Here is a 45,872-nt window from a genome sequence, read left to right as displayed (position 1 = left end):
CTGGAAGCTCGGCGGCGCCACCGATCCCGCCGCCGCGACCACCGACCGCAGCGACGCCTCGGTCACCGGCTACTGGTCGCCCGCCGACGGGAGATACCGCCACGACCTGCTGGAACTGGCGCTCGGGCGCGCCGCCGCGCTGCCCCGCGTCGCCGACCCCCACGCGATCGTGGGCCGCACCCCCGCCGGGGCGGTGCTGAGTGCGGGAGCCGGCGACAACGCCGCCGCCGCGCTGGGCCTGGGAGCGTCCGAAGGGGACGTCGTCGTGTCCGTCGGTACCTCGGGCACCGCCTTCGCCCCCGGCCCCACCCCGCCGAGCGACGTCGGCGGCGACGTCGCGGGCTTCGCCGACGCCGCCGGCGGCTTCCTCCCGCTGGTGTGCACGCTCAACGCCGCCAGGGTGCTCGACACCACCGCGGCGCTGCTGGGCGTCGCCGCCTCCGGCTTCGACGACCTGGCGCTGGCGGCCAACCCGGGCTCGGGCGGCCTGTCCCTGCTGCCCTACTTCGACGGCGAACGCACCCCCGACCGCCCCCGCGCCCACGGCGTCCTCAACGGACTGTCCACAACGTCCCTCACCCGCGAGAACCTGGCGCGCGCCGCCGTGGAGGGCGTCCTGTGCGGGCTGGCCGACGGCATCGACCGCCTGCGCGACCAGGGCGTCGACCCCCGCCGCGTCCTGTTGATCGGAGGCGGCGCCGCCTCCCAGGCCGTGCGCCGCATCGCCTGCGAGATCCTCGGCACTCCCGTCACCGTCCCGGCCCCGGGCGAATACGTCGCGCTGGGCGCCGCCCGCCAGGCCGCGTGGGCGCTGTCGGGAGCCGAGCACCCGCCGCGCTGGCCCGCCCCCGAGTCCCACGAGTACGCCGCCGCGCCCCGCACCGAAGCGCGCCAACGCTACGCCGAGCTCCGCCGCGAGACCGCCGCCTGGGAGGGGCACTCCTGAGCGTCACGCGCGAGCGCCGACGCCCAGGAAGCGCTCGCCACCGTGGTGGGACAGGGTCGCGGCGAGCTCACCGAGCACATCGGACGAAAGCGGCCCCGCCTCGAGCTCGCCGTCGCGCAGCTCGACGCCCGGGGCGTCGAACGCCTGGCCGGCGACCTCGCCCGACCAGATCTGGACGGCCAGGCGGTCCCCGCCCAGGAGCTTGACCGAGGCGACGTCGTCCCAGCCCACCGCGATCTCGGTATCGCCGTGCTGGACGGTGATCCCGCGATCGGTGACGTCGATGCCGACGCCGATGTGCTCGACGGGGGCGCAGGTGTAGCGCGCCGCCGCCAGCCCGATCCCGATCGCCGCGAGCACCGCCGCCACGTCGGCGCCGACGCGCGCGCCGTCGCCCAGGGCCCGGGGCAGCACGCTGTTCATGATCGCGACGAACCCGACGACCACGAGGGCGGTGACGGCCAGGATGCCCCAGGTCTGTGCGTCCACACGGGAGCTGCGCGTCGCGACGTCCACGCGAAACCCCTCGGTGTACGTCCGCGGCGGTGACGCCGTCGGCGCCAGCGGGGTCGCGGGCAGGTACGGCGTCGAAGCAACGGGGGTCGCGGGTGGAGACGGCGTCGGAACAAGGGGGGTCGCGGGCGGTGACGCCGTCGGGGCGAGCGGGGTCGCGGGCAGGTACGGCGTCGCAGAGAGGGGAGTTGCGGGTAGGTATGGCGTCGGCGTCAGGTCGGTCGCGGGCGGGACCATCGCGGGCGGCGGCGCGGCGGCCGCGAGGGCCTCCTCGGCCACCACGATCTCGGGCTGATCCAGCACGGTCGGGGCGACGCCGAGGCGCCGATGCAGCAGCGTCGCCACCAGCGGCACCCGCGAGGCACCACCCACAAGGAACAGTCCCCTCAGGTCGGTGCTGGCCAGGACCGCGCGCCAAAGCATCGCGTCGGTGGGGCCCACGGCGCGTTCCAGCAGCGGCTCGGCCGCCGATCGAACTCGGCGCGGGTGATGTGGGTTTCCCGCCGCGTCAAGGGAATCCGAAACTCCGCCGCGGCGCGGGTCGTCAGCGACTCCTTGGCCAGCCTCGCCGCCTCACGCAGCTCGAAGCGCGCTCGGCGATCGTCCACCGACGACGGCGACGTCAGCCGTCGCCATTCGGCGGGCATCGCCGCCGCCACCGACAGCCCCGCCTGCGCGACCACCACCTCGTCCAGGTCGGCGCCGCCCACGTCGTCCAGCCCGTCGGACACCAGCACCTCGAAACCGCCCGCGGCCAGGCGCGACACGCTGACGTCGAACGTGCCCGCGCCCAGATCGAACGCCGCCACGCATGCGCCCTGCACCACCGACACCCGCGGCAGGCGGGCGTAGAACGACGCCGCCGCCACGGGCTCGGCCACAAGGCGCGGCTCGCCCAGGCCCGCCCGCCGCGCCGCCTCCAGCAGCAGCCTGCGGCGGGTCGCGCCCCAGGCCTCGGGGTGCGTCATCACTATCGCCGACGGAGGCTTGCCCGCGACCCGTTCCGTCTCGACCCGCACCCGACCACGTCCGACGGAGGCTCGCCTGCGACCCGTTCCGTCTCGACCCGCACCCGCCCCAGGGTCGCGGCCGCCAGCGCGGCGACGGAATGCGTCCGCCCACCCAACAGCACCTCGCCGTCGTCGACGCGTCGCTTCGGATACGGCTCGTACGGCGATCGCCAGCCGCGCGGCCTCGCGGCCCGTGTCCAGCTCGGCGCCCGCGTGCACCCCCGACGGCAGGAGGGGAGAGGAGTCGAACAGCAGGGGACGCACCTGACCGTCGTCTCGGCGCAACACCGCGATGGTGGTGGAGGTGCCCTAGTCGATCGAGAGGGTGGGCATCGACGGAATTGTAGGAGGCCCGCCGCTGACGCGCGACGGGCCTCGGGACGTGACCGTCGGGGTCTCAGTCCTCGAAGTGACAGCGCAGGTCGAGGTGGCGATCGGTGATGACACCCTGTCCCTGGCTGTTGACATGGATGACCAGGGGCCCGCCGTCCAGGTCACTGACGCGGAAGCTGAACCCCGTCAGCTGCCCGGGCAGCCGGTAGACGCGCGGGGGCTGGTCGGGGTCGTGGTGCAATCCGCGAATCCTGCAGACCCAGCCCTGGTCGGTGACGGGGTGGTGCCGCACCACGGTCTTGACACCGTGCTCGTTGAGCGCCGCCGCGAGCGCGTCGGGATGGTTGAGTTCGGTGAACTCGACGGTGACCTTGTCGCCGTGGTGTGTGATCTCGTACGCCGACGCCGATCCGGCCATCAGGCTGGGGACGGCGACGACCACGGCGGCGCCGACGAGCGCGCCGATCGCGGCGAACATCGGCTTGCGGCCGGGGCGGCGCCGGGCGGGCGCCTCGGCCACGTTGGCCTTCAGCTCCCCGAGCAGTCGTTCCTTGAACTGTGTCGTCATGTCAAAACCTCCGATGATGTGGTGACGGTGCCCGGCCGGGGCGAATCGATCATGTCCTTCATGGACTTGCGGGCGCGGTGCAGGCGCACGCGCGCGGTTCCGGCCTTGATGCCCAGCGCCGCCGCGGCGTCGGCCAGGCTCAAACCCTCCAGCGCCACCAGTTCCAGCACCGCGCGGTCCTTATCGGACAGGCGGCCCATCGCCAGGTAGAGCTGCCGGGACCGCGCCTCGGCGTCGATGCGTTCGGTCAACTCGGTGATGTCGGTGTCGTTCAGCAGCGCGCGGCCCTCGACCCGCCTGGTGGCCTTGCGGCGCCGCGCCAGGCGCCGCCGTTCGTACGCCACGACATTGCGGGCCACGCCGTACAGCCAGGACCGGGGCTCGCCCCGGCTCGACTGGTAGCCGCGGGCCGATTCGATCGCGGCGAGGAACACGTCCGCCGTCAGGTCCGCGGCCAGATGGGGGTCGTCCACGCGGCGTGTGATGAAGCGCAGCACGTCGTCCACGTGCGTTCGATAGAAGTCCTCGAACGCCGCGGGGTCCCGCGCGATTGCCGATATATCGGCGCCGGGGGTGTCAACCATCGGCCCACCTCCTCGATTCAGATTGGCCAGGTGCACCAACTAGTTGGCTCGAGGCGCGCGAAGCGTTACATGGCCGCCGCACGGTTCACGCGGTGCGCCTGGTGCGGGCCCGCAGGTGCGCGCGCTCGCCCTGCTGCCCGAACAGGACCAGCAGCTCGACGGGCTCGTCGTCGGCGCCGCCGAACCAGTGCGGGGTGCGGGTGTCGAACTCGGCGGCCTCGCCCGGCGACAGGGTCAGGTCGTGTTCGCCCAGCACCACCCGCAGCCGGCCGTTGAGGACGTACATCCACTCGTATCCCTCGTGGGACTTCGGTTCGGGCTCGCCCGTGGAGGCGGGAATGATCAGCTTGTACGCCTGGATCCCGCCGGGGCGGCGGGTGAGCGGCAGCACCGTCATGCCGTGCATCGCCACGGGGCGCAGGTGCACCCGCGGGTCGCCCGTCGGCGGGGCGCCCACCAGGTCGTCCAGGGTGACGCCGTGCGCGCGTGCCAGGGGCAACAGCTGCTCCAGGGTGGGCCGTCGCGCCCCCGATTCCAGCCGGGACAGGGTGCTCGGCGAGATCCCCGTCGCCGCCGACAGTTCGTCCAGTGTGGTCTGGCGTTGCTTGCGCAGCGCGCGCAGCCGGGGCCCGACCGCCTCCAGCGCCTGATCGAGTTCGTCCATGCTCGCGATCTTGCCAGATCGGCAAGAAATGTTGCCACGGTCGCGGTCGGGTCCGCACCATGGCTCGCGGAGGTGAACGACATGACATCGAAGGACAACTACGACGCGGTCGTGATCGGAGGCGGCGCGGCGGGGCTCAACGGCGCGCTGATGCTGGCCCGGTCGCGGCGATCGGTGGCGGTGATCGACGCGGGTGCCCCGCGCAACGCCCCCGCCGACGGCGTGCACGGTCTGCTGGGGCGCGAGGGGATGCCGCCGTCGGAGCTGCTGGAACGCGGGCGCGGGGAGGTGCGCGGCTACGGCGGCGAGATCGTCCACGGCGAGGTGACCACCGTGGATCGCGACGGCGCGGGCTTCGCGGTGGCGCTGGCCGACGGACGCCTGCTGGGCGCCCGCCGCCTGCTGGTCACCACGGGCCTGGTCGATCGGCTGCCCGCCATCGCGGGGCTTCGGGAACGCTGGGGGCGCGAGGTGCTGCACTGCCCGTACTGCCACGGTTGGGAGGTGCGGGACAAGGCGATCGGCGTGATCGCGACCGCGCCGATGTCGGCGCACCAGGCGCAGCTGTTTCGGCAGGTGAGCGCCGACGTGGTGTACTTCGCGCACGACGCCGCGCCGCTGGACGCCGAGCGGGCTCGGCGGTTGGCGGCGCGCGGCATCCGCGTGGTGGACGGCGAGGTGGCGTCCGTGGTGGTCGCCGACGATCGGCTGCGCGGCGTGCGGCTCGCCGACGGCACCGTGGTGGAACGCGACGCCCTGGTCGTCGCGACCCGCATGGAGGCACGCGGCGGATTCCTTGCGGCGCTTGGATTGTCGCCCGTTCCGCACCCCTCGGGCATGGGGGAGTACGTCCCCAGCCAGGCCGCCGGGGCCACCGACGTGCCCGGCGTGTGGGTCGCGGGCAACATCACCGACCTGACCGCGCAGGTGGGCGCCGCCGCCGCGGCCGGGGCGCTGGCGGGTGCCCAGATCAACGCCGACCTCGTCGACGAGGAGATCGACCGCGCGGTGGCCGCCGCCCGCGAACCCTTCTCCGCGGCGTCGGAGGCCGAGGCCAGCGCGGCGGTGACGACCGCCACCTGACCCGCCATCCGATATGGACCCAGGTTTCGCGCCCGGCGTAATCCCGACCAGGGTCCCTCTGCTGACAGCAGATTGTGTTGTCGCCCAGCGTTTCGGCTGCTCATTGTTGGTGGTGTTCGGGGCGCCGTCCCCGAACCAGACACTGAGGAGCGACATGCGACACGCCATGACCGAGTCCCCGACCTTCGTCGGGGCGCTCGATGACCAACTCGCCGGGCGGCTGCTCCAGCAACGCATCATCGTGCTGGGCGCCGAGGTCGACGACGCCATCGCCAACCGGCTGTGCGCCCAACTGCTGCTGTTGTCCGCCGAGGACCCGCGCGGCGACATCAGCCTGTACATCAACTCGCCGGGCGGATCCGTCAGCGCGGGCCTGGCCATCTTCGACACCATGAAGCTGATCCCCAACGACGTCAGCACCCTGGCGATGGGATTCGCCGCCAGCATGGGGCAGTTCCTGCTCAGCGGCGGAACCCGCGGCAAGCGCTACGCCCTGCCGCACGCGCAGGTGTTGATGCACCAGGGATCGGCGGGATTCGGCGGCACCGCCGCGGACGTCGAGATCTACGCCAAGCAGCTGGAGCGCACCTCGATCCTCATGACGGGCCTGATCGCCGAGCACACGGGACAACCCGTCGAAAAGGTCGAAAAGGACAGTCTGCGCGACCGCTGGTTCGACGCCGCCGAGGCGCTGGAATACGGCTTCATCGACCACATCCTGGAAAGGGTCGACGACGTCCGGCCCGTCGTGTCGCGGCAGCGGGCGGGGGTGTGAGGCTCATGGGTCAGTACACGATCCCCACCGTCATCGAGAAGACCGCCTTCGGCGAGAGGGCCTCGGACATCTATTCGCGGCTGTTGTCGGACCGGATCATCTTCCTGGGCACCGAGATCGACGACGGAGTGGCCAATGTGGTCATGGCGCAGCTGATGTTCCTGGAGTCCGAGAGCCCCGACCTCGAGATCGGCCTGTACATCAACTCGCCGGGCGGTTCGTTCGCGGCGCTGACGGCGATCTACGACACGATGCAGTTCGTCCGCAGCGACATCGCGACCGTCTGCATGGGACAGGCATCCTCGGCCGCGGCGGTGCTGCTGGCGGCGGGCGCGCCCCGCAAGCGCTCGGTGCTGCGCCACTCCAAGGTGACGCTGCACCAACCCTCCAGCCAGGCCCGCGGCACCCTGCCCGACCTCGCCGTCCAGGCCGCCGAGGTGGCCAAGATCCGCCTGGAGATGGAGGAGATCCTCGCCGAGCACACCGGACACCCGATGGCGAAGATCCGCGCGGACATCGACCGCGACAAGACCTTCAGCGCCGCCGAGGCGGTCGACTATGGACTGGCCGACCGCGTTCTCACCACCCGCGAGATGGCCCAGTCCCGCCGTTCGGCGGCCTGACGAGCGCGCCGCCCACGCCGTGGCCACCGCGGCGTGGGCGCCTCAGGCGGCCAGGCAGACCACGTCGCCGACGCCGCGCGAGGCGGGGGCCGAACGCGCCACCTGTGTGACGGTCACGCCGATCGCCGACACCCGCCTGGCCTGGTCGGCCATGAGGTCCCGCCACACCTCGGCGAGCAGGTCGGACAGCTCGATGCGCAGCGCGGCGCAGATCGCGGCCAGGATCTCCGAGGAGGCCTCCTTGCGGCCGCGCTCCAGTTCGGACAGATACTGCATGGAGACGCGGGCCGCCCGCGCCACCTCCGCCAGGGTGCGGCCCTGGGCGAGCCGAATCCGTCGCAGCACCTCGCCCGCCACGCAGCGAAACAGCCGCGGTGAGTGCCAGTCGGTGGGCCTGGGCCCGTGGGGAAGCGTCATCGCGGCGGTCCTTTCAGGCGGCGGGCGGCGTCGAGCCGCGCGGGTGACCTCAGCCTAACGGCGGCACGCGCCGCTTCCCCAGGGTTTTCGCTGCCAGCGGACGCCACGGGGCGGGAGCGGGAACGGGACCCGTCGGGATCGGACCCGAACCGCCCGTTTCCGTCCCGCCCCCGTGGTGAGTCCCCTCCAGGAATGCCCACCACTGATGCCGTTGACGCGAACGGTATCGGCGCGGGCGCACACGGCGTGCACACGAATCGCCGTCTAGGACAGCGCCGTGATGGCGACGACGGCCACGCTGCCGTGGGACTCCGGCGAGGCGAACCCCAGGTCGTTCTGCGCGACCTGGGCGTTGCCCGACACGCTCACGGTTCCCGTGCCGCCGTCGGGGTAGTTCAGGCGAACGTTCACCTGGCCGCCGGAGACGCTGACGAACAGGGTCTTGGCCTCGAAGCCCTTGTCCAGCTTGATGGTCGCCGTCTTGTGGACCACGACCTCGCAGGTGCCGTCGGAACAGGCGTCGTAGTTGTCGCCGTCCTTGGCCGTCGGTGAGGGATCGGACGAGGACGCGGGACCCTTGCCGTCGTCGCCGTTGGCGCCCGACCCCGAGCACCCGCTCAGCGCCAAAACGCCGCCGACCAGCGCGACCATCCATGCCCGACGCATTGGCACTCCCAAGGTTCGACCCGTCATGATGACAACCAGGCTACGGCCGCGGCCGTCGGACCAGTCCCGACGGATTCCCGCTAACCGCGATGCCGCGCCCGGCCGAGTCGTGACGTCCCTGCTCCCTCGAGACGTCACGGTGAGTTCGCGCGCGGTGCCGCCGACGCGCGTCGGGGTTCCCGCGATGGCGCGCGGGTGCGCGCGATCCGGGGCCATGTGATCATCACCGGGTGACATCGCTGCCGCGCGCCGACGACGCCCTTCGACTCCGCGAGGCCTTGGAGTCCGCGCGCTACACCGAGACCGAACTCGAGCACCGCTTCGGCGGCGCCGCGTTGGCCGCCGCCCGCCGCGGCGACTTTCGCGCCGTCCTGGCCGCCTCCGACGACGACCCGCAGTCCGTGGTGATGCGACTGTTTCTGTGCGGCACCAGCGAATCCGCCGACGCCGTGACCCGCGCGCTGGCCCCGCTCGACCCCGCATGCGGGCTGCTCGAACGCGACGGCGACGAATACCGCGCCGCCCTCCGCCTCGACCTCCACAGCGGGCGGTGGCTGCTGTCGGACCGCACCGACGCCGCGGGCCTGTCCTCCGAACACGTCCTCGGCCCCGCGGCCGCCGCCGCGTCGATGGCGGGATACATGGTGCGCCAAGACATCGGCGCGGCCCTCGACATCGGCACCGGCTGCGGCGTGCTGGCCGCCGAGCTGTCGGGCCACGCCGAGCGCGTCACGGGCACCGACATCTCCCCCCGCGCCCTGGAGTTCGCCGCCGCCAACGCCGCCCTCAACGGCCTCGACTGGGAGCTGGTGCGCGGCGACCTCGCCGAACCCGTGCGCGACAGGCGTTTCGACCACGTCGTCAGCAACCCGCCGTTCATCATCGGCCCCGGGCTGGGGGACTACGACTACCGCGACTCGGGCCGCCCCGGCGACGCCGTGTGCGCCGAACTCGCCCGCGACGCCGTGCGGCTGCTCAACCCCGACGGCACCCTGCAATTCATGGCCAACTGGTGCCACGTCAAGGGACAGGACTGGACCGAACGGATCGCCGCCTGGTTCGCCGACGCGGGCTGCCAGGTCTGGGCGATCCAACGCGAGGCCGTCGATCCCCTCGAATACGTGCGCTTCTGGGAACGCGACGCCGCCGACTCGCACGACCCCCACCGCCTGGCCGCGTGGCTCGACTGGTTCGACGCCAACGACGTCGAGGCCGTGGGCTTCGGCGTCATCAACGCCCGCCGCTCGGCGTCCTGCGCCGCGATCAAGTGCGAGGACCTCCGCCAGACCCCCGAGCGCCGCTTCGGCGAGCTGATCGCCGAGTGGTTCGACGCCCGCGCCCGCCTCGACGCGCTCACCCCCGCGGCCCTGCTGGCCGCCCGCCCCCGCCTCGCCGACGGCGTCCAATTGCGACAAGACGCCGTCGCCGGTGCCGAGGGCTGGCGGGTGGAGCGCCAGATGCTCGAGTCCACCGCGGGTCTGCGCCGCGCCGAGGAGATCGACCCACTGCTGGTGTCCTTTGTGGCGGGGTGCCGCGGCGACGTGGACGTGCGCACCCTCGCGGGGCTGTTGGCGCACGCCCACGACGCCGATCCCGCGCTGCTGGCCGCCGCGCTGTCGCCCGTCGTCCGCGATCTCACCGACCAGGGATTTCTCACCCTGGACGGGGGTTGAGCCGCGGCTACCTACACCGTCTTGATGGCGCCGCCCTCGATGAGCACGTTGCTGCCCACGACGCTGTCGCCCAGCGGCGACGTCAGGTAGGCGATCAGGCTGCCCACCTCGTCGTCGCTGACGAACCGCCCGATCGTCATGCCGCTTTGCACGGGCAGGTTCTCCATCAGCACGTCGTGCGGCACACCCATCGCCGAGGCGACCCCGCCGCCGTACTTGTCGGCGTCCCAGATCGACGTCAGCGTCGGCCCGGGCGACACGGTCCGCACCCGCACCCCCCGCGGCCCGAACTCCTCCGACAAGGACTTGCCGAACGCGTTCAACGCCGCCTTCGCCGTGGCGTACGGCACGGGAGTCCCCGGCGTCCCCGGGATCAGCGCGCCCATCGACGACACGTTCACCACCGACCCGCCGCCGTCCAGCAGCAGCGGCATCGCCGCCCGGCACACCCGCACCGTGGCGAAGAAGTTGAGATCGAACAGGCGCTGCCAGAAGTCCTCGTCGTAGTCCAGCAGCCCCGCGACCTTGACGTCATCGCCGCCGCCGACGTTGTTGACCACGATGTCCAGCCCGCCCATCGCGTCGGCGGCCTGTTCCACCAGCGAAGCGGGAGCCTCCCGCGTCGACAGGTCGATGTTGACCACCGTCGCGCCGCTGTGCCGCAACCCGTCCGATGTGGTGCGCGCCGCACCGACCACGGTGGCCCCCTCGGCGCGCAGGGCCCGCACCGTCGCCAGCCCAATGCCTCGGCTGGCGCCGGTGACCAGCGCCTTCTTACCCTTCAACCGCAGATCCACGGATGGTTCCTTCCCTTGGAATGGAAAGCAACCTTAAACTAGGCCTCGGACGTCTCGGCATTCTTCCGCTCCGCCACGGCGACCCTCACGCCCTTTTGCAGCGCGTGGAAGAACAGGATCAGCCCCACGGTCAAGATGATGTGGCCGAGCCCCGCGATCCCCGGCACCGCCCCCGACACCTTCGCGCCCTCGACGGTCATGATCCCGTGCACCAGCATCATCACCACCGTGAGGATCAGGCCGGCGTTGTAGGTCCAGAAGAACCAGGTGAACATCTTGTATCCCGACAGTGTGAACACCTTGTCCAGGACCAGGGCGATGAGGAAAAACAACATCCCGAGCGCCAATATGTGGGTGTGCAGGGTGGACAGTTGGCTGTCCCCGTGGAAGCCCTTGATGTTGGTGTACTCGCGATAGAACAGTCCGGAGATCAGACCGAGGATCATGTAGATGTTCGCCGTGTGGAACAGCTTGTTCATGTGCGTTGTCTTCCTCTTCGTTCGGGCAGGGCTCGGTGGCGGCGCCGACGCCGCCACCGCTGGTGGAACAGTACGCCCGGTGTCCATTCGGCACGATCTGTGGATGTCGATTCCGCGCCGACGCCTACCCTCGAGACCATGTCGCACCCGTACCACCAGCCGACGCCCCCGAACCCCTACGGCTGGCAGCAACCCGGGCAGCAGCAGCCGCCCAGCACCGCCCCCGCCTACATCGCCGCGGCGCTGTTCATCAGCTGTTCCGTGGTGACCTTCGTCGTGGCGCAGTTGAACGCCAGCGGGCACCGCGGCGGCACCGTCGCGGCCCTGGTGTTCGCCGTGTTCTCCGAGGACATCAACGGCAACCTCGACTTCGCCATCTCGGCGACCTTCACGGTCGCGTTCACGGTGCTGAGCCTGTCCGTGGTCTTGTTGTTCCGCATCGGTTTCGTGCGCTGGATCCTCGCCCTCATCGGCGCGATCACGGCCCTGTACTACCTGATCGGCGTCGGCTGGCTGCTCGTCCACCACGTGAATGGGCTGGCGCTCCTGTTGAGCCTCTTCGCCTTTCTGGTGTGGATGGCGGCGGTGGTCTTCGTCCTGCTTCCCGCCACGGGCGCGGCGATGCGCCGCCGCACCTGAGCGACCGTCACGTCACGCCGCGATCGCGCGCAGCCACTCCACGTAGTCGGCGACGGCGCGGTCGACGTCGTAGGCGGGCGCGAAGCCGGTGTCGGCCCGCAGCCGCGTGGTGTCGAGGTGGAAGCCCGGCGTGGGTTCGCGGTGGGGCAGGTCGACGCGCGCGTCGGGGATCGCCCGCTTGATGGCCGCGATGACCTCGGCGTTGCTGGTGGCGCGGCCCGACGCGACATTGTAGACACGGTGGTGGAGGACGTCGGCCAACTGCAGCGCCGCGATCGCCGATGCGCAGTCCTTGACGTAGCACAGGTCGATGGCGTCCTCGGCGTACGGCGGCTGCGCCATGTGCGACAGCTCGGGGGCGGTGCCGTTGACGGCGGCGTTGACCAACGCGGGCGCGGCGAAGAACGGGTCGTTGCGGCCGCGCGGGCCCCAGATCGCGGAGATGCGGTAGTGGACGATGTCGATCCCCGCGGACGTGGCCAGGTGGTCGCCGAGGAGTTCGCCGATCTTCTTGAAGCCGGGGATGACGTGGCCGATGGTCATCGGCAGCGGGAGGTCCTCGGGCACGGCGCCGTCCAGCTCGGCGCCGAAGTAGATGCCGATCGTGCTGGCGATGCCCAGGCGTTTGACGCCCCATTCGTCGGCGACCTGGACGATGTTGAGCAGGCCGTCCAGCGCCTTGCGGGCCTCGGCGATGGGCTGCTCGCCGCCGGACGGCCACGGGGGGATCGAGCCCGCCAGGTGCACGATGCCGGTGATGCGGTGGCGGGTTCCGATGGCGCGCAGGGCTTCCAGGTCGCCGATGTCGACGCGCTCGACGGCGACCCGGCCGTCCAGGTCGGCGGGCCAGCCCGAGGCGCGGCGCTGGGCGATGACGCAGGATTCGCCGCGTTCCACAAGGGCGCGCACGGTGTGGGCGCCGATGAAGCCGGCGCCTCCGGTTACCAGGATCATGACGGGTCCGTTCTGTCGTTTGGCTGATTATCAGTACTACTGACGATCAGTTTAACGATAGAATTCGCCGATGGCGAATGACGAGGTGGACGGGCGGTGGCGCACGCGGTTGGGCTACCTGTTGAAGCACGCGCAGCTGCGGATGGCCGAGCTGAACGCCCAAGCGTTGCGGCCCTACGGGATCGCCGCCCGGGAGCTGCCGATCCTCTTCATCCTGGACGAGCTGGGGGCCGCCTCGCAGCAGGAGGCCGCCACGCGGCTGGGGGTGGACCGCACCTCGATGGTCGCGCTGTTGGATGCCTTGGAGGACAAGGGTTTGGTGTCCCGGCGGCCGCACGCCACCGACCGGCGCCGCAACGTCGTGGTGCTGACCGAGTCGGGCGCCGACATCATGGCGCGGGCCGCTCGGGCCAGCGACGCCGCGGAGCGCGAGTTCCTGGCCCCGCTGGACGCGGACGACGCCAACCGGCTGCGCCGGGCCCTCGGGGCGGTGGCGCACCCGCCGGATGCGGACTAGCGCGGGTCGCGATAGGCCCGCAGGAACGCCTCCACGCCCGACGTGGCGCGCGCCTCGAGCTCGTCGGCGGACGGGCGGGAATCGTCCACTGTGAATAGCGCGCGGTCCAAGGGGGCGCCCATCACCAGGAACGCGAAGTGTTCCGAGGCCAGACGCGCGTCGTCCACCCGCAGCACGCCCCGCTCGGTCAGCAGCCGCATCGTGTCGGCCAGCACCTCCATCACGTGGCCCGGGGCGCGCCGGTAGTACTCCCGCGCCAGTTCGGGAAAGCGCTCGGCCTCGCCGATGAGCAGGCGCCGCAGCCGCACGATCCGGTCGTCCATGACGGTGCGGGTCAGGCGCACCGCGGCCGTGACCAGCGCGTCCTCCAGGTCGTCGGCGTCGATGAGCAGCGCGGCCGTCTGCCGCGCGAACCGTTCCGCCGTGGCGAAGGCGGCGTCGAGGATCTCGCGGAACAGCCTTTCCTTGCTGCCGAAGATGTTGTAGACCGTGCGCTTCGACACCCGGGCCCGCGCGGCGACGTCGTCCACGCTGGTGCCGACGTAGCCGTGGTGCAGGAAGTGCTCGGACGCCGCGGCGAGGATCACCGCCCGGGAGCGGGCGACGCGGGGGTCGAGCCAGGCGTCGTCGCCGGCCGGTGGCGGTGCCTGTGGCATGTGGACGCTCCTTGAGAACCGGGTGGAGTACCGGTCAGTGTACTAATGCACCGATGGGTGTACTATTGCCCTGATGAGTGCAATAGTAATCCCTTGAGGAAGCGCGGGCCGATGAACGACACCACCGACAGACAGGGCGAATTCGACACACCGGCGGCCGTCACGCGGTCGATGCTGGGCTGGGGGGTGGTGGCGGGGGTCTTCTACCTCGTCGTGGGCATCGTCCTGGGCCTCACCCGCGACGGCTTCGACTTCGGCGAACACCAGCTCAGCCTGCTCATGCTCGGGCATCTGGGTTGGGCCCAGGCCACCAACCTGATCCTGAGTGGAGCGATGGCGGCGGTGGCGGGCTGGGGATTCATCCGCGCCATGCGGCCGTCCCGCGCGGCCGGTTGGGGAGGCGGGCTGGTCGCGGCCTACGGCGCGTGCCTGATCGTCGGCGGCAGCTTTCCGCCCGACCCGATGGGCGGCTTTCCGCCGGGTGCCAAGGCAACCGGGCCGTCGGCGCACGGCATGGTCCACCTGGCCTCGGGCGGGATCGGGTTCCTGCTCATCGCCTCCGCCGCCCTCGTGGTCGCGGCCTGGCAGGCCCGGAACGGGGCGCGCGGCTGGGCGGCGTACTCGCGCCTCAGCGCCGTCGTCGTGATCGTCGGGTTCCTCGGCGGTGCCGCGCTGTCGAGCAATCTGGCGGGCATCGTCGGGCTGTGGGCCACCGTCGTGGTGGCCTGGGCGTGGCTGGCGGCCACCTCGGTTCACTTGTACCGCACCGTTCCGCGCCCCGACCGATTCCTGCGCTAGGACGGGGGCGTCCGCATGATGGGCGCGCGCTGGTTTTTTATTGACGGCACTATATGGTCGTAGGTAATTTTTCAACGCGCGCGACGCCGTCAGCGAAAGGGACGCCGTGAACCACTCCACCGCCGCGACCCGCACCGGTGCCGACCGGGCGCGGGCCGATCCGAGCCTGGTCAAGGGCGACCGCGTCGGCCTGGTCACCAACTACACGGGCGTGACCGCCGATCTCGACACCACGGCGCGGGCCCTGCTGGCCGCGGGAGTGCCGATCGCGGCGCTGTTCGGGCCCGAACACGGCCTGCGCGGCACCACCCAGGCGGGCGAGAGCGAGCCCGACGAGCGCGACGCCGACAGCGGGCTGCCGCTGTACGACACCTATCGGCTCAACGGTCCCGCGCTCGACTCCCTGCTCGAGCGTTCGAATGTGGACGTGCTGCTGTACGACCTGCAGGACATCGGTTCGCGGTTCTACACCTACATCTGGACCATGTACGACCTGCTGGTCAGCGCCGCGCGCGTCGGCGTGCGCTTCGTCGTGTTGGACCGCCCCAACCCGATCGGCGGCCTGGCCGCCGAGGGGCCGCTGCTGGACCCCGCCTTCGCCAGCTTCGTGGGCCGGGCCGCGATCCCGCTGCGGCACGGGCTGACCGTCGGCGAGCTGGCCCGCTTCCTCAACGCCACCGCCGTCGCCGCCGAGGCCGGGCGCGCGTGCGAGCTCGACGTGGTCGAGCTGACCGGCTGGAACCGCGGCATGTACGCCGACGACACGGGCCTGGCCTGGGTGATGCCCTCGGTGAACATGCCCACACTGGACAGCGCGCTGGTGTACCCGGGCACGGGACTGTTCGAGGGCACCAACCTGTCGGAGGGGCGCGGCACCACCCGCCCCTTCGAACTCATCGGTGCGCCCTACGTGGACGGACGGTGGGCGCGGGACCTCAACGCGCGGCACCTCCCCGGCGTCCGCTTCCGCGACGCGTCCTTCGCGCCCACCTTCCACAAGCACGCGGGCGCCACCGTGCGCGGCGTCCAGGTGCACGTCACCGACCGCGCGGCCTTCGCCCCGGTGGCCTGCGCGCTGGCCATGCTGCACAGCCTGCGAACCTTGTACCCCGGGGACTTCGGCTGGCGCGCCTACGACGACGGCGCCGAACACGCCGGGCATCGCCACCCCATCGACCTGCTGTGGGGCGGCGACGAGCTGCGCCGCACCCTCGACGACGGCGCCGACCCGACGGCGCTTGCCGAATCGACCAGGATGGACGGACCGCGCGACTGGGCGGGCGCGGGCGTCCTTCTGTACACATAGGAACTTCAGGGGCGAAACGAACATGGACACAGTCGACTCGAGCCGGCACCTGCGCACCGACAGCGTGATTCAGCGCCTCCGCGACCTGGCGCCGAGCCTGGCGCCCGCCGAACGCCGCGTCGCCGGGGCGATCGTGGAGTCGCCGCGCATGGTGATGTCCACATCGATCACCGAGCTGGCCGCCGCGGGCCGGACCTCCGAGACCACCGTGGTGCGCTTCTGCCGCCGCGCGGGCTTTCGCGGCTACCCCGACCTGCGCCTGGCCATCGCCACCGAGCTCGGCGGCGACCTGGCCCGCACCGGCGGCACCGTGGCGCCGGGCACCGACATCGACCGCGACGACACCCTGGAACAGCTGGTGCGCAAGGTGGCCTTCGCCGACGTGCGCGCCATCGAGGAGACCGTCGAGCGCCTCGACCTGGACGCCCTGGAACGGGTGATCGACGCGGTGGCCTCCGCCCGCCGCATCAGCCTCTTCGGCCTGGGCGCCAGCGCCTTCGCCGCCCAGGACCTGCAACACAAGCTGCTGCGCATCGACCGCATGGCCCTGGCCATCCCCGACTCCCACCTGGCCCTGGGTTCGGCGGCCCTGCTGACCCCCGACGACGTCGCCGTCGGCCTGTCCCACTCCGGCCAGACCACCGAGATCGTGGAGTGCCTGCGCGTGGCGCGCGAACACGGCGCCCGCACCATCGCCGTGGTCAACGTCTCGCCGTCGCCGCTCACCGAACAGGCCGACCTGGTGCTCACCACCCGGGTGCGCGAGTCCCGCTTCCGCTCCGGTGCCATGGCCAGCCGGCTGGCGCAACTGGCCGTGGTGGACTGCGTGTTTCTCGGTGTGGCGCAACGCTCCTACGACGCCGCCGTGCGGGCCCTCACCGCCACCCACGACACCGTCCACGGTGGAGACCGCCCCTAGGGCGTCCACGCTCTAGGACAATTATTGACGCGGGCTCAGCGTGTTGGTAGTTTTCCAACCCATCGCCGCATGATCACGAGGAGCCCCCATGGTGTCGAGCACAGGCTTTCGGGTTGGTTGCGCCGACGCGCTGGTCGACGCGTGGACCCGCGCCGCGCCGGGGGATCCGATCACCGCCGACCGCTTCCGCTCCCTGGTGCTGCTGGACGCCAACTTCGACCCCGAGGGCCTGAGGATCGCGTGGGACGGCGACACGGTGATCGGCGCGGCGTACGCGGTGCGCCGCACCGTCGCCATGGTCGGCGACGACCTGGAGCCCGCGCGCGGCTGGATCCCCTTCTTCTTCGTCGATCCCGCGCACCGCCGCCGCGGCGTCGGGCGTCGGCTGCTGACCGAGGCGCTGGACTGGCTGCGCGCCCACGGACGCACCGAAGTGGACTTCTCGTCCTACACCCCGAACTACATCCTGCCCGGCCTGGACGCACAGCGATACCCCGAGGCGGCGAAACTGCTCGCCTCGCAAGGGTTTCGCACCCTCTACCGGGCCTCGGCCATGGACCTGCCCATCGCCGACCACCTGGTGCCCACGCCGGTGCACGAGCGGATCGCCGAGCTCAACGCCCAGGGCTACGTCCTCTCCAGCCCCACCGCCGACGAACTGGTGCCGCTGGTCCGGCTGGCCGCCGACCACTTCAACGCCGACTGGGGCCGCGCCATCCGCGAGACCGCCGCGGCCGGGCTGCCGCTCGACCGCGTCATCGTCGCCCGTGACCCCGACCGCCGGATCATCGGCTGGGGCATGTGCGCGGCGTACGAATCGGTGATCGACCGCTTCGGGCCCTTCGGCGTGGTGACCGAGCGCCGCGGCCTGGGCCTCGGCGAGGCGCTGCTGCACCTGTGCCTGGAACGCATGCGCGCCCTGGGCGCCCACCACGCCTGGTTCCTGTGGACCGGCGAGGACACCCCCGCCGGGCACCTGTACCGCAAGACCGGGTTCACCACCACCCGCCGCTTCGACATCATGCGCGCCGAGCCGGCGCCGCGAAAGGAGGAACCGTGAGAACCACGCTGCGGGCCCTCGCCCTGGCCTGCGCGGTGCTCGTGACCGCCTCGGCGTGCGCCACCGGAAGCTTCCGCGACGGCCCCTCCGACACCATCACCATCCTCACCCACTACGGCAGCCAGCCGCAGAAGTCCGAGCTGAAGAAGCTGGTGGACAAGTGGAACGGCACGCATCCCGACGCCCAGGTCGAGACCCAGACGGTGTTCTACGACGACCTGTTGCAGACCATCACCGCCCGCCAGACCGCGGGCCAGGGCCCCGACATCATCAACGCCTACAGCCTGTGGGGCGGGCAGCTCGCCGCCGCCGACGTGCTCGACACGCCACCGTCCGATGTGGCCAGCGACATCCGCGAACACTATTCCCCGGCGGCCGCCAAGACCGTCAGCGTCGGCGATCGCGTGCTGGGCTACCCGACCGAGATGCAGACCTACGCCCTGTTCTACAACAAGAAGCTGCTGGCCGCCGCCGGCGTCAAACACCCGCCGAAGACCTGGGACGAGCTGAGGGAGATCTCCCGCAAGACGTCCACCCACGACTCCAGCGGCAACCTCGACGTCGCCGGATTCGGCCTCACCGCGGGATTCAACGACACCGCCGTCGTCCACCCCTTCGCCAGCCTGCTGCAATCGGCCGGCGGCCGGTACATGACCGACCACGGCCGCGCCGCCTTCGACTCCGAAGCGGGCGAGAAGGCGCTGTCGCTGGAGAAGCGGCTCATCGACGACGGCTCCGCCGATCCCGGCATCGACGTGGCCAAGGCGTTTCCCAGCGGACGGGTCGCCATGACCATCAACGCCGGGTACATGATCGGCAGCCTCAAGGCCGTGATGGGAAAGTCCTACAAGGACATCGGGGTGGCGCCGATCCCCGGCCCGCGCCTCGGCGACCGCGGCTCGGTCGCCTACAGCTTCTTCTCCGGCGTCAACGCCCGAAGCCACCACAAGAAGCAGGCCTGGGAGTTCCTGCGCTGGCTCAACGCCGAGCCCGCCGCCCACGGCGCCACCCGCATGGGCGCCCTGCAGTTCTCCGTCGGCACCATCTCCGGCCGCGTCTCCGACAGCCGGGCCCTGGCCGTCGACGACCCCAACTACACGCCCTTCGTGGACGCCCTCGACTACGCGCTTCCCGAGGCCAATCCCCAAGGCGGGCAACAGATGAAGACCGCGCTGCAAGGCAGCATCCAGTCGGTGTGGTCCGGCGAGGAAACGGTGGACGCGGCGCTGTCGTCCGCCGCCGCCGAAGCCGACGCCACCCTGCCCCGGCACTGACAGGACGGTTCGCCCATGACCCCGACCCTCACCGCCCGCGGCTCGCTCGCCAAGGCCCGCAAGCACCAGAGCCGCGCCGCCTGGGCGTTCCTGTCCCCGTCGCTGCTGTTCTTCGCGGTCTTCCTGGTGCTGCCGCTGCTGTTCGCCATCGCGCTGGCCCTGGCGTCATGGGGCGGCTTCGACCTCGGCCGCATCCGCTTCTCAGGTACCGACAACTTCGCCAAGATCCTCAAGCCCACCGGATCGTTCCTGGTGCCGATCCTCGCCAACACCCTGCTGTTCGCCTTCGGCGCGGTGGCCCTGGCCCTGATCGCGTCGGTCGCGCTGGCCCATGCCATCACGCGCCTGAGGTTCCAGGGGCTGTGGCGCACCCTCTACTTCCTGCCGATGGTGACCACGGTCGTCGCCGTCGGCAACGTCTGGAAATACCTCTATCAACCCGGCAGCGGGCTCATCAACGGCCTCCTCAACGCGGTGGGCATCGGCTCGGTCAAGTTCCTGTCCGACACCTCCACCGCCATGCCATCGGTGATCGTGGTGCAGGCGTGGACCTCGGTGGGCGCGGCGATCCTGATCCTCACCGCCGGTCTCAAGGCCATCCCCGAGGCCTACTACGAGGCGGGCGCGCTGGACGGCACCAACGCCTGGACGTCCTTTTGGCACATCACCGTGCCGCTGCTGCGCCCCACCCTGCTGTTCGTGCTCATCACCCAGTTCATCGCCGGCCTCCAGTCCTTCGCGCTCATCATGGTCATGACCCAAGGCGGCCCCGCCAACGCCACCAACGTGGCCGGATTCGAGATCTATCAGCAGGCGTTCAAGTTCGGGGTGTGGGGCGTGGCCAGCGCCATGGCGCTGGTGCTGTTCGTCGTCATCTTCGTCATCACCCTGGCGCAGCTGTGGATCTTCCGCCGCAAGGGAGAGGAGACATCGTGAAGCCCCGCAAGGTTCCGTGGTTTTCGTACCTGCTGGTGATCGGCGGCGCGGTGCTCATGGTGCTGCCGTTCGCCGACATGTTCTTCACGTCGTTCAAGAAACCCGGCGAGTTCGGCATGCTGCCGTACCAGTTCCTGCCCGGCTCCTTCGACACCAGGAACTACGCCGACGCGTTCTCCCAATTGGACATGCCGAAGCTGTTCTTCAACAGCGTCTTGATGACCGCGGTGTGCGTGCTGTCGGTCCTCATCACCTCCAGCATGGCCGGATACGCCCTGGCGAAGCTGCGCTTCAAGGGCCGGGCGGCGCTGTTTCGCTTCGTGCTGGCCACCATGATGTTCCCGCCGTTCCTGTTCCTGATCCCCGACTTCCTGATCCTGGCGCACTGGCCCGGCGTCGGCGGCAACGACCTTGCGGGCCGCGACGGCTACGGCGGCCTGATGACCACCTACGGCGCGCTGTTCCTGCCGTTCCTGGTGTCGGGCTTCGGCATATTCCTGATGCGACAGTTCATCGTGTCCATTCCCGACGAGGTCCTGGAGGCCGCCCGCATGGACGGGGCGGGGGAGTGGCGCACCTGGTGGAGCGTCGTCGTCCCGCAGACCAAGCCCGCGCTCATCACCTTGGGGCTGTTGACCTTCGTCGGCGTGTGGAACGAATACATCTGGCCGCTGATGATCTCCACCGTCAACCCCGACCTGATGACCCTTCCCGTCGGCATCCAGCTGTTGCAAAGCCAGCTCGACCCCACCCGCACCCAGCCCCTGGTGATGGCCGGGCTGGTGATCAGCACCGTCCCCGTGCTGTTGGTTTTCCTGTTGTTCCAGAAGTACTACGTCCGCGGCATGATGCTCAGCGGCATGAAGTGAGGTCCACATGAGCAAGAAGACGTACCTGGCCATCGGCGCCCACATCGGCGACATGGACCTGACCGCCGGACCCTTGCTGGCCAAGGCATCCCTGGCCGGACACCGCACGTGCTTCCTCGCGCTGACCCCCGGCGAGCGCGGCCACCCCAAGCTGTCGCCCCACGAGTACAAGAAGCAGAAGATCAAGGAGGGCAAGACCTTCGCCGAACGCCTCGGCTCGGAATTCAAGGTGCTGGACCACTCCGACGGCTTCCTGGAGTCCGATCAGAAGACCCAGCTGGAGGTCGCCGACATCATCCGCGACATGAAACCCGACGTCGTGATCGCCCACTGGAACGACTCCATCCACTCCGACCACCGCCACGCCTCCACCATCGCCGAACAGGCGCGCTTCTACGCGGGCCTGCCCATGAAGCACGACCTGCCCCGCCACGGCGTCAAGCGTTTCGTGTACGCCGAGAACTGGGAGGACCAGGAGAACTTCGCCGCCAGGTCGTACGTCGAGATCCCCGACGAGGCATTCACACTGTGGCACGAGTCCATTCAGGTGCACGCCTTCGCGCGCGGCGAGACGTACGGCTTCATGTACATCGACTACTACTCGGGCCTGATGCGCTCCAAGGGCTGTCTGGCGGGAGTGAAGCGCGCCTGCGCCTTCGCCGACAAGGAGGCGCCGGGGCTCGAGAAACTCTGAGCCCTATCGTTTTGCCCGATCGGCCTCGAGCGGCGGGCGCGGCCACTAGCCTGGCGGGCAGTCAGACCGGGATGAGGGCCACGACATGTCGAACCTGGATCAGGCGCCGCTGGATTCGTCGCGGTTGCGCGCCGTCGACGCCTACTGGCGGGCCGCCAACTACCTGTCGGTCGGGCAGATCTACCTGATGGACAACCCCCTGCTGTCCGAACCGTTGGCGCCCACGCACATCAAGCCGCGGCTGTTGGGGCACTGGGGAACCACTCCGGGGCTGAACTTCTGCTACGCGCACCTGAACCGCGCGATCCGGGCGCACGACGTCGACATAATGTACGTGATCGGGCCCGGCCACGGCGGTCCCGCGCTGTACGCCAACACGTGGCTGGAGGGCAGCTACACCCGGGCGTATCCGCGGGTGGCCAGGGACGCCGAGGGCATGCGGATCCTGTTTCGCCAGTTTTCCTTTCCCGGCGGGGTGCCCAGCCACGTCGCCCCCGAGGTGCCCGGCTCCATCCACGAGGGCGGCGAGCTGGGGTATTCGCTGGCGCACGCGTACGGCGCGGCGTTCGACAACCCCGACCTGGTCGTGGCCTGCGTGGTGGGCGACGGCGAGGCCGAGACGGGGCCGCTGGCCACCAGCTGGCACGCCAACAAGTTCGCCGACCCCGTCGGCGACGGCGCGGTGCTGCCCATCCTGCACCTCAACGGTTACAAGATCGCCAACCCGACGGTGCTGGGGCGCATGCCCGCCGACGAGCTGGACGCGCTGCTGCGCGGGTACGGCCACGTTCCGTACTATGTGGAGGGCCACGAGCCCGAGGCCATGCACCAGTTGATGGCCGCCACGGTGGACGCCGTCCTCGCCGAGATCCGCCGCATCCAGCGCGCCGCCCGCGAGTCGGGCGACCGCGACCGTCCACGGTGGCCCATGATCGTCCTGCGCAGCCCCAAGGGATGGACGGGCCCCGCCGTGGTCGACGGCGTGCCCGTGGAGGGCACCTGGCGCGCCCACCAGGTGCCGCTGGCCGAGGTGCGCGACAACCCCGAGCACCTGCGGCAGCTCGAGGCGTGGATGCGCTCCTACCGACCCGACGAGCTCTTCGACGGTCAGGGCCGCCCGACGCGCGAGCTGGTGGAGCAGGCGCCCGACGAGGAGCGCCGCATGGGCGCCAACCCGCACGCCAACGGCGGGCTGCTGCTGCGCGAGCTCACCATGCCCGACTTCCGCGGCTATGCCGAGGCCGTGGACGAGCCCGGTGCCACCCTCGCCGAGCCCACCCGCGTCCTGGGGCGCTTCCTGCGGGACATCATGGGCGCCAACGCCTCCAGCCACAACTTCCGGCTCTTCGGCCCCGACGAGACCGCCTCCAACCGGCTGGACGCGGTGTACGAGGTCACCGCCAAGAACTGGCAGTCGCGCACGCTCGACACCGACGAGCACCTGGCCACCGACGGCCGTGTCCACGAGGTGCTGTCGGAGCACCTGTGTCAGGGCTGGCTCGAGGGCTACCTGCTGACGGGGCGCCACGGCCTGTTGTCGTGTTACGAGGCGTTCGTGCACATCGTCGACTCGATGTTCAACCAGCACGCCAAGTGGCTCAAGGTGACCCGCGACATCCCGTGGCGCCGCCCGATCGCCTCGCTGAACTATCTGCTCACCTCGCACGTCTGGCGTCAAGACCACAATGGATTCTCGCATCAGGACCCGGGCTTCATCGACCACGTGGTCAACAAGAAGGCCGACGTCATCCGCGTGTACCTGCCGCCCGACACCAACACGCTGCTGTCCACCGCCGACCATGTGTTGCGCAGCAAGGGATACGTCAACGTGATCGTGGCGGGTAAGAACGCCTCGCCCAACTGGCTCGACATGGAGTCGGCCGTCCTGCACTGCACGCGCGGCGCGGGCATCTGGGACTGGGCGGGAACCGAGACCGACGAGGTGGAGCCCGACGTCGTGCTGGCCTGCGCGGGCGACGCGCCGACCCTGGAGGTGCTCGCGGCGGCTTCGCTGCTGCGACAACATCTTCCGGCCCTGCGGGTGCGCGTGGTCAACGTGGTCGACCTGATGCGGCTGCAATCCGCCTCCGAGCACCCGCACGGCATGACCGACCACGAGTACGACACCCTGTTCACCACCGACCGCCCCGTGATCTTCGCCTACCACGGCTACCCCTGGCTGATCCACCGCCTCACCTACCGTCGCGGCGGCCACGACAACCTTCACGTCCGCGGTTATAAGGAGGAGGGCAGCACGACGACGCCCTTCGACATGTTGGTGCGCAACGACATGGACCGCTTCCAGCTGGTCTGCGACGTCATCGACCGCGTCGACGGACTGGCCCCGCGCGCCGCCCGCGTCCGCCAGGCGATGCAGGACCAACGCGTCCGCCACCGCGCCTGGGTCCGCGAACACGGCGAGGACCTTCCCGAGGTGCGCGACTGGAGCTGGCCGGGATGAGGGTGCTGGTGGTCAACGCCGGCTCGTCCAGCCTGAAACTGCGGGTCCTCGGCGACACCGACGCCGTCGAGTCCACGCTCGACCTGGAGCGCTGGTCGGGCGACGCGTCGGGCGACGAGCTCACCGCGTTCGTCCGCGACGCGGGCGCCGTCGACGCCGTGGGGCATCGGGTCGTCCACGGCGGCAACCGATTCCGCGCCGCTACCAGGATCACCGTCGACGGCGCGCGCGACGGTTCCCCGGCCGAGGCACCCGACGTGAATCGCGGTTCCACCGCGGTCCTCCACCCGGTCGGCGGCGCGGGAGGGGGAGCCGCACCCGTCGGACCCGAACGCGGGCACGGCGGCGGCGGACTCGACGACGCCGTCGTCGACGAGCTCACCGCGCTCACCGAGCTGGCGCCGCTGCATCAACCGCGGGCGCTGTCCGCGATTCGGGCGTTGAACCGGCTGCTGCCCGATGTCCCCGCCGTGGCGTGCTTCGACACCACCTTTCACGCCGACCTGCCCGCCCCCGCCTCCACCGTGGCGTTGCCGTCGAGGCTGCGAGAGCGCTTCGGATTGCGGCGCTTCGGGTTTCACGGGCTGTCGCATGCCTACGCCGCGCGGCGGGCGTTGGCCCTGGCGGGGGCGCCGTCGTCGGCGCGGGTCGTCACCTGCCACCTGGGGGCGGGGGCGTCGCTGGCCGCCGTGCGCCAGGGGCGCTCGCGGGACACCACCATGGGTTTCACGCCGCTGGAGGGGCTGGTGATGGCGACGCGGTGCGGCAGCCTCGATCCCGGGCTGGTGCTGTGGCTGTTGGAGCACGGTGGACTGTCGGTCGGCGAGCTGGGTGGGATCTTGGAGCGGGAGTCGGGCCTGGCGGGACTGTCGGGTGTGGGCGGTGATCTGCGCGACGTGTACGCCGCCGCCGACGACGGGGACGACGCGTGCGCCCTGGCCATCGAGGTGTACCTGCATCGCCTGCGCGCCGACATCGCCGCGATGACCGCCGCGCTCGGCGGGCTCGATGTCCTGGTGTTCACCGGTGGCGTCGGCGAGCATCAGCCCCGCGTCCGCGCGGCGACCGCCGCGGGCCTGGCGTACCTCGGGGTCGCCGTCGACGACGACGCCAACGCCGCGGCCCCGAAAGACGCCGTCATCTCCGCCGCCGACGCGCGAGTGTCGAGCGTGGTCGTGACCGCGCGGGAGGACCTCGAGATCGCGCGTCAGACCCGCGCCGCGTTGGCCGACTGAGCCGCCGACCGCACCGATCGCCTGCGCAGATTCTTTCGGTACCAAAGGTTCCAGCCCGCGACGACCGCGATCACCGCGAGCTCGATGATGGGCGACACCCCCGCCGTCACCGTGACGGGCAGCACGAAGATCATCGCCATCCGCACCCCCGCCTCGGCCGTCAACGCCGCGCCCCACACGAACGTCTGCACGCGGCTGTCGCGCAGGGCCGTAGGGTCGTCGGGCACCTTGCCGTGCAGCCGCCGTCCGATGTAGGCGGTGGCGGGGGTGGAGGTCGCGCAGCTGGCCAGAAACGCCAGCCCCGCTATCCCGCTGGTCAACGGGTCGCGCGACAGCAGCAGGCGCTCGTCGCGCGTCAGCACGACCATCAGCAGCATCAGCCCGTACATGGCGACCATGAAGCACGCCAACCCGTCCAGTTTCCGGCTGCGGATCACCGTGTACGCCAGCCGCAGCCCCGCGGTCGCGGTGGCCCCGATCAGCGCGGTGGCCGTGCCGAATCCCGCGATCGTCAGACCGTAGAACACGGCGGGCGACAGCGCCACGTCTATCGCGACGCTGATAATCCGCGAGCGTTTCGACGCCTCCATCAGGCCTCACCCCGCACCCGCGGCATCGGGATCTGTTGCGTGGCACAGTGAATGTTCCCGCCGCCCAGCAGCAGCTCGCGGGTGGCGAGCCCGACGACCTCCCGATCGGCGAACAGCTCTCCGAGGATCTTGTGCGCCTCGTCGTCCCGCTCGGGGTCGAGCAGGGGAGCGAAGACGTGCCCGTTGGCGACGTAGAAGTTGGTGTAGGACGCGGGCAGCCGGTGACCGCCGTACGGGCGCGGCACGATCTGATCGACGGTGCGGTCCTCTTCCTCCGTGGACGACAGCGGCCCGGGTAGCGGAAGCTTGTGCACCGTCAGCGATCTGCCGCGGGCGTCGGTCGCCGACTCCAGGCGCGCCAGGGCTTCGGCGCCGCGCTCGTACTGTGGGTCGGACTCGTCGTCCGTCCACGACAGACATACCTCGCCGGGCGCGGTGAAGCACGCCATGTTGTCGATGTGGCCCTTGGTCTCGTCGTGGGTGAGCCCGCGTTCCAGCCAGATCACCGTATCCGCGCCGAGGTATCGGCCCAGCTCGGCGTCGATCGCGTCGGTGCCGAGGCCGGGGTTGCGCGCGGGGTCCAGCAGCGTCTCGGCCGTGACCAGACACGTCCCCTCGCCGTCCACATGGAACCCCCCGCCCTCGACGACGAGCGGCGCGACGTAACCCGCGGTCCGCTCGGCGTCCATGACCTTGAAAGCGTACTGGGAGTCGCGCTGCCAGTGGGGGTAGAGCTGGCCGTAACCGTTGAACCGCCAGGCCACCGCGCGCCGCCTCCCTTCGTCGTCGACGACGAAGGTCGGCGCGATGTCGCGCGCCCACCCCAGCACGACGTCCATGGTCAGCAGCCTCACCCGATCGCTCAGCAGCGTCCGCGCGTGCGGGTAGGCCGGGCCCGTCGCGGTCACGGTCACCTGCTCGCCCGTCTCGGCGATCGCGTTGGCCAGCTCGGCGAGCGCGCGCTGGGCGGGCCGGGCGCCCTCGCGCCAGGCGTAGCCGTTCTCGGGCCAGATCAGCCAGCACTGTTCGTGCGGCTCCCATTCGGCGGGCATGCGGAACCCGTCGGCGCGGGGCGTGCCGTTCGGCGTTTGGCTCATGGTCGTCCTCCCATTTATCTAGCATAGTCATGCTAAAAACAATTTAGCACACCATGGCTATAAAACTCGGCGGCGGGCCCCGCGCCCCTGACTCCGCAATGGAGGATGGGAGACGGGACGCCGTGTCGATACAATGCGGACATGAGCGATGAGGCGACGGTCCCCGGGGTCGACGCGAGCGTCCCGAGTGTGGCGCGCGTATATGACTTTCTGTTGGGCGGCAAGGATAATTTCGCGTCCGACCGCACCATGGCCAAGAAGCTGATGGAGGTGTCGCCCGAGATCCGCGACACCGCCCTGATGAACCGCGAGTTCGGCAAGCGGGTCACCGAATGCGTCGCCGCCGAGGGGATCGGCCAGTACGTCGACATGGGCAGCGGCATCCCGACCACGCCCCCCAGCATCCACGACACCGCCCGCGCCGAGGTGCCGGGCGCCCGGGTCGTATACGTGGACAACGATTCCGTGGTCGCCGCCCACAGCCGGGCGCTGCGCACCACCGCGCCGGGCCTGGGCACCATCGAGGCCGACGTCCGCCACCCCGACCGGGTCTTCACCGACCCCGAACTGACCGGCAACATCGACCTGACCCGGCCCGTGGCCGTGCTGTTCATCAGCGTCCTGCAAACCGTGCGCGAGCACGACGACGTCCTCGCCATCGTCCGCGACGTCCGCGGCCGCATGGCCGTCGGCAGCTACCTGGCCATCTCGCACGTGTGGGACGGCAGCACGCCCGAGGCCATCGCCAACATCCACCGCAGCAGCAACGACACCGGCTACCCGCCCGTGGCGATCCGCTCCACCGAGCAGGTCGCCGAGTACTTCGACGGCTTCGAGATCCTCACCCCCGGCCTGGTCGACATCCGCGACTGGCGCCCCGACGGCGAGCCCCCCGACGTGACGATCCGCCTCGTCGGCGGGGTGGGTCGCAAGCTCTGAGGGTTCGGTCTCCCGCTCAAAGGTCGAGCAACCGAGCCAGCGTGCCGCCGAGGACGCGATCGCGCACCGCGCCCGGCCGGATCACTCGCTCGACGGTGGCCCGAGCCAGCACCGGATCTCCGTACGGGGCGTCGGAACCGAACATGGTGCGATCGGGCACCTCCCTGATCGCCAGTCGAACGGCGAAGATGATGTTCGCGGTGGACAGATCCAGGTACAGGTTCGCGTTGTCCCGGGCCAGCTCGATGGCGGTCAACCAGTTCAGGCCGCCGAGCTGGCTGATGACGACGGGAACGTCCCGATGCCGCCGCGCGAGACCGGCCACAGTGGCCAGATCGGCGGCGGTGGTCGGCGCGAAGCCGTGCACCACCACCGGCATGCCGCCGTGATCCGACGCGGCCCGCAGCACCGGCTCGATGTCGCCGGCCCTGCCGGGCGGCGGCGTGAGCTCGCCAATCCCGACAAAACCCCGGCCGATGAGTTCCCGCTCGATATCCTCGGCGATCCGCTCGGGCGGCAGATCCAGCCGGACCTTGCCAAAACCGATGAAGCGGTCGGGGTGCGCCGCGCACGCCGCCGCGAGTTGGCCCCAAGCGGACCGAAACCCGTCCGGATGCGGCCCTCCGCCGACCACCCGCTCCAGCACGCTCATCTCGCGGCGGAACGAGTCCAGGTCGGTGGCGCGCTCGGGGTGGGGGAGGGTGCCGAACAGCACCGTGCGCTCGACCCCCGCCTCATCCAGCAGCGCGATGTGGTCGTGTACGGGATCGTGGACATGGCTGTGTGCGTCGATGATCAACGACTTCTCCTCGTCGGAATCGGCTATGGCGGCGGAATGCCCCACGGACCCCAGTGTTGAACGTTGTCACTGTGGCAATGTCAAACGGAACGGAGAAAACGAGCGATGCTGATCGGGGAGTTGGCCAGGCGCACGGGCACGAGCGCGCGCCTGCTGCGGTACTACGAACGCGTCGGGCTGCTCACATCCATGCGCCACACCAACGGGTACCGCGATTACGACGACGCGGCCGAACAGACGGTCAGGCAGATCCGTGCCCTGCTCGCGGCCGGACTGCCCACCAGCCTGATCGGACAGTTGCTGCCCTGCGGGCTCTCGGATGGCTCGCTGCGCCCCTGCCCCGGCGTTGTCGACAAGCTCCGCACCCAACTCGTCCGGCTCGACCGGCGGGCCGACGACCTGTCGCGCGCGAGACGGACCCTGCGGCAGGCGATCGCGAGCACCGAACAACGCCCCTGATACCACGCCACCGCGCCCCGCTGCCGGCTGTCTGCTGGGCGTTGCCCGTTGCCCGTTGGTCGCTGTGACCGCTGACCGCTGACCGCTGACCGCTGACCGCTGACCGCTGACCGCTGACCGCTGACCGCTGACCGCTGACCGCTGACTATACTCGGCCACGCGAAGGGGAGTAGTCCGCCAATCGCATGATCGACACACTGACCCGCTTGCGAGCGGTTCCGGTCATGCGGCCCCGCCCGCGGGGTGGACGAGACCTTCGACCTTGACTGTTGTCGACAGTCGGGTCGAGGTCACCCCGTGTGTCGCGGCCAGGCGCTTACCGGGAAGGCCATCCGCCCCATGTCCGCGTTCCTCTTCGCCCTGGCTCTGAGCTTCGGCGTCATCTTCGTCGCCGAGCTCGGCGACAAATCCCAGCTCATGGCGCTGACCTTCGCCACCCGCTTCAAGCCCCTGCCGGTGTTGATCGGCATCACCATCGCCACCGCCGTCGTCCACGCCGTGTCCGTGGCGGTCGGCTACGGGCTCGGCGCCGCCCTGCCCACGGGCTGGATATCCCTGGTCGCCGCGCTGGCCTTCTTCGGCTTCGGCGCCTGGACCCTGCGCGGCGACGAACTCACCGACGCCGAAAGGCACAAGGCCGAACGCACCGACAAGAAGGCCGTCATCGCCGTCGGCGTCGCGTTCTTCCTGGCCGAGCTCGGCGACAAGACGATGCTGGCCACCATCACCCTGGCCACCGACCACGGCTGGTTCGGCACCTGGCTGGGCTCCACACTGGGCATGGTCGCCGCCGACGCCCTGGCCATCGGAGTCGGACGCCTGTTGGGCAAGAACCTCCCCGACAGGATCATCCGCTACGGCGCCGCCGCCCTGTTCGTCGTGTTCGGGGCCTGGCTGCTCGTCGACGCCATCGCGCAGCTCACGTCCTGACCGCCGCGGCCCCGTGGCAGTCTGGGCCCATGACGACGCCAGCCGGACCCGACCCCGCGGCGGAGGCGGCGACCGTCGCCGCCTTCCGGCGACGCGTGGGTGTGGACGACCTCATCGACGTCCACACTCACTTCATGCCCCGCCGGGTGCTGGCCAAGGTGTGGGCGTACTTCGACCGCGCCGGGCCCCTGGTCGGCCGGGCCTGGCCCATCACCTACCGCCACGGCGAGACCGAACTCGTGGAACGGTTGCGCGCCTTCAAGGTCCGCGCCTTCACGTCCATGCTGTACCCCCACAGGCCCGGCATGGCGCGCTGGCTCAACGACTGGTCCGCCGACTTCGCCGCCCGCACCCCCGACTGCCTCCACACCGCCACCTTCTTCGACGAACCCGCCGCCGCCTCCGACGTCACCCGGGCCCTGTCCCAGGGCGCCCGCGTCTTCAAGTCCCACCTCCAGGTCGGCGGCTACGACCCCAACTCCCCGACGCTGGATCCCGTGTGGGGACTGCTGTCCGACGCCGACACCCCCGTCGTCATCCACTGCGGCTCCGGCCCCGTCCCCGGTGCCCACACCGGACCCGCACCCATCGCCGCGCTGCTCGGCCGCCACCGGCGCCTGCGCCTCATCGTCGCCCACCTGGGCATGCCCGAATACGAGGACTTCCTCGCCCTGGCCGAAACCCACGACCGCCTGATGCTCGACACCACGATGGCCTTCACCCGCTTCACCGAATCCACCATCCCCTTCCCCGCCCGGGCCCTGCCCCGCCTGGCCGACCTCGCCGACCGCGTCCTGTTGGGCACCGACTTCCCCAACATCCCCTACCCGTACTCCCACGCACTGCACGCCCTGGAGTCCACCGGTCTGGGCCCGGCGTGGCTGCGCGCGGTGTGCCGCGACAACGCCGCGCGCCTCTTCCGACTGTGAGACAAGGGAAACCAAACCGCCGCTCACGGCCTCCACGACTTGTCGTACTCCGGGTGGCGGGCGTACCGCGTCGCGATCGTCCGGATCACGAACAGCGCCAGCTTGACCTCCGGAGCGTTGGGGGCGCTCGCGCCGTCGAGAACCTTGATGCAGCGCTGCAACAACCGGCGATCGACCTTCGCCTCGCTGATCGTCCTGCTGGGACTGTGCCGTGCGATGTGGACGGCCGCCTCCAGATCCATCTCCAGGATGCCCTGGCTGTAAAGCCCGGGCGTCGTGTCGCCCTCCTCGCCGTCGGGCGCCGGAAACTCCTCCACGGTGGACAGCCAGCACACCTCGCCCGGCCCGGTCACGCACCCGGGCTCCGGCTCGGGCGGCGTCTTGTACGGGAGGTACTCGCTGCCGTACCGCCACTGCCAACGCACCCCGCCCGGTATCGGATCCGGCGTCACGCTCGAGTTCTGAGTGCCCAGGCCGTCGGGCGGCCGGGACGCGGCGAGCGCCCAGGTCTCGTCCTCGCTGAGTCGGGCCTTGATGAAATCAACTACCTTGCTCAAGGCGCACCGTCCTCTCGAATCTGAAATTGTCGATATTGCGATTTGATCTGCCAGACCCCTTGGCACACAACAGGATAGGAACATTTCGGTCGGGATTGCTGTCGGGTTTCTTGCACATGCAGATTGCGAAAGAACCTCATGTGATCCGATGGCCCGCCGCCGTGGCCGAAATACATCAAACTGATTTGATGTATTGTGACGAGTGTGACACCCACGGATCGGACCTCCGTACCGCTGTTGATGCGGATGGCGGCGCACCCGTTGCGCTGGGCGCTGATGACCCAACTGGCGTCCAGCGATCGGCGGGTCCGCGAATTGGTCGCCGCTGTCGCCGAACCGCAGAGCCTGGTGTCGTACCACCTGCGGCTGCTGCGCGCGGCCGGGCTGATCGACGCGCGTCGCAGCAACTTCGACGGCCGGGACAGCTACTACCACCTCAGGCTGGACCGCTGCGCCGCCGCGTTCGGCGACGCCGCCGCCGCCCTGCACCCGGCGCTGGCACCCACCGGCCCCCGGGCGTCGGGTGGCGGCGCGGTGTTGTTCCTGTGCACGGGAAACAGCGCTCGCTCCCCGATGGCCGAGGCGCTGCTGCGGCATCGCGTCGACGGCGTCCGCGTGACCAGCGCGGGCAGCCGCCCCGCGCCGCGGACGCATCCGAACGTGGCGCGGGTGCTGCGGGAGGACTTCGGCATCGACGTCGAGCCCCGGCGCCCGCGGTCCCTGGACGCCGTCGCGGCGCGAAGCTTCGACCGCGTGGTCACGTTGTGCGACAAGGTCCGCGAGGTGCCCTGCGATCACGGGACAGCCGTCACGACACATTGGAGCTTGCCGGACCCGTCCGCCTCCGCTGAAACCGATCGCGCGACCTACCCGGAATTTCGGCGGATCGCGAAGGAACTCGACACCCGTATCGGGTTCCTGCCGCTGTGAAAGGGAGACCTCATCATGACCGACGAAACCGAGCTCGCCAGCGTCCGATACATCGTGGACGATGTCCCGGCGGCGGTCGACTTCTACACCGAACAGTTCGGCTTCACCGTCGCCTTCGCGGTGGCGCCCCTGGCCGACCTCAGGCGCGGACCCTTGCGGCTGTTGGTGTCCGGACCGCAGACGTCCGGCGCCCGCGCCACCCCCGACGACGCCGCCGGTGCCGGGCGCAACCGCATCCACCTCATCGTCGACGACCTTGAGGCGGAGATCGAGCGGCTGCGCGCGGCCGGGGTGACCTTCCGCAGCGAACTGGTGTCCGGACCGGGAGGCCGCCAGATCCTGGTCGCCGACCCCGCCGGCAATCTGGTCGAGGTGTTCCAGCGGGCCCGCGACGCAACCACGCACTGAAGGCGACTTCGCGACGCCAGGGCCCGGACCCCGCCCGATGGAGCGTTGGAGGACACACAGGACGCGGCCGACAGCGCCCACGACATCGGCGGCGGCGACCGCGCCACAGTCTCGCGGGCACGATCCCGGTTCCCTCGACAACGCGACGGCGCCGCATCTCATGGCGGCTGAGGCATCGCGCTCGGCACTGGTGGCCGATCTCGGTCCGGTCCCTCCTCCCGAGGGTGCCCGGTACCGCGAAACCTGGGCCGCCGCCGTGGGTTTCGAGCCGCGGGGGACCGCTGGAGCCGCGCCCGGGTGGGGACGGCGACCTGCCGACGCGGGGCGTCTGGCGGGCGGCGGTGCGCCCGGGCGAGGAGCCGACCCTGGTGGCGTGTGTGGTCCCCCGGTGTCGGCATGGCGGACTTTCGTATGATCTGGCCGTCAACCGCGCCGAGGTCTATTTGCGAACGTTGAACCGCAGGACCGTGACGGCGCCCGATCGCGTACTGCTGATCGGTTCCAGGTCCGTCCTTTCCAGACCCGGTGCCGTGAACCGAACGCCGTCACCCAGCAGCACCGGGATCACGTACACCAGGATCTCGTCGACGAGCCCGCGCCGCAGGCACTGGGTGGCCACGTCGGCGCCGAGAATCTCGAGTTTCTTGCCGCCCGCGGCGGCGCGGGCCGTGGCGACGGCCTCGCCGATGTCCCCGGAAAGAAACGTCACCCCGGGATCGGGCGGGTCGGGGATCCGGTGGGTGAGGACGAACTGCGGCCCGCCCTCGTAGGCGTCGTCGGCGGACGTCGCGCCCGCGAGCCGCTTGCCCACCTCGTGCGTCCGCCGCCCCACGAGCATGGCCCCGGTGGCGGCCATGACCTCGGGGAAGGCGTTGGGGGCCAAGAAGTCGAAGATCCAGCTCATCGCGTCCTCAGGCCCGGCGATGAACCCGTCGAGCGACATCGCCCGGTTCACGACCACCTTGCCACTGGCATCGCTCACGCTGTTCCTCCCCATGTCTCGAATCGACGTCGTGACCGGATTCTATGGCGGGGCACCGACACTCGCCGCTACATCAGGGGGTATTGCATCGATGCGCCGTCGAGCGCGACGCCGTTGGGCAGCGGGACGCGGGTGCGTTTCAGTTCGCGGAAGCCGTAGGAGCGGTACAGCGGGACGCCTGGCAGGGTGGCCATGAGGACCAGCGCGCGGAAGCCCTGGGCGCGGGCGTCTTGTTCGCACCTGGCCAGGATCGCGCGTCCCAGGCCGCGGCGGGTGAAGTCGCCGCGCACGAACATGGCGCGCACGCGTGCGGGTTCGACGGCGGGGTCCAGCAGGCGGTCGTCGGCCGGGCCCGGACCGGAGCCGGTGTAGAGCTTGTCGCGTTTGCTCCAGCCGCCGCAGGCGACGATCTGGCCGTGTGCGTCGTGGACGTAGTAGGTGTGGTCGTCGATGAGCATCGTGTCGGGTTCGGTGAGGTAGCGCGCGGCGGCGGCCGTTTCGCGTTCGTTGTGGAACGACGGGAACGTGTCGAGCACGGCCTGTCGCATGAGCGCGGCGATGGCGGGGATGTCGGTTCTTACGGCCTCGCGCAGCATGGGGATCCCTCCGACGTCGTCTCGACCACTGGGGCCGCCCCCGATCATATGGATCTCACGCGGACGGGAGACCCATCGGTCCCGTCCGCGTGAGATCAGCCGAGGATCGAGTGCAGGGCCGCCGACAACCGCCCCTCGTGCCCGGCGGCGATGCGCGGGTGGCGCCAGGCCACGTAGCCGTCCGGGCGGACGAGCACGGCCCCGCCGTCCCCGACCCGGTATCGATCCCGCCACACATCGTCCACATCGGTCAGATCGGTGCCGACGCGGTGGGCCGCCAGGGGAACCCCGAGCCTGTGGCCGACCCGGGAGGCGGCCTCGGCCCAGAACGACCCGCCCGGGCCGGTGAGCACGGCGAAGCCGTCGCCGAACAGGTCGTGTGTGGACCTCCGCTCGCCGTCGTGTTCGATCCACAGGTGCGGGGCCCGGGTGCCCGGTTGGGCGTGCAGGTCCAGGGCGGACGCGAATACCGTGTCGTGCCCGGGATCGACGACCGCCCTGGACCAGTAGCGCTGCCCGAACATCCACAAGCGATCGTCCGTCCTGTCGTCTCCGGGGTCGGAGCCGGTACGGATGCGCTGGCGTTCCTCGGTCAGCTCGGCCAGCACCGCGGCCACCGGGTGGCGCTCGGCGTGGTAGGTGTCGAGAAGGGATGGTGAGGCCCAGCCGTTGAGGACGGCGGCGAGTTTCCAGGACAGATTCCAGCAATCCTGGACACCGGTGTTGGCGCCGATGCCCCCGGCGGGGGACCAGACGTGGGCCGCGTCCCCGGCGAGGAACACCCGGCCGCGACGGAACTCGTCCGCCACGGCGACGCCCTGGGCCCAGACCTGCCTGTCGAGAACCCGCACCTTCACGTCGGGGTCACCCACGACATCGCGAATCAGGCGCTCGCATCGCTCGTCGGTGAAGTCGTCGACGCCTTCGGACGCGGGGTCGTAGTCGACCTGAACGCTCCACCGGCCAGGTTGAGCGGTCGTCAGCATGACGGCCTGGCCCGCCCTGTCGTTGCGGATGAACCACAGGAGGGCGCGACGCTTCAGATGAGCCGACAGGTCGGCCTCGAACACGATGCCGACATGGTCGCGAACGATGCCCGGGCCGGTGCGCTCGATGCCGAGCCGTTGTCGGATCGGGCTGCGCTGGCCGTCCGCCGCGATCAGGTATTCGGCGCGAATATCGCGCCGCTCACCGCTGATGCGGTCGGTGACCGTGGCGGTCACGGCGTCGGGCGTGGCGGCGACGGACTCCACTTCGGTGCCGAAGTGCTGGACGGCGCCGCGCGCCCGAGCCGCGGAGATGAGCACCGGCTCGACCGCGTTTTGATCGGCGAGGCTCCAACCGCACGGGCTCACATCGGGGAACGACATGGGCGTCTCGGGCGGGAAGATCCACTTCCACTCCCCGGCAAGGGTTTCGCAGTACGCGCCACCGGCGTCGTCCTGGAACGGCCGCCCGGCGTCGACAATCGGGGCTTCCAGGCCGAGACAACGGTAGATCTCCATGGTGCGCGGGTTGATGCCGCGGGCGCGGCCCTGGATCGACAACCCCGGGTGGCGGTCGACCAGGACGCTCGAGATGCCGTGGTGAGACAGGAATACCGACGCGGCGAGCCCCGCGTAGCCGCCGCCGACGATGAGGACCTGAGTGGTTTCGTCGTTTCGCATGGTCACCCCTTGTCGCCGGTCGCGGCGCGCTCCAGCCGAACCCCGCGCCGCCAGACCCCGGCGATGGATTCGACCGCGGCGACGTCCTCGGTGGGGTCGCCGTCGACCAGCAGGAGGTCGGCGCGTTTGCCGGGCGCGACGCGGCCCCGGTCGGTGAGGCCGAAACGGTCCGCGGGCAGGCTGGTCGCCGCCATCAACGCCTCCACATTGCTCAGCCCGGCGCCGGTCAACAGGCGCAGTTCCCGGTGCAGGCCGTGGCCGTGTCCCGGCGCGAACGGCGTCGCGTCGGTGCCCGCCAAAAGCGGCACCCCCGCCTCATGCAGAGCGCGGGCCACCCGCACGGCCGTGGCACCGCTGTCGGGACCGGCGTGATCAACCCCGCCCGCGGAGGGCCGGCTGATCACCTCGAAGTACACCAGGGTGCTCACCACGAACACGCCCTGCTCCGCGACGCGCGCCGCCAACTCCTCGGCACGCTTGACCGAGTCGCACCACACGTGGGCCAGACCGTCGACGCCCACCTCGAGGGCGGTCTCGACCTCGGGCGCGGTGATGGCGTGGGCGATCACCGGCAGCCCGGCGCGGTGAGCGGCGGACACCAACGCCCGCAACACATCGACCGACAGCACCGGAAGCTCCATGCCGTGCACGCCGCCGTCGTCCACGACCACCTTGAGGTAGCAGGCGCCCTCGGCGAGCCGCGCCGCCACGAACTCCTCGGCCCGCCCGGCGTCGCCGATCGGCTCGAACCCGGTCGCCGCGTCGCCGAACCCGCCGGAGTCGGCCAGCCCGGCGAGCAGCTGGCTGGGGTGCCCGCCGGGGGCGGTCGCGAGCATGCCCGCGCTGCGGAAGTCGGCGACGTCGTCGCGTTCGTCCGCCAGCCGCCGCTGTTTGTCCAGGTTGGACGGCAGGCAGAACATGTCGAGCTCGGTGGTCACCCCGTGATCGAGCGCCTGGGCCAGGCTGCCGTCGAAGATGTGGGTGTGGGAGTCGATGAGACCCGGAAGCAGGGTCTTGCCGGTCCCGTCCACCGTGACGTCGACGGGACCCACGCCCGGTCGGACTATCGTGTCGTCCTCCATGCACACGTCGGCGCGCTTTGTGGTCCGTTCACCATCGAAGATCCGTACATCGCGGATGAGCGTTCGCATTTCCGTCTCCTGTCGTGGCGCACAATCGGGTCCTTCCCGGTTCGCGTAGACAAGAGCCCGTCGTGGGACGCGAGGTGACGTGGCGAGACCCGCGACACATTCCGCGGCGAGATGTCACATCCGGACCCCCGATCGCGCTCCCATCACCGGCACAGCGACGAAAGGCACCACCGTGACCGACCACGAGGCGGCGACCCAACAGTTCATCGACCACCGCGAACTGCTGTTCGGCATCGTCTACAACATGCTGGGCAGCGTCGCCGACACCGAGGACGTGCTTCAGGACACCTGGCTGTCGTGGGCGGCCGTCGACCGCGAACGCATCGAGAATCCCCGCGCCTACCTCGTGCGCATCGCGATCAACCGCGCCCTGGCCCGGCAGTCCTCCATCAAGCGACGCCGCGAAACCTATGTCGGACAGTGGCTGCCCGAACCCGTGGTCACCGACGAGCCCGATCCGCTCCTGCGCGCCGAATCGTCCTCAATGGCGCTTCTGGTCGTCCTGGAATCCCTCAGCCCCGCCGAACGCGCGGTCTTCGTGCTGCACGAGGCCTTCGGCTACCCGCACGCCGACATCGCCGACATGCTGGGACGCAGCCCCGAGGCGGTACGACAGCTCGCCCACCGCGCCCGCGAACACGTCCGCGCCCGTCGGCCCAGCCGCTACCCGGTCGACTCCCGGGTGCAGCGGCAAGTGACCGAGCGGTTCGTCGCCGCCACCCTCGGAGGAGACCTGAAGGCGCTCTTGGACATCCTCGCCCCCGACGTAACCTTGTGGACAGACGGCGGGGGCAAGGGCCCCGCCACCAGCCTCCGGCCCGTCCACGGCCGCGACGCCGTGGCGAACCTGTTCGTGGCCGTCGGCGCCAACGCCTCCGCGGGCTTCCACGTGACATATCGCCAGGTCAACGGGGACCCGTCGGCCCTGGTGTTCAACGCGCGGGCCCCGTTCGCCGTCCTGGTGCTCGACCTCGACCCCAACGGCGATCTGGTCCGGGGGGTCTACTCGGTGACCAACCCGGACAAACTGACGCGAATACCCGGGCGCGCTGAGCAAGGGCGCATGGAGCCACCCTCGATCAGCTCTCACAAGGACGCTCCTCCGCGTGGTTGAGCCCGTGGTGTCACACGTTTCGACGCGCCCGCGAGTACGCGCTCTCCGGTGAGGGCGGTTTCACCGCGTCGGTATAGGGCGCGAGGCGGTTCCACGACAGCCCCAGGCGAGCGTTGAGGCCATGAAGGTCGTCAACGCGTGCCTCGTGCATGGCGGCGAGGACAATGTGGGCGCAGGCGGTCGCGTCATCGAGGGCGTCATGGTGATTGACCAGCGGTACATGTGCTTGTTGGGCGCACTTCTTGAGTGCTTCGACATTCCACACCTTCTTGCCGATCTGCCGCGAGCACGCGTACCGCAACGGGGTGACGGGCACACTCCACAAGGCACAGGTCTGCTTGATCATGCTGACTTCGGCGGAGGCGGCGCTGTGCGCCACGATGGGTCGGCTGTCGATGAACTTCAACATGTGTTCCCACACCTGTGGCCATGATGGAGCATCGGCGACGTCGGCGAAGGTGAGCCCGTGGGTGCTGGTGTTGATGCCGTAGAAGTCGTCGAATCCGGACATGGGTTTGATGAGACTGTCGAATGTGTCGTCGATCCGGCCGTTGGTGACGCTGGCCATGCCGACCTGGCACACGCTGGCGTGTGAGGAGTTGGCGGTTTCGAAGTCGATGGCCACCCAGGAGGTGACGGCATCGTTGGATCCGTACTGGGCCGCGAGCGGCGGGACGACCATGAATGAGATCTTTCTGTCGATTGTGTAGTAACTATGGCGGGAAAGCGTGATGTTACAAGGGATCCGCAACACGGCGGTCTGCAAAAGGCCATCGCGTCGGTCGTGTCCGGCCGCGGCCTCGTCGGCCATGCGGTGGTGCGTGTCATATTGCGTCGCCGATGTCAGCGGCTAGCATTCCTGAAGCGTCGGGTGCCGGTGGCGGTCGGTTCGTCAGGCATGGCGGCGTTGTATCGAAAGGTGGCATTGCCATCCTGCCAACTCAGGCGACAATCTCAGAACGCATCACGGTCTATCCGGCCGACGACCGTTTCACCGGTCCGCGGCCGTCCATATTGGTCCTTCCCGGCGGCCGTTTCACGGAACTTCCGCCGCACGAGGGTGAGGGCTACGCGCGCTGACTGTCCCGTATCGGGCTGCACGCGTTCGTCCTCGACTATCGGCTGCTGCCCGATCGGTTTCCCGCGCCGTTGCGGGACGCCCGGTCCGGGCTGGACTACATCAGGAACGGCGACCACGGGCTCGACACCCGCGGCGTCGGCGTCATCGGTTCCAGCGCGGGCGGGCACCTGGCGGGCCTGCTCATGACGGGCACCGTCCTGTCGACGGAGGACGGCGTCGCCGACCCGCCGCGACCGGACTTCGCGATCCTGGCGTACGCCCTGGCCGACGTGGGTCTGCTGCCGCCCGAGGCGGCCGAGGGGCTGCTGGGGGAGCTGATCTCCATTAAGGACGAACTGTCCCCGTCCAAGCACGTGGACTCCACGGTGTGCCCGACGTTCGTGTGGACCGCCGCCCAGGACCCGGTGGGCCTCCCCAACGCCCTGGAATGGGCGCGCGTCCTCGCCGAAGCCGAGGTCCCGGTCGAACTCCACGTCTACCCGCGCGGTGGACACGGCATCGGCCTGGCCGACGGCGTCGAATACGGCGGCCAGGGTCACGTATTCATCGCCCACAATGCGCACACGGCGACCTGGACCGACGCGTGCGAGGCGTGGCTGCGGCACGAAGGCGTCCTCGACACCTGACACGGTCCATGCGGCGTCAGGGTTTGCGACCGACGGCTCCCAGGAGTTTCAGCTCGACGTCCGGTTCGTCGGCGGAGTTGGGATCGGGCCACCAGTCGCCGATCTGAACGATCGCGGGATCGTCCGGCGAATGCGGGCTGTCCGGATCGACGAGTTCGAATCCGTCGAAGAGCTCGGCGATCTGGGCCCGGGACCTGAACAGAACCTCCGGATAGCCCTTCTCGGCGGCACTCTCGTGGACCCCGGCCATCGACACGGGAGTGCTGCCGTCCCACAGATGCGCCACCGCCAGATAGCTGCCCGGTGCGAGGCGATCGCGAATGTCGCCCAGCACCCGCAGCACCTCGGCTTGGTCCGTCATGTTCTGCAGCACGCTCATGATCAGCACACCGACGGGTCGGGACATGTCGATCGTCTCGGTCAGTTCCGGGGCACCGAACACGACATCGGGATTCATCATGTCGGCTTCGATCGTGGCCAGCCCGTGCCCAATGGAACGCAGTGCCCGACTGTGCGCGGCGACCACGGGATCGTTGTCGACATACACGACCCTCGTGTCAGGCAGGATCGCCCGGGCGGTCTCGTGAATGCTCGGCGGGGTTGTGGGCAGACCACTGCCCAGGTCGATGATCTGGTGAACACCGTTTTCGGCCAGGTACGCCGCGACCCGGGCCCCGAACTCCCGGATCATGCGCACCGAATCGAAAACGTCCGGGGTCCGTTCCAGGACCATGTCGGCAAAGGCGCGGTCCACCGCGAAATTGTCCTTGCCGCCCAACGCGTAGTTGTAGGCCCGAGCCACGCTCGCCTTCGACGTGTCGACCCCCGGGGGCGCTGTCTCGTCCGTCATGACCGTATCGTACCGGCCCCGCGAACTCGAAGAACGATTCAGCTAACCCCTGCGCGCCAAGCTAACGGGCAGGGCGCGTGTGCCCGCGTCATGCCGTCCTGCGGTACCGGGCGAGGGTGGCGGCGCCGACCCGGTCGGCCGACAGGCACTCCAGGTCAATGCGGGGGCCGTGGTCGCCGAAGAGCCGTCGGCCGGTGCCCAGCGCCGTCGGGAAGGTCAACAGCCGGTATTCGTCGACCAGGTCCTCGGCCATCAGCGCGTGCACCACACTCAGGCTGCCGGTGATGATGACGTCGCGCTTCTCGCGCTTGACGGCCTCGATGAGGCCGCCGTCGATGACCCGCGAGTTCGCCCACGCCGAGGTGTCGGTCAGGGTGCGCGAGGCGACGAGCTTCGGCACGGCGTTCATCCGCGCGGAGAACGGGTCGTCTCGTCCCGGCCAGAGGCGCGAGAACGACTGCCAGGTCGTGCGGCCCAGCAGCATGACGCCGTCGTCCAGTGTGGTCCCGAGCCGGAACTTGTCGCCGTCGACCGCCTCGGGTCCGTACCGAAACGCCCAGCCGCCGGTTGGCGTCGCCCCGGAGCCGTCCGGGTCGGACACGATGCCGTCCAGGGTGATGAATTCGATGACGATGACGCTCATGATGGGTATCCCTTCGATTGATGTTCACCGATACATACCGGCGGCACCAACCCAACTCATCGCTCGCGCGAGATAATTTTGGCGCAGGGGATGAGCGCCACGAGGGTGAGGGCGATGCTCGACCAGAACGCGGCGTGGAATCCACCCAGGACACCGGTCGCGGCGGCGATGGTCGCGAGCAGCGCCGTACCGGCGGCTCCGCCCAGCTGCTGGACGAGGCGCACGATCGCCGAACCGGCCGGAACCTGGTCGGGCGCAAGCCCCGCGAACGCCCCGGTCGTGATGGCGATGTTGACCGCGCTCAGCGCGCCGCCACGGACGACGAGCGCGGCGCCCAGCAGCGGCCAGCTGGTGTGAGTCGTCGCGGTCGCGAACGGGATCGTCGCGGCGGCACACAGCACGACACCGGTGACGGCGATCGGCCTGGCCCCGACCCGGTCGACGACGCCGCCGACCCACCTGGTGAGCAGCGATCCGGCTCCCTGCAGCGCGAGGAGCGCGCCGGCGGTCAGCGCGGTGAGGTTGCGCTGTTGCTGGAAGTACAGCGGGATGAGAAAGAGGGCGCCGTAGAGGGCGGCCCCGCTGAGAAACAGTGTGGCCGTGGCGGAGCCGAACGCCCGATGCGCGAGCAGGCGGACGGGGATCGCGGCGCGGCCGTCGCGGGCGAGGCTCCACGCCACGAAGGCGCCGGTCAGCAGCAGACCGCCGACGAGCGGCGCCCACACGCGCAGCGCGGTGTCGCCGTTGTGGCCGGCGGCGTTGCTCAGCGCGTAGAGCAACGCCGCGGTCCCGACTCCGAGGAGCAGCACACCGGGAACATCGAGACGCCTGTCACGCCGCGCCGGGGCTGCCGGGATGAAGCGCACGGCCAGCAGGATCGCGGCGAGGCAGACGGGCAGGTTGATCACGAACACCCACCGCCAGCTCGTCGCGTCGACGAGCGCGCCGCCGACGAGCGGTCCGGCGATCGGCGCGATGGTGACCACCAGCATCACGATCGTGAGCACCCGACCCGTCTTGGCCGGGCCGGCGGCGCGCACCAGGATCGTCTGCAACACCGGGAGCATGATTCCCGCTCCGGCGCCCTGCAGGGCACGGAAGGCGACGAGCGGGCCGAAGCCCCAGGCCAGCGCGCTCAGGGCGGAGCCGGCCATGAACAGGACGAGCCCGGCGATCCACAGTCGCTTCGCGCCGAGCCGGTCGGAGGCCCAGGAGGTCACCGGGATCGCCACCGCGAGGGTCAGCAGGTAGACGGTGGAGACCCATGGGATCGCGTCGGCGCCGACGCGGAGGCCGGCGCTCATCGTGTGCAGCGCCACATTGACGACGGTCGTGTCGATCAGGGGCGCGATGCCGCCGATCACGACGACCAACGCCAGTCGGACCAGTGGCCATCCCAGCGGTTCCAGTTTTGGTCCGTCCACCGTGATCCCTCTAAGAGACGCGTGTACCTTACATGCAATAAGATACACGCGTATCCTCATGGTGTGGACATGCATACCGACGCCCGCCCGGCCCGCCGCCGCCGCGGCCCCGAGCTGGAGGACGCCTTGCTCGAGGCCGCGTGGGAACAGCTGCGAGCCGGGGGCTACGCGGCATTCACCATCGATGCGGTGGCCCGCGCGGTCGGCACGAGCCGTGCCGTGATCTACCGCCGCTGGCCCGCCCGTGCCGCGCTCGTGCTCGCGGCCGTGCGCGCCCACGCGGGCACCGTCGTCGGGCACATCCCCGACACCGGCAGCCTCGAGGGCGACGTCCTCGCCCTCCTGCACGAGTTCGCGGAGCGGATGCGACAGGTGGGCATCGACGTGGCCGCCGGCCTGTTCAGCGAGCTGGACGAGATCCCCGAAGAGACCAAAGGCGTCGTCCCCACCGCCTTTCGGCAAGTGATCGACCAGGCCCGCGCCCGCGGCGAGGTCGGCGCCGCGGCCGTCCCCGACGCGGTGCTCGCCATGCCGGGCGTACTCATCCGGTACTCGATGATCGCCGAACGCGCCGCCCCATCCGACCGGGAGCTCCAGAACATCGCGCACCAGCTCTTCCTGCCGCTCGTGCGGTACCACGCCTCGCGTTGATACGAACCGGGCGCGAGACGCCGCGTCAGGCCGGGCAGTTGTGGTACGCCGCCACCTTCCAACCCTCGTCCTGCCGCACCAGCGCCCAGGTCGCGATTCGCTTGCGCTCGTCGGGAAGTACGGTCTCACCCGCCATCAAAATGCCCGCCTCGCTGATCACCAGCGCCGCGGTCTCGCCCAGCGCCCGTGTGCTGATCGGCCGGTCGATGCCGGCGGACCCGCGCAGCGGCCCGGCGAACGCCGCCGCCATGTACGCGCGCAACTCGTCGCGACCGTCGTGACGGACTCCGGGCATCACGACCGTGGCGTCGGCGGTGTAGCAGTCGGCGAAGGCGTCGGCGTCGCCGGCGGCCCAGGCGTCGTAGATCCGCCGCATCAGGGTGTCGATGGCGTTCTTGTCGTTGGTCATAATGGCCTCCTGTGGTCGGTGGCGGCCGCTTGACCGCCTCGGCAGTACTTACCGGCGAGCAAGGGCGGATTCATCGCATTCCCGCGAAGAATCCGGTCGTCCAGCGCGGCACGCGGTACGGACCCGAGGAGGACCAGGATGGAATTCGAGGCGCGGATCGAGGCGCTGCGGCCGGAGATGCTGGCGCACTGCTATCGGATGCTCGGCAGCTACCACGACGCGGAGGACCTCGCGCAGGAGACGCTGCTACGCGCGTGGCGGGCCCGCGACCGGTACGACGAACAGCGCGCCACGCTGCGCACCTGGCTGTACCGCATCGCGACCAACGCGTGCCTGACCGCATTGGACGGACGCGGCCGCAGGCCGCTGCCGTCCGGGTTGGGCGCGCCGAGCCAGGACGCCGCCGCGCCGCTCGAGCCGCAGTTCGAGGTGCCGTGGTTGCAACCGTTCCCCGACCGGGTGCTCGGCTCGCCCGACCCGGCCTCGGCCGCGGCGGCCCGCTCGGGCCTGCGGCTCGCCTTCGTGGCCGCGATGCAGGCGCTGCCGGCGCGGCAGCGGGCGGTGCTGGTCCTGCGCGAGGTACTCGCGTTCTCCGCCAACGAGGTCGCCGAGATGCTCGAGACGAGCGCGGCGTCGGTGAACAGCGCCCTGCAGCGCGCCCGGGCCGGGCTCGACCGGGCCGCGCTCAACGAGGACGACGTCACGGACCTGTCGGACGCCGAGCAGCGGGCGCGGATCGACAGCTACGTCACGGCGTTCGAGCGCGCCGACGTCGCGGGGTTGACGCGACTACTCACGGACGAAGCCGTGCTGGAGATGCCGCCGGTTCCACTGTGGTACCGCGGCCGCGATTCCTACGGCGCGTTCATGACCCACCTGTTCGAACGGCGGGGTCGGCGCTGGCGGATGGCGCCGACCGAGGCCAACGGACAACCCGCGGTCGCCGCGTACATCGGCGCCGCCGACGGCGCGTACCGGCTGCATACCCTGCACGTGTTCGACGTCGTCGCGGCGGGGATCAGGACCAATGTGGTGTTCCAGGACCCGGCCGTGCTGGGCTCGTTCGGGCTGCCGCCGACCATGTGACGGCCCCAGCGTCACACCGGTATTCACTCGACGGCGAGGTCGCAGGGCGCGCCGATCCACTCCTCGCCGTCGGGGCGGATTTCCTTGCGCCAGATGGCGGTCTCCCATTTCATGAGTTCGGCGCAGGAGCGGGCGGCCTGGAAGGCCTCGGCCCGATGGGGACCGGCCGCGGCGATGATCACGACGGTCTCGCCGATCGCGAGCGTGCCGGTGCGATGGGCGACGGCCTCGCAGCGTTCGGAGATCTCGGTGAGGCTCTTGACCGCCATGGACCGGTACGCCTCGTACTCGATGGCGGTGACCTCGCGGCCGTCGCTGTTGTCCCGGACGGTGCCGATGAACACCACGATCCCGCCCCGCCGCTGGGCGCCGCCCTGGTGGCCCTGGGCGGGCAGTCGACGCTGCTGACGGTCGCGATCGGCGTGGTGGCGTTGGCCTGCCTGCCCGCGCGGACCGCACGGCGCCTGCCGAGGACCGCCGCCGCACCCCGCGGCCCGCGCCGCCC

At 70.4% G+C, this 45,872-nt stretch carries 52 protein-coding genes; 27 read left to right on the top strand and 25 right to left on the bottom strand.

Annotated features, from left to right (window positions below; genetic code table 11):
* Positions 1-946, top strand: a 946-nt coding sequence (locus VE172_RS07770) for an FGGY-family carbohydrate kinase (RefSeq protein ID WP_324799476.1), incomplete at its 5' end; no start/stop codon positions are given.
* Between the two features lie 3 nt (positions 947-949).
* On the opposite strand, the gene VE172_RS07765 is transcribed toward VE172_RS07770, so the two are convergent.
* From VE172_RS07765 to VE172_RS07745, 5 genes are all read right to left on the bottom strand, one after another.
* Entirely contained in the window at positions 950-1,900 is a 951-nt protein-coding gene (locus tag VE172_RS07765; protein ID WP_324799473.1) for a hypothetical protein, read from the bottom strand.
* Positions 1,846-2,478 (bottom strand): Hsp70 family protein, encoded by a 633-nt coding sequence (locus VE172_RS07760; RefSeq protein ID WP_324799471.1) that lies wholly within the window; start codon positions 2,476-2,478, stop codon positions 1,846-1,848. The genes VE172_RS07765 and VE172_RS07760 overlap by 55 nt, the downstream gene beginning before the upstream one ends.
* 388 nt (positions 2,479-2,866) lie before the next feature.
* Positions 2,867-3,370: a hypothetical protein gene (locus VE172_RS07755; protein WP_324799469.1), complete on the bottom strand. Its 504-nt coding sequence runs from the start codon at positions 3,368-3,370 to the stop codon at positions 2,867-2,869.
* Positions 3,367-3,954 carry an RNA polymerase sigma factor gene (locus VE172_RS07750; RefSeq protein WP_324799467.1) on the bottom strand — a complete coding sequence of 196 codons (588 nt, stop codon included), beginning with the start codon at positions 3,952-3,954 and terminating at the stop codon, positions 3,367-3,369. The genes VE172_RS07755 and VE172_RS07750 overlap by 4 nt, the downstream gene beginning before the upstream one ends.
* Before the next feature lie 85 nt (positions 3,955-4,039).
* Positions 4,040-4,618: a helix-turn-helix domain-containing protein gene (locus VE172_RS07745; RefSeq protein WP_324799465.1), complete on the bottom strand. Its 579-nt coding sequence runs from the start codon at positions 4,616-4,618 to the stop codon at positions 4,040-4,042.
* An 81-nt stretch (positions 4,619-4,699) separates the two neighbouring features.
* On the opposite strand from VE172_RS07745, the gene VE172_RS07740 reads away from it, so the two are divergent.
* The 3 genes from VE172_RS07740 to VE172_RS07730 all read left to right on the top strand — a co-directional run bounded on the left by VE172_RS07740 (position 4,700) and on the right by VE172_RS07730 (position 7,099).
* A complete protein-coding gene (locus tag VE172_RS07740; RefSeq protein ID WP_324799462.1) occupies positions 4,700-5,701 on the top strand; it encodes an NAD(P)/FAD-dependent oxidoreductase in 1,002 nt (333 codons plus the stop codon).
* A 154-nt stretch (positions 5,702-5,855) separates the two neighbouring features.
* On the top strand, positions 5,856-6,476 hold the full coding sequence (locus VE172_RS07735; protein ID WP_349258294.1) for a ClpP family protease: 621 nt from the start codon (positions 5,856-5,858) through the stop codon (positions 6,474-6,476).
* A 5-nt stretch (positions 6,477-6,481) separates the two neighbouring features.
* Positions 6,482-7,099, top strand: coding sequence for a ClpP family protease (locus VE172_RS07730; protein ID WP_324799459.1), 618 nt, complete (start codon positions 6,482-6,484; stop codon positions 7,097-7,099).
* A gap of 42 nt (positions 7,100-7,141) precedes the next feature.
* Here VE172_RS07730 and VE172_RS07725 read toward each other — a convergent pair whose 3' ends face one another.
* Both VE172_RS07725 and VE172_RS07720 read right to left on the bottom strand, forming a co-directional pair.
* Positions 7,142-7,516, bottom strand: coding sequence for a helix-turn-helix domain-containing protein (locus VE172_RS07725; protein ID WP_324799456.1), 375 nt, complete (start codon positions 7,514-7,516; stop codon positions 7,142-7,144).
* A 264-nt stretch (positions 7,517-7,780) separates the two neighbouring features.
* The gene (locus VE172_RS07720; protein ID WP_324799452.1) at positions 7,781-8,182 is read right to left on the bottom strand and encodes a hypothetical protein; all 402 of its coding nucleotides are present in this window, start codon (positions 8,180-8,182) and stop codon (positions 7,781-7,783) included.
* 230 nt (positions 8,183-8,412) lie between these two features.
* Here VE172_RS07720 and VE172_RS07715 point away from each other — a divergent pair, with 230 nt between their 5' ends.
* Complete coding sequence (locus VE172_RS07715; protein WP_324799449.1) at positions 8,413-9,855, top strand: DUF7782 domain-containing protein; 1,443 nt, start codon at positions 8,413-8,415, stop codon at positions 9,853-9,855.
* 11 nt (positions 9,856-9,866) lie between these two features.
* Here the strand turns inward: VE172_RS07715 and VE172_RS07710 are convergent, their stop codons facing one another.
* Entirely contained in the window at positions 9,867-10,652 is a 786-nt protein-coding gene (locus VE172_RS07710; RefSeq protein WP_324799446.1) for an SDR family NAD(P)-dependent oxidoreductase, read from the bottom strand.
* Positions 10,653-10,690: 38 nt separating this feature from the next.
* Positions 10,691-11,131: a DUF2871 domain-containing protein gene (locus tag VE172_RS07705; protein ID WP_324799443.1), complete on the bottom strand. Its 441-nt coding sequence runs from the start codon at positions 11,129-11,131 to the stop codon at positions 10,691-10,693.
* 138 nt (positions 11,132-11,269) lie between these two features.
* On the opposite strand from VE172_RS07705, the gene VE172_RS07700 reads away from it, so the two are divergent.
* Positions 11,270-11,770, top strand: a complete 501-nt coding sequence (locus tag VE172_RS07700; RefSeq protein ID WP_324799441.1) for a hypothetical protein — start codon at positions 11,270-11,272, stop codon at positions 11,768-11,770.
* Positions 11,771-11,782: 12 nt separating this feature from the next.
* On the opposite strand, the gene VE172_RS07695 is transcribed toward VE172_RS07700, so the two are convergent.
* Positions 11,783-12,724, bottom strand: a complete 942-nt coding sequence (locus tag VE172_RS07695; protein WP_324799438.1) for an NAD-dependent epimerase/dehydratase family protein — start codon at positions 12,722-12,724, stop codon at positions 11,783-11,785.
* 70 nt (positions 12,725-12,794) lie between these two features.
* Between VE172_RS07695 and VE172_RS07690 the strand changes: the two genes are divergently transcribed.
* Positions 12,795-13,241 (top strand): MarR family winged helix-turn-helix transcriptional regulator, encoded by a 447-nt coding sequence (locus tag VE172_RS07690; protein WP_324799436.1) that lies wholly within the window; start codon positions 12,795-12,797, stop codon positions 13,239-13,241.
* Here the strand turns inward: VE172_RS07690 and VE172_RS07685 are convergent.
* Entirely contained in the window at positions 13,238-13,897 is a 660-nt protein-coding gene (locus VE172_RS07685; protein ID WP_324799432.1) for a TetR/AcrR family transcriptional regulator, read from the bottom strand. The two genes, VE172_RS07690 and VE172_RS07685, sit on opposite strands and share 4 nt — an antisense overlap.
* 111 nt (positions 13,898-14,008) lie before the next feature.
* Here VE172_RS07685 and VE172_RS07680 point away from each other — a divergent pair, with 111 nt between their 5' ends.
* The 10 genes from VE172_RS07680 to VE172_RS07635 all read left to right on the top strand — a co-directional run bounded on the left by VE172_RS07680 (position 14,009) and on the right by VE172_RS07635 (position 25,449).
* Positions 14,009-14,695: a DUF998 domain-containing protein gene (locus VE172_RS07680; RefSeq protein WP_324799429.1), complete on the top strand. Its 687-nt coding sequence runs from the start codon at positions 14,009-14,011 to the stop codon at positions 14,693-14,695.
* Between the two features lie 106 nt (positions 14,696-14,801).
* Positions 14,802-16,001 carry an exo-beta-N-acetylmuramidase NamZ family protein gene (locus VE172_RS07675; RefSeq protein ID WP_324799426.1) on the top strand — a complete coding sequence of 400 codons (1,200 nt, stop codon included), beginning with the start codon at positions 14,802-14,804 and terminating at the stop codon, positions 15,999-16,001.
* A 22-nt stretch (positions 16,002-16,023) separates the two neighbouring features.
* On the top strand, positions 16,024-16,920 hold the full coding sequence (locus VE172_RS07670) for a MurR/RpiR family transcriptional regulator (protein WP_324799423.1): 897 nt from the start codon (positions 16,024-16,026) through the stop codon (positions 16,918-16,920).
* Positions 16,921-17,008: 88 nt separating this feature from the next.
* Positions 17,009-17,980, top strand: coding sequence for a GNAT family N-acetyltransferase (locus VE172_RS07665; protein ID WP_324799421.1), 972 nt, complete (start codon positions 17,009-17,011; stop codon positions 17,978-17,980).
* Positions 17,977-19,254, top strand: coding sequence for an ABC transporter substrate-binding protein (locus VE172_RS07660; protein WP_324799418.1), 1,278 nt, complete (start codon positions 17,977-17,979; stop codon positions 19,252-19,254). The genes VE172_RS07665 and VE172_RS07660 overlap by 4 nt, the downstream gene beginning before the upstream one ends.
* Before the next feature lie 15 nt (positions 19,255-19,269).
* Positions 19,270-20,190 carry a carbohydrate ABC transporter permease gene (locus VE172_RS07655; protein WP_324799416.1) on the top strand — a complete coding sequence of 307 codons (921 nt, stop codon included), beginning with the start codon at positions 19,270-19,272 and terminating at the stop codon, positions 20,188-20,190.
* Complete coding sequence (locus tag VE172_RS07650; protein WP_324799413.1) at positions 20,187-21,059, top strand: carbohydrate ABC transporter permease; 873 nt, start codon at positions 20,187-20,189, stop codon at positions 21,057-21,059. Before VE172_RS07655 ends, VE172_RS07650 begins: the two co-directional genes overlap by 4 nt.
* A gap of 7 nt (positions 21,060-21,066) precedes the next feature.
* Positions 21,067-21,753, top strand: coding sequence for a PIG-L deacetylase family protein (locus VE172_RS07645; RefSeq protein WP_324799411.1), 687 nt, complete (start codon positions 21,067-21,069; stop codon positions 21,751-21,753).
* An 85-nt stretch (positions 21,754-21,838) separates the two neighbouring features.
* Positions 21,839-24,214 carry a phosphoketolase family protein gene (locus tag VE172_RS07640; RefSeq protein WP_324799409.1) on the top strand — a complete coding sequence of 792 codons (2,376 nt, stop codon included), beginning with the start codon at positions 21,839-21,841 and terminating at the stop codon, positions 24,212-24,214.
* Entirely contained in the window at positions 24,211-25,449 is a 1,239-nt protein-coding gene (locus tag VE172_RS07635) for an acetate/propionate family kinase (RefSeq protein ID WP_324799407.1), read from the top strand. Before VE172_RS07640 ends, VE172_RS07635 begins: the two co-directional genes overlap by 4 nt.
* On the opposite strand, the gene VE172_RS07630 is transcribed toward VE172_RS07635, so the two are convergent.
* Complete coding sequence (locus VE172_RS07630; RefSeq protein ID WP_324799405.1) at positions 25,422-26,039, bottom strand: VC0807 family protein; 618 nt, start codon at positions 26,037-26,039, stop codon at positions 25,422-25,424. The two genes, VE172_RS07635 and VE172_RS07630, sit on opposite strands and share 28 nt — an antisense overlap.
* Entirely contained in the window at positions 26,039-27,136 is a 1,098-nt protein-coding gene (aguA, locus tag VE172_RS07625) for an agmatine deiminase (protein ID WP_324799402.1), read from the bottom strand. The genes VE172_RS07630 and aguA overlap by 1 nt, the downstream gene beginning before the upstream one ends.
* Positions 27,137-27,277: 141 nt before the next feature.
* Here aguA and VE172_RS07620 point away from each other — a divergent pair, with 141 nt between their 5' ends.
* On the top strand, positions 27,278-28,075 hold the full coding sequence (locus VE172_RS07620; RefSeq protein WP_324799399.1) for an SAM-dependent methyltransferase: 798 nt from the start codon (positions 27,278-27,280) through the stop codon (positions 28,073-28,075).
* Between the two features lie 16 nt (positions 28,076-28,091).
* On the opposite strand, the gene VE172_RS07615 is transcribed toward VE172_RS07620, so the two are convergent.
* Positions 28,092-28,919, bottom strand: a complete 828-nt coding sequence (locus tag VE172_RS07615; RefSeq protein WP_324799396.1) for an amidohydrolase family protein — start codon at positions 28,917-28,919, stop codon at positions 28,092-28,094.
* Positions 28,920-28,979: 60 nt separating this feature from the next.
* Here VE172_RS07615 and VE172_RS07610 point away from each other — a divergent pair, with 60 nt between their 5' ends.
* The 3 genes from VE172_RS07610 to VE172_RS07600 all read left to right on the top strand — a co-directional run bounded on the left by VE172_RS07610 (position 28,980) and on the right by VE172_RS07600 (position 31,192).
* A complete protein-coding gene (locus VE172_RS07610; protein ID WP_324799393.1) occupies positions 28,980-29,333 on the top strand; it encodes a MerR family transcriptional regulator in 354 nt (117 codons plus the stop codon).
* A 339-nt stretch (positions 29,334-29,672) separates the two neighbouring features.
* The gene (locus VE172_RS07605; RefSeq protein ID WP_324799391.1) at positions 29,673-30,263 is read left to right on the top strand and encodes a TMEM165/GDT1 family protein; all 591 of its coding nucleotides are present in this window, start codon (positions 29,673-29,675) and stop codon (positions 30,261-30,263) included.
* Positions 30,264-30,292: 29 nt separating this feature from the next.
* Positions 30,293-31,192: an amidohydrolase family protein gene (locus tag VE172_RS07600; protein WP_324799387.1), complete on the top strand. Its 900-nt coding sequence runs from the start codon at positions 30,293-30,295 to the stop codon at positions 31,190-31,192.
* Between the two features lie 23 nt (positions 31,193-31,215).
* Here the strand turns inward: VE172_RS07600 and VE172_RS07595 are convergent, their stop codons facing one another.
* The gene (locus VE172_RS07595; protein ID WP_324799385.1) at positions 31,216-31,749 is read right to left on the bottom strand and encodes a DUF6221 family protein; all 534 of its coding nucleotides are present in this window, start codon (positions 31,747-31,749) and stop codon (positions 31,216-31,218) included.
* Positions 31,750-31,989: 240 nt separating this feature from the next.
* Here VE172_RS07595 and VE172_RS07590 point away from each other — a divergent pair, with 240 nt between their 5' ends.
* Positions 31,990-32,679, top strand: a complete 690-nt coding sequence (locus tag VE172_RS07590) for an arsenate reductase/protein-tyrosine-phosphatase family protein (protein ID WP_349258296.1) — start codon at positions 31,990-31,992, stop codon at positions 32,677-32,679.
* A 15-nt stretch (positions 32,680-32,694) separates the two neighbouring features.
* On the top strand, positions 32,695-33,087 hold the full coding sequence (locus tag VE172_RS07585) for a VOC family protein (protein ID WP_324799379.1): 393 nt from the start codon (positions 32,695-32,697) through the stop codon (positions 33,085-33,087).
* 439 nt (positions 33,088-33,526) lie between these two features.
* On the opposite strand, the gene VE172_RS07580 is transcribed toward VE172_RS07585, so the two are convergent.
* From VE172_RS07580 to VE172_RS07565, 4 genes are all read right to left on the bottom strand, one after another.
* On the bottom strand, positions 33,527-34,069 hold the full coding sequence (locus VE172_RS07580) for a dihydrofolate reductase family protein (RefSeq protein WP_324799377.1): 543 nt from the start codon (positions 34,067-34,069) through the stop codon (positions 33,527-33,529).
* Between the two features lie 68 nt (positions 34,070-34,137).
* A complete protein-coding gene (locus VE172_RS07575; RefSeq protein WP_324799375.1) occupies positions 34,138-34,665 on the bottom strand; it encodes a GNAT family N-acetyltransferase in 528 nt (175 codons plus the stop codon).
* A 95-nt stretch (positions 34,666-34,760) separates the two neighbouring features.
* Positions 34,761-36,332, bottom strand: a complete 1,572-nt coding sequence (locus VE172_RS07570; protein WP_324799373.1) for an FAD-dependent monooxygenase — start codon at positions 36,330-36,332, stop codon at positions 34,761-34,763.
* 2 nt (positions 36,333-36,334) lie between these two features.
* Positions 36,335-37,483: an amidohydrolase family protein gene (locus VE172_RS07565; protein ID WP_324799371.1), complete on the bottom strand. Its 1,149-nt coding sequence runs from the start codon at positions 37,481-37,483 to the stop codon at positions 36,335-36,337.
* Between the two features lie 172 nt (positions 37,484-37,655).
* Between VE172_RS07565 and sigJ the strand changes: the two genes are divergently transcribed.
* The gene (gene sigJ / locus VE172_RS07560) at positions 37,656-38,597 is read left to right on the top strand and encodes an RNA polymerase sigma factor SigJ (protein ID WP_324799369.1); all 942 of its coding nucleotides are present in this window, start codon (positions 37,656-37,658) and stop codon (positions 38,595-38,597) included.
* A 10-nt stretch (positions 38,598-38,607) separates the two neighbouring features.
* Here the strand turns inward: sigJ and VE172_RS07555 are convergent, their stop codons facing one another.
* Positions 38,608-39,408 carry an exonuclease domain-containing protein gene (locus VE172_RS07555; RefSeq protein WP_324799366.1) on the bottom strand — a complete coding sequence of 267 codons (801 nt, stop codon included), beginning with the start codon at positions 39,406-39,408 and terminating at the stop codon, positions 38,608-38,610.
* Between the two features lie 338 nt (positions 39,409-39,746).
* Here VE172_RS07555 and VE172_RS07550 point away from each other — a divergent pair, with 338 nt between their 5' ends.
* Positions 39,747-40,304, top strand: coding sequence for an alpha/beta hydrolase (locus tag VE172_RS07550; RefSeq protein ID WP_349258293.1), 558 nt, complete (start codon positions 39,747-39,749; stop codon positions 40,302-40,304).
* Positions 40,305-40,320: 16 nt separating this feature from the next.
* On the opposite strand, the gene VE172_RS07545 is transcribed toward VE172_RS07550, so the two are convergent.
* The 3 genes from VE172_RS07545 to VE172_RS07535 form a co-directional block, all read right to left on the bottom strand.
* On the bottom strand, positions 40,321-41,154 hold the full coding sequence (locus VE172_RS07545; RefSeq protein WP_324799364.1) for an SAM-dependent methyltransferase: 834 nt from the start codon (positions 41,152-41,154) through the stop codon (positions 40,321-40,323).
* 88 nt (positions 41,155-41,242) lie between these two features.
* Positions 41,243-41,797: a dihydrofolate reductase family protein gene (locus VE172_RS07540; protein ID WP_324799362.1), complete on the bottom strand. Its 555-nt coding sequence runs from the start codon at positions 41,795-41,797 to the stop codon at positions 41,243-41,245.
* A gap of 56 nt (positions 41,798-41,853) precedes the next feature.
* A complete protein-coding gene (locus VE172_RS07535; protein ID WP_324799359.1) occupies positions 41,854-43,281 on the bottom strand; it encodes a DHA2 family efflux MFS transporter permease subunit in 1,428 nt (475 codons plus the stop codon).
* 9 nt (positions 43,282-43,290) lie between these two features.
* Between VE172_RS07535 and VE172_RS07530 the strand changes: the two genes are divergently transcribed.
* A complete protein-coding gene (locus VE172_RS07530) occupies positions 43,291-43,872 on the top strand; it encodes a TetR/AcrR family transcriptional regulator (RefSeq protein ID WP_324799356.1) in 582 nt (193 codons plus the stop codon).
* A gap of 25 nt (positions 43,873-43,897) precedes the next feature.
* On the opposite strand, the gene VE172_RS07525 is transcribed toward VE172_RS07530, so the two are convergent.
* The gene (locus tag VE172_RS07525) at positions 43,898-44,281 is read right to left on the bottom strand and encodes an SgcJ/EcaC family oxidoreductase (RefSeq protein ID WP_324799353.1); all 384 of its coding nucleotides are present in this window, start codon (positions 44,279-44,281) and stop codon (positions 43,898-43,900) included.
* A 90-nt stretch (positions 44,282-44,371) separates the two neighbouring features.
* Here VE172_RS07525 and VE172_RS07520 point away from each other — a divergent pair, with 90 nt between their 5' ends.
* The gene (locus VE172_RS07520; protein ID WP_349258295.1) at positions 44,372-45,367 is read left to right on the top strand and encodes a sigma-70 family RNA polymerase sigma factor; all 996 of its coding nucleotides are present in this window, start codon (positions 44,372-44,374) and stop codon (positions 45,365-45,367) included.
* A 23-nt stretch (positions 45,368-45,390) separates the two neighbouring features.
* Here VE172_RS07520 and VE172_RS07515 read toward each other — a convergent pair.
* Positions 45,391-45,872: molybdenum cofactor biosynthesis protein MoaE (locus VE172_RS07515; RefSeq protein WP_324799350.1), on the bottom strand; the 482-nt coding region annotated here is incomplete at its 5' end.

This window comes from Stackebrandtia sp. (assembly GCF_035643755.1).
GTDB lineage: Bacteria > Actinomycetota > Actinomycetes > Mycobacteriales > Micromonosporaceae > Stackebrandtia.
Note: the sequence above shows the minus strand (reverse complement) of the source record. Positions and strands in the feature narration are given on the sequence as shown.

Excerpts from the sequence above, each read along its gene's own strand:
- VE172_RS07755 (WP_324799469.1), bottom strand. The coding sequence starts at position 3,370 with ATGACGACACAGTTCAAGGAACGACTGCTCGGGGAGCTGAAGGCCAAC.
- VE172_RS07750 (WP_324799467.1), bottom strand. The coding sequence starts at position 3,954 with ATGGTTGACACCCCCGGCGCCGATATATCGGCAATCGCGCGGGACCCC.
- VE172_RS07745 (WP_324799465.1), bottom strand. The coding sequence starts at position 4,618 with ATGGACGAACTCGATCAGGCGCTGGAGGCGGTCGGGCCCCGGCTGCGC.
- VE172_RS07740 (WP_324799462.1), top strand. The coding sequence starts at position 4,700 with ATGACATCGAAGGACAACTACGACGCGGTCGTGATCGGAGGCGGCGCG.
- VE172_RS07735 (WP_349258294.1), top strand. The coding sequence starts at position 5,856 with ATGCGACACGCCATGACCGAGTCCCCGACCTTCGTCGGGGCGCTCGAT.
- VE172_RS07730 (WP_324799459.1), top strand. The coding sequence starts at position 6,482 with ATGGGTCAGTACACGATCCCCACCGTCATCGAGAAGACCGCCTTCGGC.
- VE172_RS07725 (WP_324799456.1), bottom strand. The coding sequence starts at position 7,516 with ATGACGCTTCCCCACGGGCCCAGGCCCACCGACTGGCACTCACCGCGG.
- VE172_RS07720 (WP_324799452.1), bottom strand. The coding sequence starts at position 8,182 with ATGCGTCGGGCATGGATGGTCGCGCTGGTCGGCGGCGTTTTGGCGCTG.
- VE172_RS07705 (WP_324799443.1), bottom strand. The coding sequence starts at position 11,131 with ATGAACAAGCTGTTCCACACGGCGAACATCTACATGATCCTCGGTCTG.
- VE172_RS07700 (WP_324799441.1), top strand. The coding sequence starts at position 11,270 with ATGTCGCACCCGTACCACCAGCCGACGCCCCCGAACCCCTACGGCTGG.
- VE172_RS07695 (WP_324799438.1), bottom strand. The coding sequence starts at position 12,724 with ATGATCCTGGTAACCGGAGGCGCCGGCTTCATCGGCGCCCACACCGTG.
- VE172_RS07690 (WP_324799436.1), top strand. The coding sequence starts at position 12,795 with ATGGCGAATGACGAGGTGGACGGGCGGTGGCGCACGCGGTTGGGCTAC.
- VE172_RS07685 (WP_324799432.1), bottom strand. The coding sequence starts at position 13,897 with ATGCCACAGGCACCGCCACCGGCCGGCGACGACGCCTGGCTCGACCCC.
- VE172_RS07680 (WP_324799429.1), top strand. The coding sequence starts at position 14,009 with ATGAACGACACCACCGACAGACAGGGCGAATTCGACACACCGGCGGCC.
- VE172_RS07670 (WP_324799423.1), top strand. The coding sequence starts at position 16,024 with ATGGACACAGTCGACTCGAGCCGGCACCTGCGCACCGACAGCGTGATT.
- VE172_RS07665 (WP_324799421.1), top strand. The coding sequence starts at position 17,009 with ATGGTGTCGAGCACAGGCTTTCGGGTTGGTTGCGCCGACGCGCTGGTC.
- VE172_RS07655 (WP_324799416.1), top strand. The coding sequence starts at position 19,270 with ATGACCCCGACCCTCACCGCCCGCGGCTCGCTCGCCAAGGCCCGCAAG.
- VE172_RS07645 (WP_324799411.1), top strand. The coding sequence starts at position 21,067 with ATGAGCAAGAAGACGTACCTGGCCATCGGCGCCCACATCGGCGACATG.
- VE172_RS07640 (WP_324799409.1), top strand. The coding sequence starts at position 21,839 with ATGTCGAACCTGGATCAGGCGCCGCTGGATTCGTCGCGGTTGCGCGCC.
- VE172_RS07635 (WP_324799407.1), top strand. The coding sequence starts at position 24,211 with ATGAGGGTGCTGGTGGTCAACGCCGGCTCGTCCAGCCTGAAACTGCGG.
- VE172_RS07630 (WP_324799405.1), bottom strand. The coding sequence starts at position 26,039 with ATGGAGGCGTCGAAACGCTCGCGGATTATCAGCGTCGCGATAGACGTG.
- aguA (WP_324799402.1), bottom strand. The coding sequence starts at position 27,136 with ATGAGCCAAACGCCGAACGGCACGCCCCGCGCCGACGGGTTCCGCATG.
- VE172_RS07620 (WP_324799399.1), top strand. The coding sequence starts at position 27,278 with ATGAGCGATGAGGCGACGGTCCCCGGGGTCGACGCGAGCGTCCCGAGT.
- VE172_RS07610 (WP_324799393.1), top strand. The coding sequence starts at position 28,980 with ATGCTGATCGGGGAGTTGGCCAGGCGCACGGGCACGAGCGCGCGCCTG.
- VE172_RS07605 (WP_324799391.1), top strand. The coding sequence starts at position 29,673 with ATGTCCGCGTTCCTCTTCGCCCTGGCTCTGAGCTTCGGCGTCATCTTC.
- VE172_RS07600 (WP_324799387.1), top strand. The coding sequence starts at position 30,293 with ATGACGACGCCAGCCGGACCCGACCCCGCGGCGGAGGCGGCGACCGTC.
- VE172_RS07590 (WP_349258296.1), top strand. The coding sequence starts at position 31,990 with ATGCGGATGGCGGCGCACCCGTTGCGCTGGGCGCTGATGACCCAACTG.
- VE172_RS07585 (WP_324799379.1), top strand. The coding sequence starts at position 32,695 with ATGACCGACGAAACCGAGCTCGCCAGCGTCCGATACATCGTGGACGAT.
- VE172_RS07575 (WP_324799375.1), bottom strand. The coding sequence starts at position 34,665 with ATGCTGCGCGAGGCCGTAAGAACCGACATCCCCGCCATCGCCGCGCTC.
- VE172_RS07570 (WP_324799373.1), bottom strand. The coding sequence starts at position 36,332 with ATGCGAAACGACGAAACCACTCAGGTCCTCATCGTCGGCGGCGGCTAC.
- VE172_RS07565 (WP_324799371.1), bottom strand. The coding sequence starts at position 37,483 with ATGCGAACGCTCATCCGCGATGTACGGATCTTCGATGGTGAACGGACC.
- VE172_RS07555 (WP_324799366.1), bottom strand. The coding sequence starts at position 39,408 with ATGGCCGACGAGGCCGCGGCCGGACACGACCGACGCGATGGCCTTTTG.
- VE172_RS07545 (WP_324799364.1), bottom strand. The coding sequence starts at position 41,154 with ATGACGGACGAGACAGCGCCCCCGGGGGTCGACACGTCGAAGGCGAGC.
- VE172_RS07540 (WP_324799362.1), bottom strand. The coding sequence starts at position 41,797 with ATGAGCGTCATCGTCATCGAATTCATCACCCTGGACGGCATCGTGTCC.
- VE172_RS07535 (WP_324799359.1), bottom strand. The coding sequence starts at position 43,281 with ATGAGGATACGCGTGTATCTTATTGCATGTAAGGTACACGCGTCTCTT.
- VE172_RS07530 (WP_324799356.1), top strand. The coding sequence starts at position 43,291 with ATGCATACCGACGCCCGCCCGGCCCGCCGCCGCCGCGGCCCCGAGCTG.
- VE172_RS07525 (WP_324799353.1), bottom strand. The coding sequence starts at position 44,281 with ATGACCAACGACAAGAACGCCATCGACACCCTGATGCGGCGGATCTAC.